Raw genomic sequence first — 54,988 nt, 5'->3', positions numbered from 1 at the left:
ATGGCCGGTCTGGGCGCAGGCGGCCTGGGCGTCGCCCTGATGTTGGAGAGGCGGCGCGCGGCTCGCTGATCGTCAGACGTGTGTCCACAACGCCGGGCGCGGCGGCGGCTCGCGCCAGACGTCCAGTGTCTTGCACCACAGGGCGATCAGACCACCCCGCCCCAGCAGCATCAGCTTGCCCGCCTTGTCGATCGAGGTCCGCCCATCCCAGGCGCTCACGCCGGCGCGCGACACATGGCGGCCGATCGAACGATAGACGCCGCGCGCCGTGGCGATGGCCCAGGCCGAGCGCGGGTTCAGATCGCGCAACCCCCACCGCGCCGAGGCGTAGAAGGGCTCGGCCGCCGCCACCAGACGCTGGGCCGTGCGCGCCACGGCGGCGCGGTGCTGGGGCTGATCGACCTGATCGCGCGGCACGCCCGCCTCATCCAGCCAGGCGCCGGGCAGATAGACGCGCCCGCCCTTCGCATCCTCGACCACGTCGCGAGCGATGTTCGTCAGCTGGAACGCCAACCCCAGGTCCTGAGCGCGTCGCAAGGTCGGCGCATCGTCCACCCCCATGATCCGCGCCATCATCACCCCGACGACGCCGGCGACGTGATAGGCATAGTCCAGCGTGTCCTCCAGCGTGTCGTAACGCCGGCCGACCACGTCCATCTCGAACCCCTGCAACAGGTCCATCGCCTCGTCAGCAGGAATGCCATGACGCATGGCCACGCGCTGGAAGGCGGTGAAGACCGGGTCCGTCTGCGGCTCTCCGGCCAGGGCGGCGGCGGTGCGCAGGCGCAGTTCGTCCAGCTTCTCGCCGGCCAGCACCGGATCGATGCCGACCGCACCGTGGCCCAGCACCTGGCCGTCGATCTCGTCGTCGCAGTGCCGGCACCAGGAATACAGCATCCAGGCGTCATCCCGGATCGCCGCCGGGAACAGGCGCGCGGCGGCGGCGAAGCTCTTGGACCCCTGCTCCATCGACTGGCGGCTGTGATCCAGGACGGCGTCGGTCATGCCGGCTGCCTCGCGTCCTCGATCATCAGAGCGGCGGTGGCCTTGGCCGATCCGACCACGCCTGGCACGCCCGCGCCGGGATGGGTGCCGGCGCCCACAAAATAAAGGTTCGGGATCTGGTCGTCGCGGTTATGCACCCGGAACCAGGCGCTCTGCGTCAGGATCGGCTCCAGCGAGAAGGCCGAACCCTGGTGCGCGTTCAGCTGATCGCGAAAATCGACCGGCGTGAAGATCCGGCAGGTATCCAGATCCGCCGTCAAACCGGGGATGTAGCGTTCTTCCAGATAGGCCAGGATCCGGTCGCGATAGCGTGGCCCCTCGACCTCCCAATCGATGTCCGCCGAGGCCAGGTGTGGCACGGGCGCAAGCACATAGAAGGCGTCGCAGCCTTCCGGCGCCAGTGACGGATCGGTCCGCGTCGGCGCATGCAGATACAGCGAGAAGTCGTCGGGCAGGTCCGGCCCCTTGAAGATTTCGGCGATCAGTTCGCGATACCGCGGCCCAAACAGCACCGTGTGGTGGCGCACCTCCGGGTGGACCCGCTTCAGACCGAAATAGATGACGAACAGCGACATGGAGTGACGCCGCGACGCCAGCTTGGCGCCCTCCTTCTGACCGCGCGGTTCCTGACCCAGCAGGCGCTGATAGGTGTGAACCACGTCGGCGTTGGAGGCGACCATGTCGAAGGCCAGCGTCTCGCCGTTCACCACCACGCCGGTCGCACGACCGTTCGCCATGGTGATGCGCTGAACGGGACTGTTCAGCCGGACTTCCCCGCCCAGATCCTTGAGCAGACGCACCATGGCCTGGATCAGGGCTCCGGTGCCGCCACGCGGGAACCACACGCCCCAGCGCCGCTCCAGCGCATGGATCAATGCATAGATCGACGAGGTGGCGAATGGATTGCCGCCGACCAGCAGGGAGTGGAAGCTGAACGCCTGACGCAGGTGCTCGTCCTGAATATAGCTGGCGACCTTGTCATAGACCGACCGCCAGGCCTGAAGCCGCATCAGCTCCGGCGCCGCCTTGACCATGCTGGCGAAGTCCAGGAACGGCACGGCCCCCAGCTTCAGATAGCCTTCCTTCAGCAGGTCCTGCGAATAGGCCAGGAACTTGCGATAACCGTCCTTGTCGGCCGGATTGCGCGCCACGATCTGGCGGTCCAGCTCATCCTGATCGTTGACGTAGTCGAAGACATCGCCGTCTTCCCAGCACAGCCGATAGAAGGGCGCGACCGGCAGCAATTCGACATAGTCCGACAGCTTGCGCCCGCTGGCCTCGAACAGTTCCTCCAGCGCCGACGGGTCGGTGATGACGGTGGGACCGGCGTCAAAGGTATAGCCCTTGTCCTTGAACACATAGGCCCGGCCGCCCTCCAGATCGCGGGCCTCGAACACCGTGGTCTGAATGCCCGTTGACTGCAGCCGTATGGCCAGCGACAAGCCCCCGAAGCCCGATCCGATTACTGCAGCCCGCATCACGCACGTCCTCTTTCGACCAGACAGGTCAGTGCGGCGCCGATCGGCACCGGGGGTTTTCCGCTCAGGATCCGCGCCTTGTCGGCGAGGGTGGATCCAGCGGCGTAGAAGCGTTCGACCAAAGGCTGGGGCAAACGATAGAACCGCTCCAGCACCTTGTATCGCTCATCGGGTCGCGCCGCACGGAATAGCATCCGGTTCAGCAACCGATAGAATCCTCGTCCGGCCCATACGTCATGCGCATGGCGGCGGATGTCTTCGGCGACCGTCGCCGGCTCGAAATCCCGCGCCAACCGGTCGGCCAGGCGCACGGCGTCCGGCAGGGAATAGCCGGTGGTCGGGTGAAACAGCCCCGCGCGCAGACCACTGAACGCCGTCGGCCCCATCCGCGACAAATGCGCGCCGATGTCCCCGTCGAGCGCCACGGGCAGGACGCCGTCCTCTTCGCGCAGCACCGTGTCGATCGTCCAGTCCTGCGCGTGGGCGTAATCCAGCACGCCCTGCCGGAACGCCGCGCGATCCAGCGCATCGCCGTCGGTGTAGCGCGTATCCTCGATCAGCAGCGTGCGATCATCGAACGGCAGGGTGTAGAGGAACCGGTAGCCCCCGGCCTGATCGACGCAGGCGTCCATGACGATGGGCGTGGTCAGACCGTGCGGCGCCGCCAGCCGCACCTCCAGCCCGACGAACTTCTGAAAACCCAGCGCCAGATCCGGCGTCGCGGTCGGCCCGCGCCCATCGATCACCGCCTTGGCGCTCAGACGCCGTCCATCAGCCAGCACCGCTTCGGTCGGCGACACCGAGGCGACCAGCGCGCCCAGCATGACCTTTCCGGGCAAGGCCGCCTCGACCACCGCCGCGAACCGTTCGGCCGTGACGCTGCAATAGGGGGTCGACAGTGCGCGTTCGAACTGGGGAAAACGGACGCTGTATCCCGGCCAACGATGCACCACCAAGGGCGCGATCCAGTCGCGCTGATCCTGCGTCAGGTCGCTGTCGAAGAAGGACCAAGTGTGGATCCCGCCCAGGGTGTGCGCCGCCTCGACGATTCGCACGTCCAGATCAGGACAGACGCGCGACAGCCGCAGCGCCAGCAGGCCATTGGCCAGGCCGCCGCCGACCAGCAAAAGGTCCGGCGCGGAAGTGTCAGAGGCGTCGACCTGCATTCCAGACAGGTGGCACGCGACGACGCATGCGGCAAGCGAACAGGATGCTTACCGGGCCGCGATGCGCTAAGTGTCGCGCCATGTCCGCCGTCACGCCAATGTCACGGGTCGTCCCGAAGCAGGCCCTGATCGGCCTGACGCTGGCTGGCCTGATCGCGGCGGCCTGGCTGAGTCTGCATATCTACGGCGTCTATTTTCATCGCTGGACGATCTGGAGCGTCCTGACCGTTCCGCTGATCGTCGCCGTCCAGACCTGGCTATCCGTCGGTCTGTTCATCGTCGCCCACGACGCCATGCACGGCTCGCTGGCCCCGGGACGCCCACGGCTGAACACGGCGATCGGCAGCCTGGCGCTAGCCCTCTACGCCGGTTTTCGGTTTGGGCCGTTGAAGACGGCGCACCACGCCCATCACTCGGCGCCCGGCACGGCGGACGATCCCGACTTTCACGCCGACGCCCCCCGCGCCTTCCTGCCCTGGTTCTACGGTTTTTTCCGCACCTATTTCGGCTGGCGCGAGTTGGCCGTCCTGACGGTGCTCGTGGCCGTCGCAGTCCTGATCCTCGGCGCCCGCATGCCCAATCTTCTGGTCTTCTGGGCCGCGCCCGCCCTGCTATCGGCGCTACAGCTTTTCACATTCGGGACCTGGCTGCCTCACAGGCATACCGACGACGCTTTCCCTGACCACCACAACGCCCGCACCAGCCCCTTCGGCCCGGTCCTGTCGTTGCTGACCTGCTTCCACTTCGGCCGCCACCACGAACACCACCTGACTCCCTGGAAGCCCTGGTGGCGCTTGTTCAGCTAGGCGTCCCCGGCGGTCGTTTTCATTGGCGACATAACGCACGAAGCCTCGGCCCCGCCGCGCCGTGGTGGCGGCTGATCAGCCAAAATTCGGAGAGGAATGGCGGAGACGGAGGGATTCGAACCCTCGGTACCCCTTACGGGGTACGACGATTTAGCAAACCGTTGCCTTCAGCCACTCGGCCACGTCTCCTGCGAGGGCGTCGATAGCGGAGGCTGATGCGTCGCGCAATCCGGTTCGAGAGAAAGCGTCCACGTTAACGCGACATAGAGGCCAAAGCGGCAGTATCGCGGCCATCATTCGCCCCCCGGATCGCTGCTGGATCGCCTGTTGCTCGACCGTCCCGCCAATCTCGCCGCCGATACGCCGCTGAAGAGCCGGCCGTCGCGCGGGCCGTTCCGGCCGGAGATCTGGCTGAATGCGCGCGAGCGATCGTCCGTGCGCCTGTCGGCGCACTATTTCCGACTGATCGACGTGTTGATGGTCTGCGGCATGGCGTTCAGCGCGGTTCTGGCGATCCAGCCGACGGGCTTGGCCTCCATCACGGTCGGCGACGCTGCGCCCGTTGTCGTCGGCGCCGTTTTGGTGCTCATGCTGATGCGCGCGCTTCAGCTTTACCGATTCGGGCGCGACACGCCTTGGCCTCTGCACCTGGCGGGCGTCGCAGGCGTGGGAGTCGTCTCGGCCAGCGTGGCGCTCGTGCTAGGTTGGCTGCTGGACCGGCCGGCGCTGGATGTCATTGCGCCCTGGGCGATGACGACGACGGCCGCCCTGATTTTTCTGCATGGCCTATGGCTGGTGGTCATCGCGCGGTGGCGGCGGCTGGGCGTGCTGTCGCCCAACATCGTCATCGTCGGCGCGACCCGAAACGCGCGACGTCTGATCGAACAGGCGCTTGAGCGGCGTGACATGAATGTGCTGGGCGTGTTCGACGACCGGCTGGCCCGATCGCCCGACAGCGTCGCCGGCGTGCCGGTGCTGGGGACCGCCAAGGCTCTGTTGACCCACCGGCTGACGCCCTATGTCGACCGGATCGTCCTGGCCATCGATCCCGAGGCGGGCCAGCGCGTGCGCGACCTGACGCAGACCTTGAACGCCCTGCCCAATCCGCTGACGGTCTTGGTCGATTCGGAGTTGGGCCGCGACGGGCTGCTGAACAGGCTGGCGAATGCGCCGCTCGCGCCTCTGGACGGTCCTGCCAACCCGGACCGCCGCGCCTTCAACAAGCGGATGCAGGACCTGGTGATTGGCGCCGCAGCCCTGGTCGTCGCTGCGCCCATCATGGCCCTGGTGGCTCTGGCCGTGCGGCTGGATAGTCCCGGCCCCGTCTTCTTCCGCCAGCGCCGTCATGGCTTCAATCACGAGACCATTGTCGTGTGGAAGTTCCGCTCCATGCGCCACGCCGCCGCCGATGCGACCGCAAGCCGCCAGGTCTGCGCCGACGACGACCGCGTGACCCGTGTCGGCCGCTTCATCCGCGCCACCAGCCTGGATGAACTGCCGCAGATCTTCAACGTCCTGTCCGGCGAGATGTCCCTGGTCGGCCCCCGCCCGCACGCCATCGGCATGAAGACCGGCGAGACCGAATCCGCTCTGCTGGTCGCCGAATACGCCCATCGCCACCGCATCAAGCCCGGCATGACCGGCTGGGCCGCCATCAAGGGCTCGCGCGGACCGGTGGACACCGAGGCCCAGGTGCGCGAGCGCGTCCAGCTGGACATCGAATATATCGAGCGCCAGTCCTTCTGGCTGGACCTGTGGGTCATCGCCGTCACCATTCCTGTTCTGCTGGGCGACCGGGCGGCCGTGCGTTGAGCGAGAAGCGCATGTTCTGGCGCGGCGTCTGGGGCTATCTGCCGGCCCAGATCGTCCAGGGGATAGTCGGGTTCCTGACGATCTTCGTCTTTACGCGCCTGCTCAGCGCCGATGACTTCGGCCATTACGCCCTGGCGTTTTCGGTCACGACCCTGGCCCACACCGTCACCTTCACCTGGCTGGAGGCGTCGATGGCGCGCTTCTGGGCGGCCGAGCGCACGCCCGAGGGAATGGCGACCCATTTCGCCAGTCTGTACCGCACGTCCTTCACCATCATCGCCGTGTTCACCCCGATCGCAGCCCTGATCGTGTGGCTGGCGCCGCTGACGCCCGCGTTCAAAATAGCCGTCGCCTTCGGCCTGGCCGGCGCGCCCGTGCGCAACCTCGCGAAGCTGGCGCAGGAGCGGTATCGGGCGGAGGGCGAGGTATCGAAATCCGCCGCCGTGGACATCGGCGTAGCCATCCTCGGCTTTCTGGTCGGCGCCGGGTTCGCCTTGGCCGGCGCCGGCGCGGCCTCACCCCTGCTGGGCCTGGCCATCGCCCCCCTGTTCGCCCTGCCCTTCATCCTGCCGGGCGAGTTGCGACAGGCGGGTGGCGGAACCGTGGATCGCACGCGGCTGAAGGCCTATGCCCTCTACGGCTATCCGATCGCGGCCTCGCTGACCTTGGCGCTGGTTCTGGCCTCGACGGATCGGTTCCTGCTGGCGGCCTTCATGGATGCGGCGGCGGTCGGCGCCTATCACGCCAGCTACAGCCTGGCGAACCGGACACTGGACGTCATCTTCATCTGGCTGGGTGCGGCCGGTGCGCCAGCCATGGTCATGGCGCTGGAGCGCGGTGGGCGTGAGGCGCTGCGTCAGACGGCCATCGAACAGGGTTCGACCCTGATCCTGATCGGCCTGCCCGCCGCCGTGGGCCTGTCGCTGGTCGCGCGACCGCTGGCGGAGTTGATGATCGGCCAGGATCTGCGCGCCGCCGCTGCGCTGGTGACGCCGTGGATTGCGGCCTCCTCCTTCCTGTCGGGCATGATCGCCTATTACTTCGGCTTCGGCTTCACCTTGGGCAAGAAGACCGGCCTGCTGCTGGTAACGATGACGATTCCGGCCCTTTGCAACGTCATGCTGAACCTGGTGCTGATCCCCCGCATGGGCGTGACCGGCGCGGCCGTTTCGACCGCCGCCAGCTTCGCCATCGGCCTTCTGTCCTGCATCCTGCTCAGCCGCCGCGCCATCGCCCTGCCGATGCCGTGGGAGGCGCTGATCCGTTGCGGGATCGCCTCCTCCGTCATGGCCGGGGTCGTCTGGTTCCTGCCGCCCCTCGGCGGTTTCGTGGAGCTGATGATGGACGCGAGCGTGGGCGGCCTCCTCTATGCCCTCGTCGCCCTGACGCTGAACGCCGCCGGGGTGCGTGACGTGCTCATGCGCCTGATCCGCGCGCGCCGGAGCGTGACGGCATGAGCGCCCATATTCACGACAACGCCGTCTGGTCTCCAGCGACGCCGACGATCTCGGTCCTGATCCCCTTCCTGCGCGGCGATCCGCAAGGCCTGTTGCGCCAACTGGACAGCGAGGCCCCTGCCCTGTCCGGCGCGGTCGAGTTGATCCTGCTGGACGACGGCACCGCCGACGCTGATCTGACGACCCGGCTTCAGGCCACCATCGACGCCCTGCGACTGCCCGCCCGCCTCATCACCCTGGTCGCCAACGAGGGTCGCGCCAGGGGCCGCAACCGCCTGACCACCGCCGCGCGCGGCAAGGCCTATCTGTTCCTCGACAGCGACATGCGGCCCGACACACCGATCTTTCTGCAAAGCTGGCTGCGACTGGTCAGCGACAGCGCGCCCGCCGTCGCTTTCGGCGGCTTCTCGCTGGATCAGGCGCCGACCGACGCGCGGTTCGCCGTCCACCGCGCCCTATCGGGCGCCTCCGAATGCCTGCCCGCATCGCAGCGCGCCCTGACGCCCGAGAAATACGTCTACACCTCCAATCTGCTGGTGCGCCGCGACGTGTTCGCCGCCGAATCCTTCGATCCCGGTTTCAGCGGCTGGGGCTGGGAGGACGTGGAGTGGGCCATGCGCGTCTCGCGCCGCTTTCCCGTCGTCCACATCGAAAACCCCGCCACCCATATGGGCCTGGACACGGTCGAGGATCTGGCGCGCAAGTTCGATCAGGGCGCCGGCAACTTCGCCCGCGTCGTCGCCCTGCACCCCGCCATCGTCCAGACCTATCCCAGCTACAAGGCCGCGCGCGCCCTGAAACGCCTGCCCGCCCTGCCCCTGGCGCGCCGCCTGATGAAACAGGCCGCCATGTCCACAGCCCTGCCGGTCAAGGCCCGCGCGTTCGCGCTCAGGCTCTACCGCGCCGCCGTCTATGCGGACGCCGTCTGACCATGCGCGACGTCGCTGTCATCATCCCGACCCTGCGCCGCGCCGACAGTCTGGAGCGGGCCTTGCGATCGCTCTTCATTCAGACCGGATCGCTGCACCGCGTCGTCGCCATCGTCGTAGCCGACAACGACCCGCAAGGCTCCGCCGCCCCCCTGATCGAACGGTTGCGCGCCGAAGCGCCCGTGCCCCTGACCTACGCCCACGCCCCTATCCCCGGCGTGGCGACGGCGCGCAACGTGGGCCTGGCCGCTACCGATTCGCCCCTGATCGCCTTTCTGGACGACGACGAAGCCGCCTCTCCCGGCTGGCTCGCCGCCTTGCTGAACGCCCAAGCCCAGACCGGCGCCGATGTCGTCTTCGGCCCCATTCGCGGGCGGGTGCCGGAAAACACCGGCTGGACGACCGCCTATCTGGAGCGCTTCTTTGGCCGCGACGGCCCGCGCGAAACCGGCCTGACCGACAACATCCACGGCTGCGGCAACAGTCTGATGGTGCGCGCGACCGCCCTGCCCGGCGAGGCCCCGTTCGATGTCGCCATGAACGAGACCGGCGGAGAGGACGATCGGCTGTTTACCGCCCTGGCCGCGCGCGGTGGTCGGTTCGGCTGGGCGGCCGACGCCTGGGTGGATGAGTTCGCCCCGCCTCATCGCGCCACGCTGACGTACGCCCTGACCCGCGCCTTCGCTTATGGGCAGAGCCCGACCCAGATGGCCGCCGACCGGCGCGACTGGCCCGACGTCGTCAAATGGATGGTGGTCGGACTGGCCCAGACCGGGATTTGGAGCGCCGCATCGCTTCTGGCCGCCCTCCTTCGCCGCCCGAACCGCGCCCACACCTACGACCGCTGCGCGCGTGGTCTCGGCAAGGTCTTCTGGACCAAAGCCTTCGAGCCGAAACTCTACGGCGCGGCGATACTGAAGCGCCCCACGGCCTGATCAGCGGAGCGGCATGTAGCGGCAGGTGAAGTCAGGACCGCCGCGCATCAGGCTAGGCTTGAGGTGGATGTAAAGACGCTCGGCGCCTGCAACGTCGTCCAGCGCGAATGCCTGTTCGGCCTCATACATCTCGTCGCGATGCGCGTCCGTCCAACCCTTGGCCCGTTTGATCGCCCGCGCCTTGGCGGCCGGCAGGCTGTCGGCGACGACGAAGACATTGCGGTGCTGCTCGGCGAACGCCACCCCATCGTAGCCGCCCAGATTGACGTAGTAGAGCCTTTCCTTGCCCTCATAAGGCGTCGGCGACAGGCTGATCTCATAGCCGTCCGCCTGCGAAATCTCCGACCAGCAATCGATGTGCAGCGTCCCTTTGCGACCCCACCACTGCGCGAGCAAGGCGTCTTTCGTCGCTTCGATCGTGGGGGCGACGAGGAAGCGCATATCGTGGACCTCGATATTCGCGCCGGGGTGTTCCCCGCCGATGTAGATCGCAAACAGCTTCATTCGTCCTCGCGTCAGGCCGCCGTGTCGGCGTGGTCGACCGCAGGCTTTGCGGTATTCAGGATCAACGCCAGTCGCCGACCGACGATCCCGCCCATTTCGTGCGAACTGGTGATCCCTTGCGCAAAGGGATGCCGCCCCATGATGAACGGCAGGCTGAGACAGAACAGCCGATCCGTCGGCAGGGGCGCATCGACCGGCCGGAACAGGTCATCGACAGCAATCCCCCGGACCACGTCGGGCGCATCGTTGGCGACCTGATCTCGAACGATCCCCTGCTCGAGAAGGGACAGGAAGGGAAATTGGATGCCGCTCAGGGCCGCCTGCCCTGTCGCCTCGATGAAGATCGGATAGTGGCGGGTCGTGTCGCCGATGGTCACGCGCGCGCCGCCTTCAGGACAGCGCGTATCCACCTCGTGATCGTCGCCCAAGGCTATGACGTCCAGCCGCCCGGCGGCGTGCAGCGCCAGCATCCGCTCGATCGATTCGTGCGGCACGCCGGCGTAGATATCGACGAAGATCGGCTTGAAGGCACGGCTGAACCGCTCGAACTCGGTGCTGTCCAGATGCGGCACAATGACGGCGACAATCTCGTGCATGCGCAGGATGCCGTCGCGCCAGGCCACCGTCACCTGTGCGGCATGGTTCGCCTGCGCCTCCTTCAGGTTCGCAGCGGCCCAGACGAACGGATCGACTGATGCGCGCCGAGCGAAATAGGCCTCGGCGAAGGTTTCCAGCGTCGCATCATGTAGTCCCGTCTCGGCGGCGTAGTCGGGATCCAGATGGATCAGCTCGGTTCGAAACAGGTCGAACACAGCGTCCAGCAGCCCGTCAGGGCCGCGCGCCACAGCCGCAGCGACAGCCTCGGGCGTGCAATAGGTCAGCGGCCCATGCGGCAGCGGAAAATAGAAGTCCGCCTCGGGCAGCAGCCCCTTTCGCGACATCATGCCGATGTGAAAATCTTCGGTATCCGGCGCTGGCTGATAGATCAGCCGATCGTCCCGCCGAACGAAGTCGCCGTGGGACGTGGCCAAGGCCACGGCCGCATCGATGGCCGTCAACGATGATCCCCGAACGCCGATGCGTGTCGCCGGAACATCCGCGAGGTCGGATGCAGGCCATGGGCTGAGGAAATATCCGGGCTGCGCGTCCGGCCGCGACGGCCACTGGTGACCCGTCGCCAGAACCACATGGTCGAACACAGCCTTGGCGACCTTTTGCGACGGCGGCGACGTAAAGGTTAGCTCGATCCCTTCCTTACGATTCGCCGCGTCGATGACCCGGCATCCCGTCCGCACATCGATGCGAATACCCTTGGCGCGGGCCTTCTGAACCAGCGTGGCGAACTGACTTTCGAAATATCGCCCTAAGGCCACCCGTGGAACGAAGGTGCGATCATCGAGCGACGCCCCATCCATGTCCAGCTCTGCCAGTTCGGCGGGCGTTCGTGACAACAGCCAGTCGGCCAGTGTCTCCTGCAACGGCGGTATCTCTATGCTGGCGATGTTCGACAGCATCGCCGGATCGTTCCAGTCGGGGCTATAGGGGCTGCCGCACCCGGCCGTCTCGCGCGCCTCAAACACTGTGACCCGCGCCGAAACGACGCTTTCGGCCAGCAGGGCATGAAGGGCGTAAAGCGTCGTCGGCCCCGCGCCGACGAATGCGACGGACTTTGTCATGGCCACATAATGCGCGACGCACGCAAAGGCGCCGCATCCGCGCTCGATTTCAACGCAACGGGCTCATTTTCTTGCTGAATGTGCGAAATCGGACGCCATAAATGTCCGCTTCAAAAGCGGCTTCAGCCCATCAGCCGCTGCAGGAACCCCGGCGCCTTGTAGGTCGAGCGGTTCATGACGACGCCCGCGATCTTGCCGCCGACGGCTTCGATCTCGTCGCGCAGGATGACCGGCGCGTGGGCGGCGGTGCTTTCGGCGGCGATCACCAGGACCGTCATGTCCACGAAGGGGGCCAGGATGATCGCCATGTCGTTGCGGTCGGCGGCGGGCGCGTCGATGACGATGGTGTCGGCGTGTGGCCGCAGCGCCTCCCAATATCGGGGCTCGCCGACGGCCTCGACCCGGTGGCCGGATCGCAGCGCCTCCATGTGGAAATGCGTGACCCACAGCCGGCCGCCCAGGCAAGACCGCGCCGTCAGCAAGCGCGAATCCGGCACCGGCTTGCCGTCGCGCCCGGTCACGCGCGGCGTCACGGCGTAAAAGCTTGAGCCGTCGGGCGAGCCCTGCGCCGCCTTGCCGACCTGGCCGAAACGATCCGGCTCGGCCGACACCGTCTCCAACTGCCCCTGCTGGGCCAGATCGCCGTCGATCAGCCAGACGGGCTTTCGCGCCCGCACCGCCGCCAATCGGGCGAACTCTCGCGCAACGGTCGAGACACCCTCGCCGGTCGCGGCGGAGGCGAACTGGATCACGCGCGCGCGGTGCGCCGGCGCCGGTCCCAGCGCCGCCCACAGGCCCGCCATTTCTGAAGTCAGATCGACCATCGAATCGCCAAGGCGCTCCCTAAGCCCTCAGCCTAGCACGAGTTTCGCTAGGCCGCCTTGGCCGGCGCGACGGCCAGGACGGGCATGTCCAGAGTGCGGCTGACGGAGGCCGGCGTCGTGAAGCCGCGCCGTGTGAACACGCGCAACAGGCCGACGCACAGGGCGGTGAAACCCGCGAAGAGGAAGACCGCCGCCAGCAGCGGGATCTTCAGGCTCTTGCCCGTCGCCGGCGGCTGGGCGCGTTCGATGACGGTGACATTGTCGGCGCCGGCGGCGACCAGGGCGTTGTCGGCGCGGCTCTGCGTCTCGCGCTGCTGGAACTCCCGGATGGAGGCGCTCAGCACTTCGCGATTGCCGGCCAGGGTCGTGTTCTCGGATTCCAGCGCCGTCAGCCGCGCCTGCCGCGAACGGATATCGGCCAGCTGACGATCCAGCACGGTCAGACGCGCCGCCAGCGAGTCGCGCTCGGCCCGAGTGTTGATTCGCGTGGTTTCCAGCTCGGTCCAGACGGGATTCGGCCCGGTGCGGACCTCCTTGGCCCCGACAGCCTTGCCGGTCGCGACATAGGCTTGCAGTTGATTGATCCGCGCCTCGATGTCCTTCACCGGCTGGGCGTCGGGCTGATAGCGCGACAACAGCTGCTCGCGCTCGGTGCGCAGTTGCAGCACCTGATCCTGAGCCGAGATGTTCAGATCCTGCTGCAGCGCCACTTCCGCCGGCGTCCCCGCCTGCTGCGCCACCAGGGTGTTCAGGCGCTGGGCGGTCTGGTTCAGCTGGCTCTGGGTCGACATCCGGTCGGTGAAGACCGTCTGATAGGTCGCCGCCAGCGTCGCCTTGGCCGCGGTGAAGTCGCCGATGTCATTGGAGGCCAGGAAGGCCTCATAAGCCCGATCCGCATTGCTGAGTTCATCCTCGAAGGCGATGCGCTGGCTGGCGATGGCCGGCGTCTTGTCCTGGAAGACTTCGCGGCGATAGATCAGATATTGCTCGATGATCGTGTTCAACACCCGCGCCGCCCGTTCGGGATCGTCGGCCTTGTAGGTCAGATGGATGACCGCGCTGCCCGGCGCCGTGGCGACGCCCAGGCCGCCGCCGACGGTCTTCAGCGCGGCGGACCGCGCGGCCTGTGGACTGCCCTTGGGCGGCTCGCCCAGGATGGCGGCGGGACCCAGCGCCTCGACCACCTTCTGACGCACCGCGCTGGAGCCCAGTATGGCGGCTTCGGAGTTGGCGACCTCGTCGCCCTGCGGCGCCTGGCCGCGCTCGGCCGTGCCGACGCGCGGCTGATACACGTATTCCTGCCCCACGCCCGCGAACACCGAGCCGGTGGCGGTGTAGCTCTTCTTCAGGGTCATGGCGGCGGCGAACCCCAGCCCCAGGATCACCACGAAGACGACGATCATCAGCAGCAGTTCGCGGAACAACAGGCCGATCACGTCCAGAACGCCGTAGCGCGGCCTTGTGGTGACGTGTGCGGTGGAGCGCATAGGACGGGCCGAATCCCTTGAAAGGCGTGTAGTCGTCACCCTTCGCCCACCGGCGTTAACCGATGATTACCCATAACCGGCGAGGTTGGCTGACATCCCTCGTCGAGGCCGACCGATTCCCATGCTGACCGATCGCCGCCTGTTTCTGCTGACCCTGGGTTCAGCCTCCATCGCCGCCTCGCTGGCGGCCTGCGGCGGCGCCGGCGGCGTTCCCGATCCTCGGCGCGCCGACCGGTCGCCCTACGACGAGCTCGCCGGCCTGCCCTTCGCCCCCTGGACGGACCAGGAGCCGGAATATCTGCTGTATCCCGGCGACGAGATTGAGGTGGCGACCCCGACGGCCTCGGAGCTGACGCGCACGCTCAAGGTCGGTCCTGATGGTCGCATCGCCCTGCCCCTGATCGGATCGGTCATGGCGGCGGATCGCACCCTGCCCCAGCTTCAGCAGGTCGTCTCTGCGGCCTATGCGACCCAGCTGGTGCGCCCTGTTGTCGAGGTCACCCTGCGCCAGGCCGGCCCGATCCGCGTCTGGGTCGATGGCGAGGTGCGCAACCCGGGCGTCTTCGAAATGATCGGCGATCTGGACGCCTATCAGGCGGTGATCCAGGCCGGTGGTTTCGCCCCGACGTCGCGTCAGGACAGCGTGGCCCTGATTCGTCGCGGCCCCGGCGGATCACGCATGATGCGGGTGGTGGACCTGCGTCCGCGTCGCGGCGAGGTCGTGCCGTTGCGGCGTGGCGACATCGTCTTCGTGCCGCGTTCGACGCTGGGCGAACTGGCGGCCTTCTTCACCCAGGTGCGCGCCGCCCTGCCTATCGGCTTCAGCTATTCGATCAACGGATCGAACGGCAACGGCTACGCGCAGTTCTGAACTGATCGCTTACGCGACCAGTTGAACCACGCCCCGGTCGATGTAGCGACGCGCGGCCTTCTGGGCCTCGGCGATCTCTTCGCGTTCCATCTCCAGGCTCATCTCGCGGCGATAGACGCGCGCCTCGATCGAACCCTTCATGGCCGCCAGGTTGAAGATCATGTGAGCCGACACCCGGTCCATCGGGCAACCGCCCGATCCGGCCGAATACATCATGCCCAGTTTGAATAGGTCGTCGCCGGACATGTCCGGGGTCGGCAGCGGCAGACCTTCATCGTTGGCCTGCAGGTCGTGCGCCATTTCTTGCGCGTTCATCACCGTATCTCCTGATCGGGCGCCATTCTGGGCCCGCCTCTGAGAAGCCATCAAATACCGGTGGTTTGAAGTTAAAGTTAACGGCGAAAGGCCTTTCACGGACTTTTCAGTAAAGCAGAAATGAATACTTCCGACGCGATTCAGATCTCGGAAATCTCTGATAAATCTCTCGTTCACGCCTCACCGGCGCGGCCCACGCGCGCGCTGCAAACCTGACGGGATCGTTCAGCGGGCATTCAGGCGCGAAATCCGACCTTGCTCATCATTAACGGGTCGGATCGGCACCTCCGTCGGCGGCCCAGAATGGAGCACGAAGATGAACCGCCTTACCAAGGCCGCCGTCGTCGCCCTCGCCCTGTCGACCACGGCCGTGCCGATGCTCGTCCAGGCCCAGGACCGCGACCGCCGCGAGTATCGTCAGGATCGTCGTGACGACCGCCGCGACTTCCGCCAGGAACGCCGGGAAGATCGCCGCGACTGGCGCGACGGTCGCTATGACAGCCGTCAGGATTATCGTCGTGATCGCCGCGATGACCGCCGCGACTACTGGGCGGAACGCCGGGACGATCGTCGCGATTGGCGCAACGACCGCTGGGACCGCAACAACAGCAACTGGTGGCGCGGCCGCTCGGAGTTCCGAGGCTATAACGGTCCGCGCGCAGGCTACTGGTACGCGCCCAGCTATGGCTACTATCGGGTCGAGCCGCGCTACAGCAACTATCGCTGGCGCACCGGCGGTTATCTGCCCTACCAATATCGCAACTACTATGTCCGCGACCCCTATGTTTACGGTCTTCGCGAAGCGCCGCGCGGTTATCGCTACGTCCACGCCGGCAACGACATCCTGTTGATCGCCGTGGCCAGCGGCCTGATCGCCAGCGTCCTGTCGAGCGTCTATTAAGCCCCGTCGAAGTCAGACGATCGAACCCCGCAGGTCTTGCCTGCGGGGTTTTGCTTTTTCGGACAGCCCCTTGATTGCGAACAGTGTTCAGCCTGGGTTCATCGCCACGGATCGATGATTGCCTCAAGCCGCCGGAGACCCGGCGTGCAGGAACCAAAAACCATGAAACGCCTCCTGATGGCTTTCACCGCCATCGCCGCCGTCGCCGGCCCGCTTGCAGTCCCGATGCAGGCCCTCGCCCAGGAGCAGGACCAAGCTCAGCAGGAACGGCCTCAGCGCGAAGGGCGCGCCCGCGGCATGAACCGGCCCGAGCGCCCGCAAATGGGTCGTGAAGACGGACCGCGCGAACCTCGCCCCGAACGTCCCAGCCGCCCCGCAAACGATACGCCTCGTCCCGAGCGCCCGTCGGGTGGCGAACGGCCCAATGCAGGCGGCCAACGTCCGGATCGTCCCGAGGGCGGCTGGAACCGACCCGATCGTCCGAATACCGGCGGCCAGCGTCCCGACCGGCCCGAAGGCGGATGGAACCGGCCCGATCGCCCCAACGCCGCCGGCCAGCGTCCCGACCGGCCCGAAGGCGGATGGAACCGGCCTGATCGCCCCAACACCGGCGGCCAACGTCCGAACCGCCCCGAAGGCGGATGGAACCGGCCTGATCGCCCCAACACCGGCGGACAACGTCCGGACCGACCCGAAGGCGGCTGGAACCGTCCTGATCGTCCGAACACCGGCGGCCAACGTCCAGACCGACCCGAAGGCGGCTGGAACCGACCCGATCGGCCCGACCGCCCAAATGCGGGCGGTCAACGCCCCGACCGTCCCGGAAACGGCTGGAACCGTCCCGACCGTCCGGGCTCGGGCTGGAACAACGGTCGTGACCGCGACCGTCAGCACCGCGAGTTCCGCCAGCGCTTCAACGGCGATCAATGGCGGCGCGACTTCTATCGCAGCCACCGCTCGGACTGGTGGCGCAATGATCGGCGCTTCAGGGCTTACAACGGCGTGCGCGCCGGCTTCTACTTCGCGCCGGGCTGGGGCTACTACAGCGTGCCGCGCTCCTACTGGGGCCGGTCGTGGTCGGTCGGCCAGTATCTGCCGGACGTCTTCTGGCGCTATCAACTGAACGACTGGCGCACCTACGGCCTAGGCTATCCGCCGGAGGGCACACGCTGGGTCTCGGTCGATAACACCCTGTATCTGATCGACGAATACGACGGCTACATCATCGACGTCATCCGCGACGCCTGGCGCTGGTAAGAACAAAGGCCCGGAGAGCAATCTCCGGGCCTTTATCGTGCAGTTTGTCGCTCAAGCAGCGAGCGACCGCGTCGCGAGCATTAGCGACAAGCCGGGGGTTTGGGAGCCGCAGCCCCCAAGCATCAGAGCCCCAGCTTGGCCTTCAGGATGTCGTTGACCGCCGCCGGATTGGCCTTGCCGCCCGTGGCCTTCATGACCTGACCTACGAACCAGCCGATGGCCTGGGGCTTTTCAGCCACGGCTGCCGTCTTGTCCGGGTTGGCGGCGATGATCTCGTCCACGGCCCTTTCGATGGCGCCGGTGTCCGTGACCTGTTTCAGGCCGTGCTTCTCGACCACCTCGGCCGGCGAGCCTTCGCCGTTCCAGACGTGATCGAAGACCTCCTTGGCGATCTTGGACGAGATGACGTTCGTCTCGATCAACTCCACCAGCTGCGCGACGTGCGCCGCCGGCAGCGGGTTCTGGCTGAAGTCCTTGCCCTCGGCGCCCAGGCGCGCCGAAACCTCGTTGGTGACCCAGTTCGACACCAGCTTGGCGTCGCGGCCCTTGGCGGCGGCTTCGAAATAGTCGGCCTTGGCCTGTTCCGAGATCAGCACGATGGCGTCGTATTGCGACAGGCCATAGTCGGCCATCAGACGCTTGCGCTTGTCGTCCGGCAGCTCGGGCAGTGACGCCTTGATCTCGGCGATCCAGGCCTCTTCCAGGTCCAGCGGCAGCAGGTCGGGATCCGGGAAGTAACGATAGTCCTGCGCCTCTTCCTTGGACCGCATCGAGCGCGTCTCGCCGGCTGTCGGGTCGTACAGGCGCGTCTCCTGGGTGATCGAACCGCCGTCCTCCAGAATTTCGATCTGGCGGCGCGCCTCATACTGGATCGCCTGAGAAATGAAGCGGAAGCTGTTGACGTTCTTGATCTCGCAGCGCGTCCCTAGATAGCTGAAGTCGCCCGTCTCTTTGAACTTGTCGTAGTTTCCGGCCCGGCAAACCGACACGTTCACATCGGCCCGCAGATTGCCCTTCTCCATGTCGCCGTCGCAGGTGCCCAGATAGATCAGGATGGTCCGGATCTTCTTCACATAGGCCACCGCCTCGTCCGGCGTGCGCAGGTCGGGACGCGAGACGATCTCCATCAGCGCCGTGCCGGCTCGGTTCAGGTCGACGTAGCTTTCGGTCGGCGACAGGTCGTGGATCAGCTTGCCCGCATCCTGCTCCAGGTGCAGCCGCTCGATGCCGACGTTGAAGAAGCTGCCGTCCTCGGCCTCCACCTCGACCACGCCTTCACCCACTATGGGGTAATAGAGCTGGCTGATCTGATAGCCGGTCGGCAGATCGGGATAGAAGTAGTTCTTGCGATCGAACTGGCTGCGGCGGTTGATCTGCGCGCGCAGGCCCAGGCCCGTCTTCACCGCCTGTTCGACGCAGTGTTTGTTCAGCGTCGGCAGCATCCCTGGAAAGCCCGCATCGACCAGCGACACCTGCTCGTTCGGCCCCGCGCCGAAGCCGACGGCGGCCCCGGAGAACAGCTTGGCCTTCGACGCCACCTGAGCGTGGATTTCCAGCCCCATGACGATTTCCCAATCGCCGGTGCGGCCTTTGATGGTCTTGGTATTGTCGCTCATGCTCACCACCACATGCCCGGCTTGGCCGTGAAGCCCGCCGCCCGTTCCAGCGCGGCGCCGACCTGGAAGACCGTCGCCTCGTCCAGCGCCTTGCCGATGACCTGCAGACCCAGCGGCAGGCCGCCGGCGTCCACGCCCGCCGGCACCGAAATGCCGGGCAGGCCGGCCAGATTGGTCGTCACCGTGAAGACGTCGTTCAGATACATGGTCAGCGGATCGATCTGCTTGTCGCCCAGCGCAAACGCAGCCGACGGCGTCGATGGCGTCAGGATGGCGTCCACCTGACCCCAGACATTGTCGAAGTCCTCGGCGATGCGGCGACGCACCTTCAGCGCCTTGACGTAGTAGGCGTCGTAGAAGCCGGCCGACAGCACATAGGCGCCGATGGTCAGGCGACGCTGGACCTCCTTGCCGAAGCCCTCAGCGCGCGAGGTCGCATACAAGTCGTCCAGCGACTTGAAATCCTCCGCCCGGTGCCCGAACCGCATCCCGTCATAACGGGCCAGGTTCGACGACGCCTCGGCCGGCGCCACGATATAGTAGGTCGGCAGGGCGTATTTGGTGTGCGGCAGGCTGATCTCGACGATCTCGCAGCCAGCGTCCTTCAGCCATGCCACGCCCTGATCCCACAGGGCCTGAATTTCGGCCGGCATTCCGTCCACGACATATTCGCGCGGCACGCCGATACGCAGCCCCTTGACCGACTTGCCGACCGACTGGGTCCAATCCGGCGTCGGAATGTCCAGGCTGGTCGAATCCTTGGCGTCGAACGAGCACATGGATTGCAGCAGCAGGGCCGCGTCCTCCACCGTCTTGGTGATCGGCCCGGCCTGGTCCAGCGACGAGGCGAAGGCCACCATGCCGAAGCGGCTGGCGCGGCCATAGGTGGGCTTGATCCCGACCGTGCCGGTGAAGGCGGCGGGCTGGCGGATCGAGCCGCCGGTGTCCGATGCGGTGGCGGCCAGGCACAGGTCCGCCGCGACGGCCGAGGCCGAACCGCCCGACGAACCGCCCGGCGTCAGCTCGGCATTCGCGCCGGTTGATTTCCACGGGTTCTTCACCGGACCAAAGGCCGAGGTCTCGTTGGACGAGCCCATGGCGAACTCGTCCATGTTCAGCTTGCCCAGCATCACCGCCCCGTCGCGCCACAAATTGGCGGTCACGGTCGATTCATACGGCGGTACGAACCCCCGCAGCATGTTGGAGCCGGCCGTCGTCTGCACGCCCTCGGTGCAGAACAGGTCCTTGATCCCCAGCGGCGCGCCTTCCAGCGCCCCGCCCTGGCCGGCGGCGATGCGGGCGTCGGACGCGCGCGCCATGTCCATGGCCTTGTCCGCCGTCACCGCGACATAGGCGTTCAGCGTCGGGTTCGCGGCCTCGATATTGGTCAGGAAGGCCTGGGTGATTTCGGCCGAGGTGAAGTCCTTGGCCTTCAGCCCGTCGACGGCGCCCTTCAGGGTCAGTTTGGTCAGATCGCTCATGACTATTCGACCACCTTGGGCACGACGAAGAAGCCGTCCGCCGACTTGGGCGCATTCGACAGGACCGCATCGACCTTGGCGCCGTCGGTGACGACGTCCTCGCGTAGGCGCAGCGGCTGGGCGACGTTCGAGGTCATCGGCTCCACGCCTTCGACATCCACCTGATCCAACTGCTCGATCCAGGCCAGGATGCCGTTCAGCTCCTGCGCCAGCGGCTCCAGCCGGTCCTCGGGGGTCTTGATGCGGGCGAGATGCGCAACCTTGCGCACCGTCGCAGCGTCGATGGCCATGCGGCCCTCCAACACACAAAATGAAAACGAAGCGGTCGGATTAGCCGCCCGCTTTGGGATTCACAAGGATCAGCCGCCCGTCGTCAGGCGTGATCTTACTCCGATGTGCTGACGGACACGGCATCCGGCGGCGTCTCGCCGCTTGGCGGGAAGTCGATCTGCACGGTGCGCTCCACCTTCAGGATATCGCCGTTCGGCCCCGCCGTATCCTGACGCACCGCCAGGACCACGCGCCCAGCCCTCGCCTCGACGACCTTCCATTCGGCGTAGTCGCCCAAAGGATAGGCGCGCCAGCCTTCGGCCGGGCCGCCGAACAGGGCGAAATAGGTCACCAGACCATTCACCGCCGGGTCGCCTCCCGACAGACTGAAGACCTTGGCGTTCTGGTCCGGCAGGGCCTGCAACTGCGACACGTCGGCCGCCGTGCCGATCTCTTCGCGAGTAGCTGCGGTGCGCCGTTCGGCAGGCCCGACCGGCTTGGTGGTCGGTGGCCGGGCCGCACGCGTGATCGCGCTCGGCGTCGGCGCGGCTGCCGCGGTCTGAGTATCCTGCGCGGTCGGGCTCTTCGCCGGCGCGTCGGACTGTCCGCACCCACTCAGCACAAGCCCAAAAGCCGTCATCGCCGCTGTCGCTATGCGCATGTCATCGTCCTTCGTGTCGATCGTCTTCACCATCGCCTTTGACTTCGGCCCGCGCCAGTCCTAACCGCAGGCCGTGCCCGTCCTCGACCTCCTCGACCTGCCCGCCGCCTGCCCGCCCGACACGCCGTGGATGGGGTTGGATCTGGGTGAGAAGACCATCGGCGTCGCCGTGTCGGATTCCACTCGCCTGATCGCCTCGCCGCTGGAGCTGGTCCGCAAGTCAAAGTTCACGCAGGAAGCCGAACACCTGTTCAAGCTGATGGCGCATCGCAAGGTTTCGGCCCTGGTCATCGGCCTGCCCGCTAACATGGACGGCACGGAAGGCCCGCGCGCCCAGTCGTGCCGCGCCTTCGCCCGCAACTTGGAGCGGCTGAGGCCCGTCAACATCGCCTTCTGGGACGAGCGGCTGTCCACCAGCGCCGTCGAGCGTTTCCTGATCGAGGATCTGGACCTGAACCGCAAACGCCGCGCCCAGGTCGTGGACCGCACCGCCGCCGCCTGGATCCTGCAAGGGGCGCTGGATCGGGTTCGGGACCAGGCGACCCGGGTTTGACGGCCCTGATCGCCGGCGTCCTGCCGGTCTTTCTGATGATCGCCCTGGGCTATGGCTTGCGAAAGTCCGGCTTCCTGCCCGACGAGGCGTGGCGGCCGATCGAGAAGCTGTCGATCAACATCTTCTACCCCAGCTTCTTGATCCCCGCGATCTGGCACGCCGACCTCGCCGGCGGCGGCGCGACCGTGGCGGGTGCTGCGGCGGTGGGCGCGACCTTGATCGTGGCGGCGGCGACCCTGGCGTCCAAGCCCCTGATTACCCTGGACGGCCCGGCTTACACCAGCGTCTTTCAGGGCGTGATACGTTGGAACAGCTTCGTCTTCGTGCCGGTGATCCAGTCGGTCTATGGTTCGGAAGGCACGGCGCTGGCCGCGGTCGCCATCGCCTTCATCATTCCCGTCACCAACATCGCCTGCGTCGCCGTGCTGGCGAAATGGGGTTCGCTGCGGCGCGAGCCGTCGGTCGTCGGCCTGATCAAGTCGATGCTGGCCAATCCGATCCTGCTGGCCTGCCTAATCGGCCTGGCGCTTAACCTGTTGCGCGTGCCGCTGATCCCTGGCCTGTCGGATGCGATGGACCTGCTGGGCGCCGCCGCCCTGCCCTTGGGCCTGATCGTCGCCGGGGCGGGTCTGTCCTTCGCCGAGGTCAAACGACGCCGCACCACCATCGCCGCCGTCAGCCTGGTCAAGCTAGGGGTCATGCCGCCGCTGATGTGGTTCATCGCCTGGATGTTGGGCGGCGACAGCCTGGCGCAGGGCATCGCCCTGATCTGCGGCGCCGCGCCCGGCTCGGCCGCCTCCTACATCTTGGCGCGTCAGATGGGCGGCGACGCGCCGCTGATTGCTGGCGTCATCGCCCTGACCACGGTGGGCAGCGCCGTGGTCATTCCCATCCTGCTGGCCCTGTTCCACTTCACCTGACTGGCGTTCAGGGCGAGTCACGCCTATAGCCGCGTCTCGATGACCCAGCCCGCTCAAGTCACCGATCAGACCATCCGCGACCGGCTGGTTCCGTTCCCCAAACCGCACTTCCTGGCCGCATCGGACCTCGATCCGTATGTGACGCCGCAGTTGCTGGACCTCGGCGACGCCTTCGTCGATTTCAATCGCCAGTCGTCCAAGGCGCTGGACCTGCTGCACGGCCGCACGGTCGTGAACCTGTTCTTCGAGAACTCGACCCGCACCTCATCCTCTTTCGCGATCGCCGCCAAGCGGTTGGGCGCGGACGTCGTCACCATGCCGGTCGCCTCCTCCTCGGTGAAGAAGGGCGAAACCCTGATCGACACGGCGGTCACCCTGAACGCCATGAAGCCCGACATCCTGGTCATCCGTCATTCGGCCTCGGGCGCGGCCGAACTGCTGAGCCAGAAGGTCGGCTGCGCCGTCGTCAACGCCGGTGACGGCCGCCACGAACACCCCACCCAGGCTCTGCTGGATCTGCTGTCCATGCGCCGCGCCTTCGGCGATGTGACCAGCCTGACCGTCGCCATCTGCGGCGACATCACTCACAGCCGCGTGGCCCGCTCCAACGTCGCCCTGCTTCAGATGATGGGCGCGCGGGTGCGCCTGATCGGCCCGCCGACCCTGGTGCCCGGCGACGCCGACCGCTGGGGCTGTGAGGTCTTCCATGACATGCGCGAGGGTCTGAAGGGCTGCGACGTAGTCATGATGCTGCGGCTTCAGCTGGAGCGGATGGCCGGCGCCTTGGTCCCCTCGACCCGCGAATATTTCCGCTTCTGGGGCCTGGATCGCGAGAAGCTGGCCTGGGCCAACCCCGGCGCCCGGGTCATGCACCCCGGGCCCATGAACCGCGGCGTCGAGATCGATTCCGACGTGGCCGACAACCTGGACGTCTCGCTGATCCAGGATCAGGTCGAGATGGGCGTCGCCGCCCGCATGGCCGTGTTGGCGTCCCTCTCCGTCCGTTGGGGAGACGCCCGATGACCACTGTCGCCATCATCAACGCCCGTCTGCTGGACCCCGCGTCCGACTACGACGGCCCAGGCGGCCTGCTGATCCAGGACGGTCGCATCAGCCGCGTGATCCACGGCCCGACGCCGGACCTGGCGGCGGATCAGATCATCGACGCCGACGGCCTGTGCCTCGCGCCCGGCCTGATCGACATTCGTGTCAAGACCGGCGAACCCGGCGCCGAGCCCAAGGAGACGCTTAAGTCCGCCAGCCTGGCCGCCGCCGCCGGGGGCGTGACGACCATCGTGGTCCAGCCCGACACCGATCCCGCCGTCGACGACCCGGCGATGATCGACTTCATCCAGCGGCGCGGCGCGGCCCTGAACCTCGTCAACGTCCGCGCCGCCGGCGCCGCGACCAAGGCTCTGGACGGCCAGCGCATGGCCGAGATCGGCCTGATGGACGAGGCGGGCGCCCTGTATTTCACCGACGGCGACAAGGTCATCGTCAACAGCCGCACCCTGCAACGGGTGATGAGCTACGCCGCAGCCTTCAACGCCCTGATCGCCTGCCGCCCGGCCGACCCCTGGCTGACCGAAGGCGCGGTCGCTGCCTCCGGCGAACTGGCCACGCGCCTCGGTCTGTCCGGCAGCCCTGCCATGGCCGAGCGGATCGGGCTGGAGCGCGACCTGGCCCTGGTCGAACAGACCGGCGCGCGGTTCCTGGTGGATCAGATTTCGACCGAGGGCGCGCTGGACACCCTGGCCCGCGCCCGCGCCAAGGGGCTGGAGGTCGCCGTCAGCGTCTCGATCAATCACCTTTGCTTCAACGAGGTGGACATCGGCGATTACCGCACCTTCTACCGGCTGGATCCACCCCTGCGCTCCGAGGCTGATCGCCAAGCCCTGATCGAAGCCGTGCGCGAAGGCCTGATCGACGTCATCACCTCCGCCCACGCCCCGGCCCCTGCCGAGGACAAGCGCCGTCCCTTCGCCGAGGCCGCGCCGGGCGCGATCGGCTTGGAGACTTTGCTGCCCGCCGCCCTGACCCTGCATCACGAAGACGGTCTGGACCTGCTCGACGTGCTGCGTCCCCTGACCCAGGGGCCCGCCGCCCTGCTCGGCCTCGACGCGGGCGTCCTGGCCGAGGGCGCCCCTGCCGACGTCATCCTGTTTGACGCCGGCGCGCCGGTCATCATCGACGCCGACGCCCTTCACTCCAAATCCAAGAACTCCCCGTTCGACGGCCGCCGACTTCAGGGCAAGCTGATCGGAACTTGGGTGGGCGGTGGCAAGGTCTTCTAAGGCTCAGATCAGCGCGGTCGCGCGCACGTCGCGGCCTTGGCCACCTCGGCGTCCAGCACCGACTTGACGGTCAGCGGCGTGTCGGTGGCGATCACGGTGACGCCCTGGCGCACCAGATCGCGGTATTCCGAAACGTCCCCGTCGGCGGCGTAGCGGTCGTCGCGGCGCACGCCCTCGGCGCCCAGGGTGCCGAACTGAACCTCGACGCCGGCCTCGCGCAGGGCGCGCCACAGCGCCGGACGCTCCTCGCGCGTGCCGGTCCAGGCCAGGATCTGCGCCGGGTCAAGCCCACTCAGATCCTCCACACCGCTTAGCCCGGCTGAGATCATCATCTCCGGCGCCATGGCCGCCACCGCCCGCGCATCGGCGTCATTATAGGTGATCAGGATCACCCGGTTTCCGGCCCGCGACTGGCGGACCTGATCGATCACCGCTCGCGCCAGATCGACCGTGGTCTCGCCGTCCGCGGGTTTCAGGTCGATGCTGGCGATGGCCCCCACGCGTCCGGCGGCGTCGAGCGCCTCGCCCAGCGTCGGCGGCGCGGCGCGCGTCAGGGCACCGTCCGACGCCTTTAGCCGCGCCTGTTTCACCTGGGCCAGCGTCAGGTCCGCGACCCGCCCGCGCCCCGTGGTCGTCCGGTCCATGGTGTCGTCGTGCATCAGAACCAATTGCCGGTCCTTGGTCAGGACAGCGTCCAGTTCCAGGATCGCATTGGGGATCGCTCGGCCTGTCGCCTCGATGGCGGCGATGGAATTCTCGGGTTGGTCCAGCGCCGAAACCGCCCGGTGCGCCGAGATCGCCACGCCGCCGTCCCGCACGCAGTCGAAATAAGCCGCCAAGGCCGGACCCGATGACGGCGCAGACGCCATCGGCGGCGCACCCACGCAACCTGTCGTCGAAAGCAGCAGCAGGGTCGCGGCGGCGGCGGAAATACGGGTCATGGATCGGCTCCGGAAAGACGCGCGGACCAAACGCTGCGCCGATCATCGGGTCAAGAGGTCGGATCGCCCTTGCTCCCGACCGCCCCGCGACGCATTTTGCCGCAACGACACGCGGGGAGCGAATCAACGTGCAGGATCTAGTGGCCCCGGCTCTCGGGACCTTGGCGCTGGTGGCGCTGGGCGGCTATCTGCTCGGCTCGATTCCCTTCGGCGTGGTGATCACACGTGCAGCCGGCGCCGGCGATGTGCGCAACATCGGCTCGGGCAATATCGGCGCGACCAATGTCCTTCGCACCGGCCGCAAGGATCTGGCCCTGGCCACCCTGCTGCTGGACGCGGGCAAGGGTGCGGTCGCCCTGCTGATCGCCCGTCATCTGTTCGGCAGCGAACTGGCCGGCGCCATCGCCGGCGGCGCGGCCTTCCTGGGACACCTGTTTCCCATCTGGCTGGGCTTCAAGGGCGGCAAGGGCGTCGCCACCTTCTACGGCCTGCTGCTGGCCGCCGCCTGGCCGCTGGGCCTGATGGCGGGGGCGGTCTGGCTGCTCTGCGCCTTCCTGTTCCGCTATTCGTCGCTGGCGGCGCTCATTTCATCGGCGACCGCGCCGCTGCTGGCGTTTCTGCCGCTCGCCGTCGTCGGCCTGCCGGTCAGCCTGCCCATCCTCGCCCTGACCGTGTTCGCCGCCGTTCTGATCTGGGTTCGACATCACCAGAACATCGCCCGGCTGCTGAAGGGCGCGGAACCGCGCATCGGGGCAAGGAAGGCGTGAGCCTGGACCCGGCGGAACGCTTCGCCCGGCTGCGGCTCGCCCGCACCGACCGAATCGGCCCCGTCGCCTTCAGCCAACTGATCGGCCGCTACGGCTCGGCCCTCAATGCGCTGGACGCCCTTCCCGATCTGGTGCGCAAATCCGGCTCCGCCTCTGTTCCGCCGCCCATCGAGACGGTCGAACGCGAGATCGCCGCCGGTGACGCCATCGGCGCCCGCCTGCTGGTGCTGGGCGATTCCGACTATCCCGAAATGCTGGCGGCGCTCGATCCGCCGCCGCCGATTTTGTGGACGCGCGGTCGCGTCGATCTGCTGAACCAGCCCTCGGTCGCCATCGTCGGCGCCCGCATCGCCTCGGCGGGCGGTCAGCGGATCGCACGCGGTCTGGCGCAGCAACTCGGTCAGGCTGGTCATGTCGTCGTCTCAGGCATGGCGCGCGGCATCGACGCCGCCGCTCACGAAGGCGCCTTGGCGACCGGGACTGTCGCGGTCCTGGGCGGCGGGGTGAACGACATCTATCCGTCCGAACACGCCGACCTCTACGCTCGCCTGATCGAACAAGGCTGCGTCGTCTCCGAAAGTCAGGTCGGCGACCGTGCCCAAGCGCGCGACTTCCCGCGCCGCAACCGCATCATCTCCGGCCTGTCACGCGGGGTGGTGGTTGTTGAAGCCGAGGTCCGGTCCGGTTCCCTGATCACCGCCCGTCTCGCCGCCGAACAGGGCCGCGATGTCTTCGCCGTGCCCGGATCGCCTCTGGATCCCCGCGCGCGCGGTCCGAACGAACTGCTGCGCCAGGGCGCCATCCTGTGCGAGGGGATCGAGGACATCGACCGCGCCTTCAACACCCTGCGCACCCTGCGCGAGCCACCCGCCGATCCGATGCGATTCGACGGCGACATCGACGACGCCTTCCTCGACCGCGTCGCCGCCCTGCTGTCGCCGACACCCACCCCGCGAGACGAGATCGCCCGCGCCCTAAACGCTCCGGTGTCCCAGGTCGCCGCCGCCCTGCTGGAGCTCAGCCTGACCGGCCGCGCCGACCTGCTGCCCGGCGGCCTAGCTTCGCTCTAGGCCTGCGGATGACCCGCAACGCCCGCAGCCTGTTCCAGCAAGCCAGCCAGCCGCACGTCGCCCTCGTCCCGCGCCAGCCGCGCCATTTCCAGCGCCATGGCGCCGATATATTCCCGCGTCGGAAAGGCCGCCGCTTCGATATGCGCCTGGCGGTCCGTTTCGAAGGCCGATTGAGGTTGCGCCGTCGCCATGATCGTCTCCGTTGTCAGGGCCACAATCTAACCGGGCCGTATTAAAACGCAACTACTCTAGGGTGTAAGACGACAGGTGCGATTGACTCACGGCTCCGCTCCAACCACGTTCGCGCCCCTTCCCGAGACCGGACCATTATGAACCTCGTCATCGTCGAGAGCCCCGCAAAGGCCAAGACCATCAATAAGTATCTGGGCTCGGACTATGAGGTCCTGGCCTCGTACGGCCACGTCCGTGATCTGCCGTCCAAGGATGGCTCGGTCCTGCCTGACGACGACTTCTCCATGCATTGGGAGGCCGACGCCAAGGGCGCCAAACGCCTGTCCGAAATCGCCGAGGCCGCCAAGCGCGCCGACCGCGTCATCCTGGCGACCGACCCCGACCGCGAGGGGGAAGCCATCAGCTGGCACGTGCTTGAAGTGCTGAACAAGAAAAAGGCGCTGAAGGACACCCACGTCGAACGCGTCACCTTCAACGCCATCACCAAGTCCGCCGTGCTCGAGGCCATGGCCAATCCGCGCCAGATCGACATGGAGCTGGTCGAGGCCTATCTGGCTCGCCGCGCGCTGGACTACCTCGTCGGTTTCACCCTCTCGCCGGTCCTGTGGCGCAAGCTGCCCGGCGCGCGCTCGGCCGGACGCGTCCAATCCGTGGCGCTGCGCATCGTCGTCGATCGCGAGATGGAGATCGAGAAGTTCAAGGCTCAGGAATACTGGTCCATCGAGGCCGACCTGAACGCCGACAGCCCGCCCTTCACCGCCCGCCTGGTCAAGCACGCCGGCAAGCGCATCAAGCGTCTGGACATCAACGACGAGGCCACGGCTTCCGCCGCCCGCGCGGCCATCGCCGCCGGCGACTTCACCATCAACGCGGTTGAGAAGAAGCCCGTCCGCCGCAATCCGGCCCCGCCCTTCACCACCTCGACCCTGCAGCAGGAGGCGGCGCGCAAGCTCGGCTTCTCGGCCCAGCGCACCATGCAGGCGGCGCAGAAACTGTATGAGGGCGTCGACGAGACCGGCGGCCTGATCACCTATATGCGGACCGACGGCGTCCAGACCACGCCCGAGGGCATCGCCCAGGCGCGCGAGGTCATCAGCCAGGCGTTCGGCCCGGCCTTCGTCCCGCAAGAACCGCGCTATTACAAGACCAAGGCCAAGAATGCTCAGGAAGCGCACGAAGCGATCCGGCCGACCAACATCGCTCGCCATCCCGACAGCCTGCGCCTCGAATCCGATCTTCAGCGCCTGTATGAACTGATCTGGAAGCGGATGGTCGCCTCGCAGATGGAGGCGGCCCGGATGGACCGCACCACCGTCGACATCGAGACTGCCGACGGCCAGACCGGTCTGCGCGCCACCGGCCAGGTCGTCACCTTCGACGGCTTCCTCGCCGTCTATGAGGAAGGCCGCGACGAAAAGCAGAAGGGCGCCGAAGACGACGAGAGCGACGACACCAGCCGCCTGCCCGCCCTGAAGGAAGGCGCCAAGGCCAAGGTCGACGCCATCCGCACCGATCAGCATTTCACCGAACCGCCCCCGCGCTATTCGGAAGCCACCCTGGTCAAGAAGCTGGAAGAGCTGGGCATCGGCCGCCCCTCGACCTACGCCTCGACCCTGTCGACCCTGCGCGACCGCGAATACGTCCGCGTCGACAAGAACCGCTTCTATCCCGAGGACAAGGGACGGCTGGTCACGGCCTTCCTGGAGCAGTTCTTCAGAAAGTGGGTCGAATACGACTTCACCGCCGCGCTGGAGACCCAGCTCGACGAGGTCTCGGCCGGTCAGCTGGACTGGAAGGTGCTGCTGCGCAACTTCTGGCAGGACTTCCACGCCGCGACGCAAGCCGCCGGCGAACTGCGCACCACCGCCATTCTGGACGCCCTGAACGAAAGCCTGGGCGCCCACATCTTCCCGGACAAGGGCGACGGGACCGACCCGCGCGAGTGCCCCCTGTGCCGCCAGGGCCAGCTCAGCCTGAAGACCAGCCGCTTCGGCGCCTTCATCGGCTGCGATCGCTATCCCGAGTGCAAATACACCCGGCCCGTCGCCAGCCCGTCGGCTGAGGACGGCTCGGCCGAGAGCGGCGACCGCGAACTGGGCGTCGATCCGGAGACGGGCCAGCCGGTCCAGCTGAAGATCGGCCGTTTCGGCCCCTACGTCGAGATCACGCCGCCCGAGGGCGACAAGCCCAAACGCTCGTCCCTGCCCAAGGGCTGGTCGCCGGCCTCCCTGACGCTGGACCAGGCCCTGCGCCTGCTGGCCCTGCCGCGCGAGGTCGGGGTCCACCCCGAGGACGGCAAGATGATCACGGCGGGCCTGGGTCGTTATGGCCCGTTCGTCCTGCACGCCGGGACCTACGCCAATGTCTCGGACATCGACGAGGTGTTCGAGGTCGGTCTGAACCGCGCCGTGGCCCTGCTGGCCGAGAAGCGCGCCGGTCGTCCCGGTCGCGGCGCGGCGACAGCCCCGCTCAAGGATCTGGGCGCGCACCCGGAAACGGGCGAGCCGATCCACGTCATGGCCGGTCGCTTCGGCCCCTACGTCAAGTCCGGCAAGATCAACGCCACCCTGCCGAAGGGCACGGCGCCCGAAGACCTGACCCTGGAAGACGCGCTGCCTCTTCTGGCCGCCAAGGCCGGCGCCGCGCCCAAGAAGAAAGCGCCCGCCAAGAAGGCCGCCGCCCCGAAAAAGCCCGCCGCCAAGAAACCGGCCGCCAAGAAGGCTCCGGCGAAGAAGGCCGCCAAGTCCAAGACCGAAGACTGACGCTCAACGTCTCCTCCCCGCGGCGTAGGGAGGAGACGAAGCCTCATGGCGCGAATCCCCCCCGCGCCCTATCTTCGCCTGCTCATGCCCATCCGCCGCCTTTCCCCCGAAACCGTCAACCGCATCGCCGCCGGCGAGGTGGTCGAGCGGCCGGCCAGCGCCATCAAGGAACTGGTGGAGAACGCCTTGGACGCCGGCGGTCGCAACATCGAGATCCAGGCCGACGGCGGCGGCCTGTCGCGCATCCTGATCGCCGACGACGGCAAGGGCATTCCGCGCGAGGAACTGCCGCTGGCCATCGAACGCCACGCCACGTCAAAGCTTGAGCCGGACGACGCCGGCGACGTGGACCTGCTGCGCATCCACACCCTGGGCTTCCGGGGCGAGGCCCTGCCCTCCATCGGCTCGGTCGCCCGCCTGTCGATCACCACCCGCTCGCGTGACGAAACCGACGCCTGGGCCATCACGGTCGAGGGCGGCGAGACCCGTCCCCTGGCCCCCGCCCCCTTCCCCGGCCCGCACGGCGCGCGGGTCGAGGTGCGCGACCTCTTCTACGCCACCCCCGCCCGGCTCAAGTTCATGAAGTCCGAGCGATCCGAGGCCATGGCCATCTCGGAGGAGATCAAGCGCCAGGCCATGGCGCACGAGGCCGTCGCCTTCACCCTGTCGCTGGACGGCAAGGTCACCCTGCGCCTGCCCGCCGAACATCCGGGCGACGAAGGCCGTCTGAAGCGGCTGTCCGCCCTGCTGGGTCGCGACTTCGAGGCCAACGCCCTGCTGATCGATCAGGAGCGCGACGGCGTGCGCCTGTCGGGCTATGCCGGCCTGCCGACCTATTCGCGCGGCAATGCGGCGCATCAGTATCTGTTCGTCAACGGCCGCCCGGTGAAGGACCGGCTGCTGCAAGGCGCCCTGCGCGGCGCCTACGCCGATTTCCTGGCGCGCGATCGGCATCCGGCCGCTGTCCTCTTCCTCGACATCGATCCGCTCTATGTCGACGTCAACGTCCACCCGGCCAAGGCCGAGGTCCGGTTCCGCGATCCGGCCCTGGTGCGCGGCCTGATCGTCGGCGCCCTGCGCCACGCGCTCCACGCCGCCGGCCACCGCGCCAGCACAACCGTCGCCGCCGACGCCCTGTCCAGTTTTCAGGCGGGTTTCCAGCCCCACACCGGCGTCGCATCCGGCCCCGCCTACAGCCCCGGCTCACCGTCGGCGCAAGGCTTCAGCGGCTGGACCGGCTGGTCCCAGCCCGCCGCCGCGGCCCAGATCCTGCCCGGCCTCAACGAACGCAGCGCCCGCGTCGAACCGTCGTGGGACGGCCCGTCATGGCCCCAACAGCCGACCGCGAGCGATCCGTCCGCTCAAGACTCACGACTCACTCTTCACCCCGCCCCCCCCGATCCCCTCGACTACCCCCTGGGCGCCGCGCGCGGTCAGCTCCACGCCAACTATATCGTCGCCCAGACCCGAGATGGTTTGGTCATCGTCGATCAGCACGCGGCGCACGAGCGGCTGGTCTATGAGCGGATGAAGGCCCAGATGGCCGAGGGGGCCGTGACCCGCCAGGCCCTGCTGACGCCCGAGGTGGTCGATCTGGACCCCGCCGAGGCCGAACGCGTCGCCGGGCGGGCCGAGGAACTGGCCGAGATGGGCCTGATCGTCGAGGCCTTCGGCGCCGGCGCCGTCCTGGTGCGCGAGACCCCGGCCATGCTGGGCGATACGGATGTTCAGGGCCTGATCCGCGACATCGCCGACGATCTGTCCGAACACGGCCAGGCCCTGTCGCTCAAGGAACGCCTCGCCGCCATCTGCGGCACCATGGCCTGCCACGGCAGCGTCCGCTCAGGCCGCGTCCTCTCGGCCCCCGAGATGAACGCCCTGCTGCGCCAGATGGAAGCCACCCCCCACTCCGGCCAATGCAACCACGGCCGCCCGACCTATGTGGAGCTGAAGCTGCACGATCTGGAGAAGCTGTTCGGGAGACGGTGAGGCGAAAAAGGAAGTACTGACGCCATAAACCGCCGCTGTGGTTAGTCGTTTAAGTAGTCACACATGCTAGCTTTTCGACGCTGAAACGGGAGGTTCTCTGTAATCCCTGGCTCTAATATGGGCCGGGGTTTTCGTTTGATCCGGCCAAGCTTATCATCGCGGGATGACGATCAAATCGAAGACCCCTCGTTACGATGGCCAGTGGCTAGGTCGCCTCACGACTGACGACGGTGAAGCGTGGCTCGCCATCGAGTTAGAACATAAGGTCGGTGATAATCGTCTTTCTGGGTTGGCCTATTTTTACCCAGATTCAGACGAAATCGCTTCAGGAGCCGTCGCTATTTCGATGGACGCGGGAGCAACCCACTTCGAAATGGTGCAGATACCCGTTTCAGGCGTCGATCCGAACACCGGCTTCCTATTCCCACCGAAGGACGTCGAGAAATACTTCCCGAATTCCTACATCGCAGAGTTCGCAGACCTAGCGTTTGATCTCCATCCTGATGGGACAGCGACTATTACCCTAAGGACGGAACATCTGTTCGGTCAGGCGACACTGGTGAATGGCGACGCCAGCCCGAAATCGAAGCTCAAGGCGCGGCGGATCAGTTGGAAAAACTTCCGTGCTAAGATGTTTGAGGACAGTCGAGTTTCATCTACCGGGGTCAGTCTAGGCCCGACAAACTACGGACGACATTTCACCGGACGAACCGCAAGACGCTTCTAGCTTATAGGGAATTGGCGATCAGTGAGGTCCACAATTTTCTGAGCGGACAACACAATCTGTCGTTCGATCTGAAGGACCCGGATGATGTCGGTGCCTTCTATAGCCTGCTCCAACACCACGGTTATCCGACGCCGCTATTGGACTGGACAGAATCGCCGTTCGTGGCTGCCTACTTCGCGTTCGCCTCAATCCCACGCCACGAAACGAAAGGGTGTGTCCGCATTTTCGCCTTCGACCTTCAGTGGATGCTCGACGAAAAGCAGCGGTTCACCATAGCATTCGCGAAACCACATTTCTCGATCATGAAGCCCCGCAACACGGGCAACCCGAGGGCTGTCCCTCAACAGGCTTTGGCGGCTCTAACGAACGTCGATGACATAGAGGCATTCTTCGAAACCATTCACGTCACGCGCGGTAAGACCTACCTCCACGCCTTCGACATTCCGGTGACCGACCGGAAGGAGGCAATGGACGATCTGATGATCATGGGCATTCAGGCAGGTGCGATGATGCCGGGTCTTGACGGCTCTTGTCGGGTGCTGCGCTACAAACATTTCGGAGACTGATCGGCGGGTTAAATATCAGACGACGATCAGGGTTCATCAGCCAAGTCGAAGGCGAGGCACAGCCAGCAATGCGCACGCCACCAGCTTATTTAGCCTTTCCCCACTGACCTGACCCTCTAAAATCCCTCTAGGATAGCTATCCGGGTGTCACCTTGATGGGTAGTTCAACTGCGTGGAGATGACCGGCAGTACGACATGATATCCCGCAACGTACCACTTCGCGAAGCTTCCCCCGCATGCCCTCCATCCTCTTCGTCTGCCTCGGCAACATCTGTCGCTCCCCGCTCGCCGAGGCCGCCCTGCGCGCCGAGGCGGAGCGGCTGCACCTCGACCTGATCGTTGATTCCGCTGGGACCGGGGACTGGCATGCGGGCGAGGCGCCGGACCCACGGGCGCAGGCGACGGCGCGGCGGCATGGGGTCGAGATTTCGGGGTTGAAGGCGCGGCAGGTGACGCAGGCGGACTTTCGCCGCTTCACCCATGTCATCGCCCTGGACCATGAGAACCTGAAAAACCTGCGCCGCCTGCGGCCCGACGATGCGACCGCCGAGCTCAGCCTGCTGCTCGACCACGTCCCCGGCCGCGAGGGTCAGGCCGTCGCCGATCCCTATTTCGGCGACGACGCCGGCTTCGAGATCACCTGGGCCGAGGTGACGGCGGCCGCGCGCGGCCTGGTCGCCAAACTGTAACCCTCCCCTCTCCCGTTGGGAGACGGGCAGCGTCGCCTCACTCTGCTGTCGGCGAAACCTTCAGGAACAGCACCCTGGCTGCGCCATAGTCGCGCGCGTCCAGCCGTTGATAGCCAGGGGTGTCGATCTCCGGCTCGTCCGACCCGCGCTCGAACACCACCAGGGCGCCGGGCTTGAGCCAGCTTCCCTCGATCAGCCGCGCCAGCGTCTGCTCCCCCAGCCCCTTGCCATAGGGCGGGTCCAGAAACGCCAGGTCGAACGCCTCGGCGATCGGGCCGGGCCTGGCGCCCAGGTCCGTCGCGCTCCTGCGATGCACCCGCGTGCGTCCCATCAGCCCATAGGCGTCGGCGTTCTCGCGGATCGCGCCGCGCGCCCCGTCGTCCGTCTCGACGAACAGGCAGAAGCCCGCCCCCCGGCTGACCGCCTCGAACCCCAGGGCGCCCGAACCGGCGTACAGGTCGATGACCCGCAGGCCCTGCAGGCTCTCGCCCCAGGCGGCGTGTTCCAGCACGTTGAACACGGCCTGGCGCGCACGGTCCGAGGTCGGGCGCGTGCCCTGCCCCTCCGGCGCGACGATGGCCCGGCCCTTCAGGCTTCCGGCGACGATCCGCATCAGGCGGCTCCGCCAAAGCGGCGTCCGACCCACACCCGGCCGGCGATGAGCAGGCCCAGCGCCAGCGCCGTCACGGCCGCCAGCAGCCCCACGCCCCGCGCCATCAGGAAGAAACTCAGCGCGCAGGCCAGTCCCGGCATCAGGGCATGGGTCACGACCACCGTGGCGCGCACCGCCCAATGCGGCCGCGGCAGGATCGCATCGGTCACAAAGGCGGCCCAGCCATAGGCGCCGGCGTGCATCACCCCGACCAGGGCCACCAGGCTCAGATAGATCCACGCCCCCTCGCCGTTGCGCGGCTGTTCGTAGAGCAGGGTCGTGGCGAACGGCATCAGCACCACCCCGGCCAGCGCCAGCATGTTGAAGATCATGACCCCGTTGCTGAAGCCGATCATGCGGGCGAACACTCGCCGATGCGTGTTCCAGAAGACGCCGATGATGGCGAAGCTCAGCGCAAAGGCGGTGAACATCGGCCACCGCTCGGCCCACAGGCTGGCCCACTGTCCGTTCCAGCCTTCGGGCACATGCAGTTCGATCGCCAGCAGGGTGATGGCGATGGCGAACACCCCGTCCGAGAACAGCAGCAGCCGTTCCAGGCTGTGATCGCCCTTCGCCGGGCTCAGGTCCGCTGTCGTCGTCGTCATCGCCATTCCCCCTGTCGCACCCTGGTAGTCAGTCCTGCTGCGGCGCGAACTGCGCCCATAGCTCATCCGTCGTCAGGCGCGGCCGTTCGCCCGCCAGCGCATAGGTCGCCGGCTTGCTCTCGATGCAGAACTCGTCTTCCAGGGCGAAGACCGACGGATCATCGAACGCCTGGGCCGAGACCATGGTGATCGCTCCATCGTTCGAGCGCCAGAACAGGCCGGTCCCGCAGGCGGGGCAGAACTGCCGCGTCGCCCATTCGGACGACACATAGGTCGCCACCTCGCCCGTGACCGCGACGCTGTCGCCGCAGTCCACGCTGAACAGGATGCCGCCGGACTGCCGCCGACAGGTCGGGCAATGGCAGGCGTGCATCCCGCCGTTCGGTGTCGCGGTGAAGGTGACGGCGCCGCACAGGCACCGCCCGGTCGAAATCGTCATCGCTCAGTCCCCGGCGGCGATCCTCAGCGGGGCGTGCGCGGTTTGCCGCCTGGCCCGCGTCCGCTCGTTCCAGACGGACCGGCCGGCTTGCCGCCGCCGCCCGTGCGAGGCTTGAGGTCGCGGCCGCCGCTCGGCTTTCCGCCAGGACCGCCTACGCGAGGGCCGGAACCCGTGCGTCCCGTCGGCTTGGCGCCGGGCTTGCCGCGCCGATCGTCGATGAACTGGTCGTCGCGCGGCTTGAAGGCGCGCTTGGGCCGATCTCCATCCTCACGCGCCGGGCGGTCGCCGGCGGGCGCGGTGCGCTCACGCGGCTTGAAGGTCTTGGAATGCTCGAACTTGGGCGCAGCCTTGGCCCAGCCTTCCTTCTTGGGCGGACGCTCGCGGCGCTCGACCGCATCCGCCTGAGCCGTTTCGGCGGCGCGGACGCGGCTAGGCTTGCGCGACGGGTCCGACATGGCCGAACCCGACCGGCCCTTGACGATGGGCGTCGAGACCCGACGGCCGGGAATGGGCGCGGGCGTCTCGACCGTGTTGCCGGTCGGCAGGTTCTCGGGCCGGATGTATTCGGCCAGCAGCTCGCGGATCACGCGCGGCCCGACCTCTTCCACCGACCCGACCGGCAGGACGTCCAGGCGGAACGGGCCGTAAGCCAGGCGGATCAGCCGGTTGACGGTCAGGCCGACGGACTCCAGCACCTTTCGAACTTCGCGGTTCTTGCCCTCGGTGATCGATACCGAGATCCACAGGTTCGCCGGCGCCTTGCTGTCTTCGGACTTGGACTCCTTGGCCTTGTCCAGCTTGGCCTCGATGGGACCGTAGGAGACGCCGTCCACGACCACGCCGTCCTTCAGCGCGTCCAACTGCTCCTGGGTGATCTTGCCCCGCGCCCGCGCCCGGTACTGACGCACCAGAGAGGTCGAAGGCAGCTCCAGCGCCCGGCTCAGCTCGCCGTCGTTGGTCAGCAACAGCAGGCCTTCGGTCGCCAGATCGAGCCGTCCGACCGAAATCACGCGCGGCAGACCGGCCGGCAGGGCGTCGAACACCGTCGGGCGACCCGTCGGATCGCTGTGGCTGGTCAACAGACCCGCCGGCTTGTGATAGCGCCAGACGCGCGTCGCCTGCGTCGAGCCGATGGGCTTGCCGTCCACCGTGATCACGTCGTCGCGCGTCACCAGCGTCGCGGGCGTATCCAGGATGCGCCCGTTGACCGCCACCTTGCCCAGGCCGATCAGCCGCTCTACCTCGCGGCGCGAGGCGATGCCGGCGCGGGCCATGGTCTTGGCGATTCGCTCGGCACGCAGAGGCGTGTCCGTCGTCTTGGACTTGCCGTCCTTGCCGCCCCCATCGCTGCGCGACTTGTCGGTGCGGGGCCGGTCGCTGCGGGGCTTGTCGCTGCGGGGGCGGTCGGCCTTGTCGCCGAACCGCTTGGCGCCGTCTTCGCGAGGGCCGCGCGGCTTGTCGCCGAATGATCTCGTCCCGTCGCCGCTCTTGCGGGGACCGGAGGATTTAAAGGGCCGGGGCGACCGTTCGTCTTGACGGGCGCGGGGCTTCTTGTCGTTGTCGTCTGTATGGCGGACCATGATGAGCGGTTCATGCGCATGGCGCTGGACCAAGCGCAAGCGGCGGCGGACGCAGGAGAGGTGCCCGTGGGCGCAATTCTTGTCGATCCTGCCTCAGGTGAGGTAATTTCGACCGGCGCCAATGGTCCAATTGCGGCTTGCGACCCCACCGCCCATGCCGAGATCGTCGCCATGCGGCGCGCGGCGACGGCGCTGGACAACTATCGCCTGACCGGCCTGACCCTCTATGTGACGCTGGAGCCCTGCGCCATGTGCGCCGGGGCCATCAGCCACGCCCGCATCAGCCGCGTGGTCTGGGCCGCCGACGATCCCAAGGGCGGCGCCGTCATCCACGGCCCCCGTCTGTTCGAACAGCCGACCTGCCACTGGCGTCCCAGCACGGACTCAGGCCTTCTGGCGGGCGAGGCGTCGTCGCTGCTCAAATCCTTCTTCCGTCAAAGACGGGGAACGGCGACAGGCGGCGCACGTTAGAACGCCGCGAAAAGCTGCGCCGTTGGGCGGGGCCGTGGAGGGAAAAGACCTTGTTCAAGCCGGATCTGCCGCAGTCGATCGTCTTGAGCGGCTTGGCCGCCCTGGCCCTCCTCACCGCCTGCGGCGCCGATCCCGACAAGGCTCCGCGCACCGGCGACGAGGTCAAGGAACGCGCCATCCAGGCCCAGACCGCCCGCCAGCGCACCGGCGCTGAAATCCAGGACCGCACCCTGAACCGCGTCGTCCACACCGTCTATCTGTGCGACAACGGCGAGCGCCTGTCGGTCGATTTCGACAACCCGCGCCAGATGGCCACCATCCGCAATTCGTCCGGCGAGGCCATCGACCTGTATCAAGAACGCGCCGCCGACGGCATCTGGTATCGCGCCTCCAACGTCGAACTGCGCGGCAAGGGCGTCCTCGCCACCTGGTCCGTCGAAGGCCGCCAGCCGACGGAATGCCGAGCGGTCGACTAAACGAACGCCGCCAGTCGCTGGTCCAGTCTCTCGCGCACCTCAGGCCAGTCGTCGTCGATGACGGCGAACATGGCGGTGTCGCGCGCCCGGCCGGTCCAGGTGATCTTGTGCTTGCGCAGGACGCCCTCGGCCTTGGCGCCCAGCTTCAGGATGGCGGCCTGGCTCTGGGCGTTGACGGCGTCGGTGATGATCTCGACCCGCACCGCGCCCGCGTCGAAGGCATGCCCTAGCAACAGCCGCTTGCAAGCCGGGTTGATCGCCCCGCCCCGCGCCTCCGGCTGATAGAAGGTCGAGCCGATCTCGCAGCGGCGATAGGCGGGGTTGATCTCATACAGGCTCGTCGTCCCGACCACCGCCCCGTCCGAGCGCCGCCGCACCGCATAGGCGATCCGGGTCTGCGCCTGCATCGCCGACAGCGCGGCATTCCACCAGGCCTCGAAATGATCGCCATAGGCTGGCGCGACCATGATGCCCCAGGCCTCAGGATCGCAATCCAGCGCGGCCTTGACCTCGGCTTTCAATCCTTCCTCGAACGGCTCGAGCCTCACGAAGCGATCCTCCAGAGGGACCGGGGCGATCCGCATCACGCGGTCGCGCCTTCCTCGATCAGGAAGCCCCGCACCTTGGCCGCATCCACGCCCTTGGCGACGAAGGCCTGGCCGATGCCGCGCGCCAGGATCAGGGTCAGCGCCCCGCCCTCGGCCTTTTTGTCGCCCGCCATCAAGGCCAGCAGACGGTCGGCCGCGAACGATCCCGCCTGATCCAGCCGCGTCGGCAGCCCAGCCGCCGCGACCACCGTCTCGACCCGCGCCACGTCGTCCGAAGAGCACAAGCCCTCACGCGCCGAATAGCGGAAGGCCATGCAGCAGCCCAAGGCTACCGCCTCGCCGTGCGCCAGCGCCCCTTCGTCGAAGCCGACCTCGGTCTCGATCGCATGGCCGAAGGTGTGGCCCAGGTTCAGCAAGGCGCGTCGCCCCGCCTCCTTCTCGTCCTCGCCGACCACCACGCTCTTGATCTCGACCGAGCGGATCACCGCCCGTTCCAGCGCCGCCGCATCGCCTTTGGCGCCCGCAGCCCCCTCGCCTGCCAGCCAGTCGAAGAAGGCCGCGTCGCAGATCAGCCCGTGCTTCAGCACCTCGGCCCAGCCGGACCTCACCTGGCGTTCCGGCAGCGTGGCCAGCACGTCGATATCCGCCAGCACCAAACGCGGCTGATGGAAGGCGCCGACCAGATTCTTGCCGCGCGGGGTGTCGATGGCTGTCTTGCCGCCGACAGACGAGTCGACCTGGGCCAACAGGGTGGTGGGGATCTGCACGAAGTCGATGCCGCGCATGAACAGGGCTGCCGCCAGCCCGGCCAGATCGCCGACGACCCCGCCGCCCAAAGCAATCACCACATCCTGGCGGTCCAGCCCGATCTCCAGCAGCCGATCCAGGACGCGCTCCAGCTCGGCGAAGGACTTGGAGCCCTCGCCTGCCGGCACGGCCACGATCTCGCTGGTCACGCCCGCCGCCGTCAGCGACGCGGTCAGGGCCTGGGCGTGGATGCCCGCAACCGTCTCGTCGGTGACGATGACCGTCCGCCCCGTGGCCAGCGGTGCGATGTGTGCGCCGACCTGCGCCAGCAGCCCGCGCCCCACCACCACGTCATAGGCGGCAAAGGCCCCGCCGCTGACCGGAATGATCGTCATTGCGGGGTCTCCGTGCGTCGTCTCTGGCGCCAGTGTCGGCGCAGGTCCTTGTGAATGGCGTCCACCGCCTGGCCGTGCGAGCCCTGCCCGACGTCCACGGTCACATCGGCCTCGCCGTAAATGGGATAGCGGGCTTCGGCCAGGCCGGTCAGCACCTCCAGCGGATCCTTGCCGCGCAACAGGGGCCGCGTGTCGCGCCGCGCCACCCGTTCCGCGATGACCGCCAGATCGGCCCTCAGCCAAACCGTGTCGGCCTTGGCCTTCAGCAGCGCCCGCGTCTCCGGGTTCATCATCGCCCCGCCGCCGGTCGCTAGCACGATGGGCGGCCCTTCCAGCAGGCGGCGGATCACCCGCGCCTCGCCCGCGCGGAACTCGGCCTCGCCTAGCGCGGCGAAGATTTCCGACACCGTCATCCCGGCCGCCGCCTCGATCTCTACATCCCCGTCCGCAAACGGCAGTCGCAGCCGATTGGCCAGCCGACGACCGACCGACGATTTGCCCACCCCCATCAGGCCGACCAGGGCTATGGTGCGGGTCGGACCCGGATTCGCGCGCCGCCTCATCCGGCGGCTCCGGCGGAACGGTCGGTCGAGAGGAAGGCGAAGGCGGCGGCGCGGGCAGGCATGATCCAGAAAACCTCTACACCAAGCCTGACCTTGCGCCAGTCGTTCAGGCTGCGGATCGCTGCATGACGCCCCAGATCGAGGCCTTTCTGGAGATGATGGCGGTCGAACGCGACGCTTCGCCCCATACGCTGTCCGCCTATGGCCGCGATCTGGCGGACGCGGAGATGGCGTTGTCGGACGCCGGCGGGTTGATGAACGCCGACGCCGAAGCGGTCGAGGCCTGGTTCGCGGACCTGTCGCGACGCGGCCTGTCGGCCGCCACCGCCGCCCGTCGCCGCTCGTCCGCCCGTCAGTTCTATCGCTTCGCCCTGGCCGAGGGATGGCGCACCGACGACCCCTCGCGCCGCCTCGACGCGCCCAAACAGGGCCGGTCCCTGCCCAAGGTGTTGAGCCGCGCCGAGATCGACGCCCTGCTGGCCGCCTCGGCCGCACGCGACGCGGCGGCGGGCCTGCGCCTGGTCGCCCTGGTCGAGATGGCCTACGCTTCCGGCCTGCGGGTATCCGAACTGCTGGGGCTCAAAGTCGAGGCCGTTCGGCGCGACCCCGCCTATCTGATCGTGCGCGGCAAGGGCGGCAAGGAACGGCTCGCCCCCCTCAACTCCGCCGCCCGCGAAGCGATCAAGGCCTGGCTGGTCGTCCGCGACGCGAAGCTCAAGGGCAAAGATGGGCGAAAACCTGAGGCGCCCGAAAGTCCCTGGCTGTTCCCCTCCTCCGGCCCCACCGGCCACCTGACCCCACGCCGTTTCGCCCAACTGCTGGACGAGGCCGCGATCACGGCCGGCATCGACCCGGCCCGCGTCAGCCCCCACGTCCTGCGCCACGCCTTCGCCACCCACCTGCTTGAAGGCGGCGCGGACTTGCGCGTCGTCCAGACCCTGCTGGGCCATGTCGATATCGCCACGACCCAGATCTACACCCACGTCGCCACCGACCGCCTGGCCCAGGTCGTCCAACAAAACCACCCCTTGGCGCGCGACGACTGAACCCCCGCTTGCCCGGCGGCGTTGACCTCTCTAGGTTCGCGCGCCTTCCCCAAGGGCGCTTTCGCCCGTTTGCAGTTCCCGGACGCCTTGATGGCCACGCACTATCTAGACTTCGAAAAGCCGATCGCCGATCTGGAAGCCAAGATCGAGGAGCTTTCGCTGCTGGCCGACACCTCGGGCGACATCGACCATGAGATCGAGGGTCTGCGCAAAAAGGCCGACCAGCTGCGCAAGAAGACCTACGCCGGCCTCGACCCCTGGATGAAGACCCAGGTCGCGCGCCATCCGCAGCGGCCGCACTTCATCGATTATGTCCAGAGCCTGTTCACCGACTGGAACGAGCTGCACGGCGACCGTCAGTTCGGCGACGACCAGGCCATTCTGGGCGGCCTGGCCCGGTTCCGCGGTCGTCCGGTCGTCATCATGGGCCACGAAAAGGGTCACGACACCGCGACCCGGATCACCCACAACTTCGGCATGGCCCGGCCCGAGGGCTATCGCAAGGCGGTGCGCCTGATGGACATGGCCGAGCAGTTCGGCCTGCCGGTCCTCAGCTTCATCGACACCGCCGGGGCCTATCCGGGCCTGGGCGCCGAGGAGCGCGGCCAGGCCGAGGCCATCGCCCGTTCGACCGAGCGCTGCCTGACCTTGGGCGTGCCCTCCATCGCCACCATCACGGGCGAAGGCGGCTCGGGCGGCGCCATCGCCATCGCCGCGGCCAGCCGCGTGCTGATGCTGGAACACTCGATCTATTCGGTCATCTCGCCCGAGGGCGCCGCCGGCATCCTGTGGCGCGACGGCGCGCGAGCCAAGGACGCGGCCATGGCGATGAAGATCACCGGCCCGGACCTGATGCAGTTAAAGATCGTGGACCGCCTGATCGATGAGCCTGTCGGCGGCGCCCATACCGATCGCGACACGGCCATGGCCAATGTCGGCGACGTGCTGGCCGAAGAGCTGAAGGGCTTCGACGGCCTGACGCCGCAGCAGATCAAGAAGCGTCGCGCGGATCGCTTCTACGCTATCGGCGCCCTCTGACGCCCGGTCGCTCTGGCGACCAGCGTTAACGCAGCATCCACCCTCGTCTGCCAAGCTCGGCGCTTCGTTCAGGGGCATCGAGGTTTGCGACCGGCCATGGGTTCAGCGGCGCGACAGACTGGGGCCTTTGCGCCATGAGCGGTGGCGAGTCCCTGCGTGAAAGCGCCGTCTTCAACCTGGCCGGGGCGATCACGATGATCGTCGACGATTCGCCGTTCTCGCTGACCCTGACGTCCAACGCCCTGACCGGTTTCGGCATCCGCCCGACCTATGCGTGCGGCACGGGCATGGAAGCCAAGAAGCTGCTGACCGACAAGCCTGTCGATCTGCTGGTCGTCGATACCGACATGCCCGACATCGACGGCTTCGAACTGGTGCGTTGGCTGCGCCGCTCCGGCCCCAATCCCAACGCCTTCACCCCCGTCATCATGACCGCCAGCCACATTCGTCGCGGGCGCGTCGCCGAGGCGCGGGACTGCGGCGCCAACTTCGTCGTCACCAAGCCCTTCAGCCCGGCGCTTCTGCTGGAGCGCATCCTGTGGGTGGCGCGCGACAGCCGGCCCTTCCTGGAGGTCGGCGACTATCTGGGCCCGGATCGCCGGTTCCGACACACCGGCTATGAAGGCGTGGAACGCCGCGCCGACATGATTCGCAAGGCGAAGGGGATGGAGAGTCTGGCCCTATGACCGTCATCACCCACACTCAGCGCAAGTCTCGCCTGGCAGAGATGCTGGATCGCCCCGGCGGTGTCAGCGTCGGGGTCGCCCTGGCCCAGGCCCGCGCCAATCTGGACGGACTTCAGGATCAGGCCCGCGCCATCATCGGCGACAATATCGCGGCCCTGCTGGCCAAGCCCGATCCGAACCTGATCGAGCCCATGCGGCTGGATCTGGCCTATTCCGCCTCAAGCCAGATCATCGATGCGGCCAGCCCGTTCGAGATGGACGACCTGTGCACGGCGGCCAAGGGCCTATGCGACCTGCTGGACGCCGCGCCGCGTCAGGGCGGTTTCGACTGGCGCATCGCCACGGTCCATGCCCAGGCGATGAAGCTGTTGCTGGCGCTGCCGCCGCAAGAGCAGGCCGCGCGGACCGCCATCCTGACGAACCTGCATGAGGTTCTGAGAAAGAAGCTGCCGACCGCCGATCAGTCGGCCATCTGAGGCGTCTTGCCGCCGCGCGTCTGTTTGCGCCACAGCGCCGCATACTCCCCGCCCTGTCGGGCTACCAGTTCGTGGTGACCGCCGCGTTCGACGACCCGCCCGGCCTTCAGCACCAGAATCTGGTCCGCATCCGCCACGGTCGACAGCCGGTGTGCGACCACCAGGGTCGTGCGGCCGTTCCTGGCCTTGCGCAGCGTCTTCTGGATCGCGGCTTCGGTGCGGCTGTCCAGGGCGCTGGTCGCCTCGTCCAGGATCAGGATGCACGGATCGGCCAGCAGGGCTCGGGCGATGCCCACCCGCTGACGTTCGCCGCCCGACAGCTTCAGTCCCCGTTCGCCGACCTTGGTCTGCATCCCGTCCGGCAAGCCGCGAATGAAGTCGGCCAGTTCCGCCGCCTCCGAGGCCGCCCACACCTGCGCCTCATCCGCCTCGGGCCGGGCGAAGGCGATGTTGGCGGCCAGGGTGTCGTTGAACAGCGCCACATCCTGAGGCACCAGCGCCACCGCCGATCGCAGCGAGGCCTGGGTCACTTCGCGCGCATCATGGCCGTCGATCAGCACGCGCCCTTCCTGCGGATCGAGCAGACGCAGCGCCAGTTTGACGATGGTGGACTTGCCCGCGCCCGATGGGCCGACCAGCGCCGTCGTGGTGCCCGGCGCGGCATAGAAGCTGACGTCCTCCAGCCCATTGGCCCGCGCGTCGTGGCGGAAGCCGACGGCCTCGAACGCTACCGACGCCCCGCGCGCATCGACCGGCCGCGGCAGGGTGACGGCGTTCGGCGCATCGGCGACCTGCGGCGTCTGTCGCGTCACCTTCAGCATCTCCTCCATGTCGATGAAGGACTGACGGATTTCCCGATAGGCGAAGCCCAGGATGTTGAGCGGCGCATATAGCGAGATCATGATCAGCACCGCCGCCGTCACATCGCCCGGCCCCATCCGACCGGCCGCCGCCTCGAATCCGGCCATCACCGCCATGACGCCCAGGCCCAGGTTCATTACCAGGGCCTGCATCCCGTTCAACATGTTCAGCGAACTGTTGGCCTTCAGCGACGCCTCGGCATAGTCGCCCAACGCGCGGTCATAAGTCTGAGCCGCGCGCGTCTCGGCGCCGAACGACTTGACCGTCTCATAGTTCAGCAGGGCGTCGACCGAGACGCCAGCGGCCTCGGAATCGGCCGCATTCATGATCCGGCGATGCTCCAACCGCCAGTTGGACATGGCGAAGGTGGCGGCGGTGTAGATGACGACCACGACCACCGCGACGGCGGCGAAGCGCCAGTCGTATTTGGCGCCCAGCACCCCGGCCGCCAGCACCAGCTCCACCCCCGTCGGAACCAAGTTGAAGGCCAGGATGCGCAGCAGGAAATCGACCGCGCGCGATCCCCGGTCCATCGTCCGCGACAGGGCGCCTGAGCGCTTGGTCTGGTGAAAATCCAGCGACAGGCTCAGCGCATGGGCGAAGGCCTCGGCCGCCGTCGCGCGCTGGGCGGCGGCACGCACCGGCGCGAACACCACGTCGGAGATCAGGGGCGAGGCCGCCGACAGGAACCGAACAAGCGTCCAGCCGATGGCGAAGGCCGCAAAGCCCAGGCCGACGGCGGTCGCGGCACCCTGCCCCGCCGCCAGACGGTTGACCGCCGCACCCAGCACCAGCGGCGCCATGACGCCCAGCCCCTTGCCCGCCAGCGTCAGCAGGATGGCCGAGATCAGCCGCAGTTTCAGGTGCGGTGCGCCTGAACGGGCGACCAGCCGCGCAAGGTCCGCCAACGCCGTCAGCGTCGGGGGTCCGTCCGTCTTGTCCTGTGTGCTCCCTGCCTGCTGCGCCTTGACCATCGGGTCACGCCTGCCGCCGGAGCGTTCGCCTCGCATCGCCATGATGCGCATATGGAAACCCATTGCGACCGGGGAAAGGCCACGCTGGCGCGCGAACGGGGATTAGTCGCTCAGCCCAGACCGGCGACCGCCTCGATCAACTCGTCCACGGCCGCTTCCTGCGTCGCCCATGAACAGACGAAGCGCACCGAACCGTCATCGAAGGCGTAGCAGGCCCAGCCCATTTCATTCAGGCGGGCATGCGCCTCTGGCGGCATCCGCACGAAGACGGCGTTCGCCTCCACCGGATGGGCCAGGACGAAGGGCGACCGCCCCGCGATGCCCGCCGCCAGTCGCTGCGCCATCAGATTGGCATGGGCGCCGCCCGATTCCCAATCGCCGCTTTCCAGCAACCCCAGCATCGGGCCCGACAACAGACGCGTCTTGGATGACGTCTGGCCCGCTTGTTTCAGCCGATTGTCCAATCGCCGCGCCAGGCTCTTGTCGAACAGCACGATCGCCTCGGCGCAGTTGGCGCCCGCCTTGGCTCCACCGAACACCAGCACGTCCACGCCCAGGCGCGGAATGTCTTTCAGGTCGAAACCGGCGGCGACCGCATTGGTCAGGCGCGCTCCGTCCATGTGAACGCCGTAGCCCAGCGCCTTGGCCGGTTCGATCAGGTGGCGCAGTTCTTCCTCGGTGTAGACCGAGCCATATTCCGTGGCCTGTGTCAGCGACAGGGCGGCGGGCGGCTGACGATGCCCGACTTCGGGTTCGCCCAACTGCGCCTGCAAGGCCAATGGATCGATCTTGCCCGAGAACCCCGGCAAACCGATCAGGCCGACGCCGTGACCGAAGAAACCGGGCGCGCCGGTCTCATCGGTGCAGATGTGCGCCGCATGATGAGCCAGCACCGCTTCATAGGGTTGGGCCAGCATCGACAGGGCGATGGCGTTGGCCGCCGTACCGCTGAACACGAACCGCACCTCGGCGTCGGCATCCAGACGCTGGCGAATCTGGTCGGCGGCGCGGGCGGTGACCTCGTCTGCGCCATAGGCGCGGGCGAATCCCTTGTTGGCGCGCACCAGGCCTTCAATGGCGCTCAGCGCCATGCCGGCGGTGTTGTCGGAGCCGAAATCGTAACGCATCAACGGTTCGTCGCCTTCAGATCGGCCGTATCGTCATCGACCGTGCGGACGCGCACGACCGGGACCACATCCTCATCGCCATAGGGCACGGCGACCTGATGCGGGAACGGAATCTCGATCCCGGCGGCGTCCAACGCCTCCTTGCCGCCCTGCATCAGATCGGCCTGGGTCTGCCACCAGTCGCCGACCTTGACCCAGGCGTGCAGCGTCACCTGCACCGAGCTGTCCAGCAAGCCCGTCACGCCGGTCCAGGGATGGGGATCGTGCAGCACCTTGTCGTGTGCGGCGGCCATATCCGCCAGGACGCAGCGCGCCTGGTTCAGATCGTCGCGATAGCCGACCGTGAAGTTGATCTCGATCCGGCGGGTCTGCTGGCCGGTCAGATTGGTCAGCGGGTCGCTCAGGACCTTGGAGTTCGGAATGACGATCTTGTGGTTGTTGGCGTTGGACAGTTGGGTCGTGAACAGGTCCAGTCGCTGCACCGTGCCGCTCATCCCGCCGACATCGACGACGTCGCCGACCCGGTAGGGCCGCAGCACCAGCAGCATGATCCCCGACGCCACGTTCGACAACGTGCCCTGCAACGCCAGACCTACCGCCAAGGACGCCGCGCCCAGCACGGCGATGATCGAGGTCGTCTGAACACCCAGGCGCTGGAGCACGGCGATCATGCCGATGATGAAGACCACCACCCGCACGACCTGGACCGCGAAGCTCAGGACCGTCGGATCGTGGCGGAATCCCTTGACCCTCGATAGCGTATTGCGCGCCCCGCGCGCCGCCCATTTCGCCGCAAAGACGGTGAGGACGAAGATCAGGATGGCGATTGTCAGGTTGATCGCGAAATCACCTGCCATGTCGGTCAGCTTGGCGATCACGGCGGCATCGATCGAAACGGCCTTGCGGCCCGCGGCCACCGCGTCGGCGACTTCGTTGGAAATAGGCAGAGACATGAGGTCGGGTCTAACGCCTGGCGCGACGATTGGAACCCCCGAAAGCCCGATTTCAGGCCTTTGCGATCCGCCCGCCGCCGCTTTCGATAGCGTCCAGCAGGTCCATCACGTCGTCGATGGTGTTGGCCTCTCGCGCCGGCTTGTCCCAGCGAATGCGGCTGACGCGCGGGAAGCGCATGGCCACACCGGACTTGTGCCGGGTCGAGCGATTCAGTCCTTCGAAGGCGATCTCCAGCACCAGGCCGAAGTCCCGCTCGGCTCGCACAGACCGCACCGGCCCGAACCGGTCGATGGTGTGATCGCGCACGAACTTGTCGAGCTGTTTCAACTCCTCGTCGGTGAAGCCGAAATAGGCCTTGCCCACCGGCGTCAGCGCCCCCTCCGGCGTCCAGACGCCGAAGGTGTAGTCGGAATAAAAGCTCGAGCGTTTGCCGTGCCCGCGCTGAGCGTACATCAGAACGGCGTCAACGACGTGCGGGTCGCGCTTCCATTTGAACCACGGTCCCTTGGGTCGCCCCGCCAGATAGGGGCTGTCCCAGCGTTTCAGCATCAGCCCCTCGGCCGCCGCCCCAACCGGCGGATCGGCTCGCAACCGCGCCAACTGATCCCAATCGGCATAATCGACCACCGGCGACAGGTGCAGTCGTTCGCCGGTATGACCATTGACCAGGGCCTCTAAGCGCGACCGACGCTCGCGCAGCGGCAGGCTGCGCAGATCCTCGCCGTCCTGGGCCAACAGGTCATAAGCGACCACCGCCGCCGGAAAGGCCTGCATCGCCTTGGCGTCCACCGACTTGCGATTAAGCCGCTGCTGAAGGTCCCCGAACGGCGCGACCGCCCCGTCGCGCCAGACGATCAGCTCGCCATCGATCGCGCCCTGAAACGCCAGGGCCTCCATCACATCGGGGAAAGCGGCCGAAATCTCGTCGCCGGTGCGGGAATAGAGCTTGCGGACCTCGCCCTCCAGCACCGCCTGAACCCGTATGCCGTCCCACTTCCATTCGGCCGCATAGTCGGCCGGCGACAGTTTGGGCAGGTCGACCGCTTCATCGATGGCGACGGCCAGCATAACGGGCCGGAACCGGCCGGGCGCATCCGGGCTGGGCCGCTCCGCCCTGCCCTCCAGCCAGGCGAACAGGTCGGCGTAGGGCGGCTCCACCGCGTGCCAGACCTCCTCGATGGCCGAGGCGTCCAACGCCTCCAGCGTCATCTGCGCCTCGTCACCCTCCGGCGAAGGCGGCGCCATCACCGCGTCCGGGCGCATCATGGCCGCCGCCGTCTTGGCCAGCCGCGCCGACAGCCCCACGCGCAAGGCCCCGGTCATCAGCTTCAGCAGCGCCCAGCGCCCTTTCGGCTCCAGCGCATCGAGCCAGCCTTCCAGAAGACCGCGCACCTCCGTCCGCGTCGCGGTCCTTAGCGCCTCGACGACCTCGGCCAATTCGGGCTCGCGGTTTGGCCGATGGTCCGGGGTCACGGGCCAGATCAGGGCCACCGTCTCCGCCAGATCCCCCACATAGTCGTAGGACCAGCCGAACAGCACGCTGTCGACCCGCCCCTCGACCGCCTTTCGGATCATGGCCGGCTTGGCCGCGTCGAACGTCAGGTCGCCGGTCAGGGCCGCCAGCGCCCATCCCCGATCCGGATCGGGCGTCGCTCTCAGATAGTCGCGCACCAGCACCAGCTTCGCATTGCGCGAAGCCGTCAGGGACAGGCGGTCCAGTAGCTCGGCGAAGGCGCGCATCGTCATCCATCTTGGGCGCCGGAAGCGTCGCCGTCCTCTTCAGAACGAAAAACGCCCCGGAGGTTTCCCTCCGGGGCGCATCTCAAATCCTCAGCAGATCAGTTGAACAATCCGGCGATCACGGCGGTGATCAGGCCGCCGGCGACGGCGGCGAGCACCACGTCATTACCGCTGCGGACGTATTGATAGCCACGGGGCGGGGCACGCAGGCCATAGCGGTTGTAGTCATTCACCACATAGGCGTTCGTCCGGTAGTAGGACGGCATCCGCTGGCCATAGCTCCAGGTCCGAACCGCATAGCCGCGCGGCGGGACATAGCGCGGGGCGTTGTAACGACGTTCCGCACGCTGCCAGCGCTCATAGGCGCGTTGTTGCTGGCGATAGTCGCGACGATCCTCACGCAGTTCGCGGCGGTAGTCGCGGCGATCCTGGCGATAGTCCCGACGATCGTAGTGGTCAGCACCCGGACCGTGACGTGCAGCGGGACCATGCGGACCGTGGGGCGGCATGGGTTGGGCCGACGCTGCGCCAGCAGCGCCCAGCGCGCCGGCGGCCATGACCGAAGCGATTGCGGTGGTCAGGATCTTTTTCATGATCGTGTCTCCATCTGCGCCGAAGAACGTCGGCTTGGATGCAGTTATGGAGCACGGCGACTGAGGCGCACCTGAACCGGCGTCATCGGCCCAGGTTCATGTCGGGAACACAGGATCGCCGCAATCAGGCGGCGACCGAGGTCTCTGACGACGGCAGAGCCATCTGCGCGACCGCGTCGCGACCGCCGCCGACGCGCCCCATCAGGGCGGCCAGGGCGCCGAAATCGATCGGTTTGTTCAGATAGGCGTCGGCGCCCGCCTCAAGACCGGCTTCGTGATCCTCATGACGCGCCGAGGCCGACAGGACCACGATCGGAGTGCCAGCGTTCTGGCCGCCTTCGCGGATCATGCGTGTCGCGGTCAGTCCGTCCATCACCGGCATGTTCACATCCATGATGATCAGGTCGAACGGCTGGTCCTTGGCGATATCGACCGCGACCTGACCATTTTCGGCCGTCGAAGTGACGTGGCTGGCCGAGCTCATCCAGGCCTCCAGGATCATGCGGTTCACAGGGTGATCCTCGACCACCAGGACGCGCAGCGATTCGCCGCCTTCGATCTCGGCATGAACCTCGGCAGCCGCGACGGGCTTGGCCCATTCCACGACCTCGGCCTCGATTTCCAGGGTGAAGCACGAGCCCTCGGCGAGCTTGGACGTCACGGTGATGTCGCCGCCCATGATGTTGGCCATGCGCCGTGCGATAGTCAGGCCCAGACCCGTGCCGCCAAAGCGGCGCGTGGACGAGGTGTCGACCTGGGTGAAGGGCATGAACAACCGCTCCAGATCGGCCGCCGCAATTCCTGCGCCGCTGTCCTGGACGACAAACTCGAACCGCACGCGCTGATCCGACACGCGGTGTCCGCGCACGAGATAGTGGATCTCCCCGGCCTCGGTGAACTTGACCGCATTAGACAGCAGGTTCTGCACCACCTGGCAGACGCGTAGCGGATCGCCGCGCACCACTGTCGGGATCTCGCCCTCCACGGTCGTGACGAACGTCAGGCCCTTGGCTTCGGCCTGCGCTTCAAAGGGTCCAGTGATGCGCTTGTTCAAACCGTCGATGACGATATCGACGACCTCGAAATTCATCTTGCCAGCCTCGATCTTGGTCATGTCGAGGATGTCGTTCAGCAGCGACAACAGATTGTCGCCGGAGTTGCGAATGATCGACAGATATTCGCGCTGCGTCGTCTCCAATCGCGTCGCGCTGAGCAGTTGGGCCGCGCCCAGCACGCCGTTCATCGGGGTGCGCAGCTCGTGCGAGATCACGCCCAGGAAGTTCGACTTGGCGTCATTGGCGGCATTGGCCTTGTCGCGGGCCGCTTCCAGTTCCTCGATCAGATGCGCTTGGTGCGACTGGAAGGCCCGGATGCGGTCTTCGCGCAGCAAGGTCATGGTCACCAGCACAAACAGACCCGCCGCCGTAAACGGCAGGACCGCCAGCATCGACCAGAAGGCGTTGGTGCCCCAAAGGCTGAACAGAATGATCGTCGCCGCCGCACCATAGGGCGAAGAGATGATCAGGGCCTGACGCGGCGAACTGCGAAGCTGAGCGAAGACCAGCACATAGCCGGAAATCAGCAGGGCAAGGGCCAGGGGGCGTCCGAACTCGGTGGGCGAGAACCAGGCCATCAGAGGCGCAATGGCCCAGGCGCCGGTCGTCACCGTGGCCACGATCGGGAAGATCACGCCCCAGTTGGTGCCGACGCGATGGCTCAGACGATGCTCGACCAGTCCCCGCAGCGACCCAGCCGCCAGAGTGCCGCCGAACCAAAGGAGCGCCGGCCACAGGCCCACCGTGCCCAGCAGGCCCACGGCCCAGGACGTGATGATCATGTAGCGAAGATACTGGGTCTGCAGAATGGCCGTCAGGGCCTGGGCTGCGTCGCCGGCGCGTTGATCGCCTTCGAGCGCCCTCGCGACGCCATCGGATTCCACCATAAGCCCAGATCCCCACGTTCTGTTTGGTCGAATGACGCTAAAACGAAGGTTCTAAGACGATGTGAACGCAGTTCTCTCGCTCAACTCGCCTCCTCCGGGGTCAGCGCCTTGATCGAAAGAGCGTGGACCGGTCCGGCCATCTCGTCCTTCAGCAGGGCGTTGACCGCGCGCTGTCGCGCCAGCCGCGACTGCCCCTGGAAAGCGGCGGACACGATCACCAGATTGAAATGGCTTTCGCCGCCAGGCTTGGCGTCCATTCCGCCTTCATGATGATGTCCGGCGTGGCGCCAGCTGTCGTCTTCGACCTCCAGACGCAATGGCGACAGCCCTGCCGTCAGTTTTGCACGAATAATCGTCGCCACCGGGCCCTCAGACATGATCGATTCCTTGATGCTGTCCCAATCGGGCTTACACTTCGGCTGATGTCCGCCTCCTTTCAATACAAGCCGCGCTTCACCGACATTCGGGTGAAGCCGCCCAAGCCCGAGGAAGAGGCGGCGAAGGCCGACGTCCTTCACCTGAAGCCGGGCGAAAAGCCATGCCAGTGGCCCGACTGTCGCCGGGCCGCCGCCGCCAAGGCGCCCAAGTCGCGCGAGCGGCTGAACGACTTCTACGAATTCTGCCAGCCGCACGCCGGCGAATACAACAAGGGCTGGAACTTCTACGCCGGCATGAGCGAAGGCCAGATCCGCGCCGCCCAGGAAAACGAGGCCATGACCGGCGGGCGCCCGACCTGGGAGATTCAGGCCGGCAAGTTCACGCGCGAGGCGGCCGCCTTCGCCGCCAAGATGGGCACCTCGAACACCACCGGCGCCGGCTCATGGCGCGACAGCTTCGGCCTTTTCGGTCGCAAGGGCGATCAGGCGCCGCAGTCCGCGACCGAGGACCGCCGCATCGGCAAGCTGGAACGCGCCGCCTTGGCCGACCTCGATCTGGACCCGGGCGCCGACAAGGCGAAGATCAAGGCTCAGTATCACGAGCTGCTGAAGCGATTTCACCCTGACACCAACAGCGGCGACCGCAGCGCCGAGGCAAAGCTGCAACGCGTGATCAAGGCCTGGAAGACGCTGAGAAAGGCCGGTCTGGCCTGACGGCCTAGTCGGCGTAGATCATCTTGCGTGTCATGCCGCCGTCCACGGTCAGCACCTGGCCCGTCACGAAACTCGCTTCGGCGAGATAGAGCACAGCACCGGCGATATCCTCGGCGCGGCCGACGCGGCCGACCGGGTGCTGTTCGTGATCGACAGAACGCAGATCCTCGCCATCCGAAATCCAGCCGGGCGCAATGGCATTCACGCGGATTCGAGGGCCTTCGCTAATCGCCAGGGCGTGCGTCAGGGCGAACAGCGCACCCTTGGACGCTGCATAGGCCTCGGTGTGCGGCTCGGACATGAATGCGCGCGTCGAGATCATGTTCACGATGGCGCCGCCCTCGTTCAGCATCGGAATGGCGGCGCGGCTCATCAGGAAGGCGCCAGTCAGATGGCTGTCGATGATGTTGCGCCAGTCCGCCAGCGACAGCTTAGCCAGGGGGCCGTTCACCGGATCGGCGATGCCCCCGTTGTTGACCAGCAGGTCCAGCGACGACCAGCTCAGCGTCTCGAACGCCTGTTTGACTGAATCCTCATCACCCAGATTGCAGTCGATGTGACGGGCGTCCCCCTCGCTCGGTTTCAGGTCGAAGGAGGCGACCTCCCATCCGTTGGCCAGCAGGGCGTTACAGACGCCCGTTCCGATAAGGCCTGATCCGCCCGTGACAATCGCTTTTTTCATGGTGCCGAAACCGGCGACGGCCGGCTTGGTTGCGCCGGATCAGGGCTGACCGGCGGCCTGGCTGGTTGCGGCGGCCATCATCGGGCTCGACGGCTCGCGGAAATAGCGATCGATCCCGTCCGCCACCGACTTCATCAGGCGACGGCGCGCGCGCTCGTCAGTCAGAAGCCGCTCGTCCTCGGGGTTCGTGATGAAGCCCATTTCCAGCAGCACGGCCGGCACGTCGGGCGCCAGGAGGACAGCCAGGCCCGCATCGCGATGGCTGCGGCGAAGCAGAGGATGGTCCGATCCCTCTAGGTGGGTCAGCAAGACCCGCGCGAACTGGGCCGAGCGGTTCTGGGTCGCGCGCTGAGTCATGTCGAGCAGGATGCGATCAACCGA

The 54,988-nt window shown here is 67.2% G+C and carries 57 protein-coding genes and 1 tRNA gene (2 of these 58 only partly in view); 27 read left to right on the top strand and 31 right to left on the bottom strand.

Going from position 1 to position 54,988, the window contains the following annotated elements; translation table 11 throughout:
* On the top strand, positions 1-69 hold the 3' end of the coding sequence (locus tag ASF81_RS03590) for an ABC transporter permease (protein ID WP_055804812.1). The gene continues 999 nt to the left of window position 1, outside the view; 69 of the gene's 1,068 nt are visible here — the last part of the coding sequence; the start codon falls outside the window, past its left edge; the stop codon is at positions 67-69.
* Between the two features lie 3 nt (positions 70-72).
* On the opposite strand, the gene ASF81_RS03585 is transcribed toward ASF81_RS03590, so the two are convergent.
* The 3 genes from ASF81_RS03585 to crtY are packed head-to-tail and all read right to left on the bottom strand — an operon-like array spanning position 73 to position 3,649.
* Positions 73-1,005 carry a phytoene/squalene synthase family protein gene (locus ASF81_RS03585; protein ID WP_055804808.1) on the bottom strand — a complete coding sequence of 311 codons (933 nt, stop codon included), beginning with the start codon at positions 1,003-1,005 and terminating at the stop codon, positions 73-75.
* The gene (locus ASF81_RS03580; RefSeq protein WP_055804805.1) at positions 1,002-2,483 is read right to left on the bottom strand and encodes a phytoene desaturase; all 1,482 of its coding nucleotides are present in this window, start codon (positions 2,481-2,483) and stop codon (positions 1,002-1,004) included. The genes ASF81_RS03585 and ASF81_RS03580 overlap by 4 nt, the downstream gene beginning before the upstream one ends.
* Entirely contained in the window at positions 2,483-3,649 is a 1,167-nt protein-coding gene (gene crtY, locus ASF81_RS03575; protein WP_055804802.1) for a lycopene beta-cyclase CrtY, read from the bottom strand. Before crtY ends, ASF81_RS03580 begins: the two co-directional genes overlap by 1 nt.
* 80 nt (positions 3,650-3,729) lie before the next feature.
* Here crtY and ASF81_RS03570 point away from each other — a divergent pair, with 80 nt between their 5' ends.
* Positions 3,730-4,455, top strand: coding sequence for a fatty acid desaturase (locus tag ASF81_RS03570; RefSeq protein ID WP_235559203.1), 726 nt, complete (start codon positions 3,730-3,732; stop codon positions 4,453-4,455).
* Positions 4,456-4,552: 97 nt separating this feature from the next.
* Here the strand turns inward: ASF81_RS03570 and ASF81_RS03565 are convergent.
* Positions 4,553-4,644: transfer RNA gene (locus ASF81_RS03565), tRNA-Ser, on the bottom strand.
* A gap of 138 nt (positions 4,645-4,782) precedes the next feature.
* On the opposite strand from ASF81_RS03565, the gene ASF81_RS03560 reads away from it, so the two are divergent.
* Genes ASF81_RS03560 through ASF81_RS03545 form a run of 4 tightly spaced genes read left to right on the top strand, consistent with a single transcriptional unit; the run spans position 4,783 to position 9,588 of the window.
* Positions 4,783-6,267, top strand: coding sequence for an exopolysaccharide biosynthesis polyprenyl glycosylphosphotransferase (locus ASF81_RS03560; RefSeq protein ID WP_055804796.1), 1,485 nt, complete (start codon positions 4,783-4,785; stop codon positions 6,265-6,267).
* Positions 6,264-7,724, top strand: a complete 1,461-nt coding sequence (locus ASF81_RS03555; RefSeq protein ID WP_369814891.1) for an oligosaccharide flippase family protein — start codon at positions 6,264-6,266, stop codon at positions 7,722-7,724. Before ASF81_RS03560 ends, ASF81_RS03555 begins: the two co-directional genes overlap by 4 nt.
* Positions 7,721-8,653: a glycosyltransferase family A protein gene (locus ASF81_RS03550; protein WP_055804793.1), complete on the top strand. Its 933-nt coding sequence runs from the start codon at positions 7,721-7,723 to the stop codon at positions 8,651-8,653. Before ASF81_RS03555 ends, ASF81_RS03550 begins: the two co-directional genes overlap by 4 nt.
* A gap of 2 nt (positions 8,654-8,655) precedes the next feature.
* Entirely contained in the window at positions 8,656-9,588 is a 933-nt protein-coding gene (locus ASF81_RS03545; protein ID WP_055804790.1) for a glycosyltransferase family 2 protein, read from the top strand.
* On the opposite strand, the gene ASF81_RS03540 is transcribed toward ASF81_RS03545, so the two are convergent.
* The 4 genes from ASF81_RS03540 to ASF81_RS03525 form a co-directional block, all read right to left on the bottom strand.
* Complete coding sequence (locus ASF81_RS03540) at positions 9,589-10,092, bottom strand: DUF1543 domain-containing protein (protein WP_055804786.1); 504 nt, start codon at positions 10,090-10,092, stop codon at positions 9,589-9,591.
* Between the two features lie 11 nt (positions 10,093-10,103).
* Entirely contained in the window at positions 10,104-11,768 is a 1,665-nt protein-coding gene (locus tag ASF81_RS03535) for an FAD/NAD(P)-binding protein (RefSeq protein ID WP_055804782.1), read from the bottom strand.
* Positions 11,769-11,890: 122 nt separating this feature from the next.
* A complete protein-coding gene (locus tag ASF81_RS03530; protein WP_055804778.1) occupies positions 11,891-12,592 on the bottom strand; it encodes a hypothetical protein in 702 nt (233 codons plus the stop codon).
* Between the two features lie 47 nt (positions 12,593-12,639).
* A complete protein-coding gene (locus ASF81_RS03525) occupies positions 12,640-14,079 on the bottom strand; it encodes a chain-length determining protein (RefSeq protein WP_055804775.1) in 1,440 nt (479 codons plus the stop codon).
* Between the two features lie 121 nt (positions 14,080-14,200).
* On the opposite strand from ASF81_RS03525, the gene ASF81_RS03520 reads away from it, so the two are divergent.
* Positions 14,201-14,950, top strand: coding sequence for a polysaccharide biosynthesis/export family protein (locus ASF81_RS03520; protein WP_055804772.1), 750 nt, complete (start codon positions 14,201-14,203; stop codon positions 14,948-14,950).
* 9 nt (positions 14,951-14,959) lie between these two features.
* On the opposite strand, the gene ASF81_RS03515 is transcribed toward ASF81_RS03520, so the two are convergent.
* On the bottom strand, positions 14,960-15,265 hold the full coding sequence (locus tag ASF81_RS03515; RefSeq protein WP_055804768.1) for a hypothetical protein: 306 nt from the start codon (positions 15,263-15,265) through the stop codon (positions 14,960-14,962).
* Between the two features lie 316 nt (positions 15,266-15,581).
* Between ASF81_RS03515 and ASF81_RS03510 the strand changes: the two genes are divergently transcribed.
* Both ASF81_RS03510 and ASF81_RS15355 read left to right on the top strand, forming a co-directional pair.
* Positions 15,582-16,166 (top strand): RcnB family protein, encoded by a 585-nt coding sequence (locus ASF81_RS03510; protein ID WP_055804765.1) that lies wholly within the window; start codon positions 15,582-15,584, stop codon positions 16,164-16,166.
* A 162-nt stretch (positions 16,167-16,328) separates the two neighbouring features.
* Complete coding sequence (locus ASF81_RS15355) at positions 16,329-17,423, top strand: RcnB family protein (protein WP_235559200.1); 1,095 nt, start codon at positions 16,329-16,331, stop codon at positions 17,421-17,423.
* 122 nt (positions 17,424-17,545) lie between these two features.
* On the opposite strand, the gene gatB is transcribed toward ASF81_RS15355, so the two are convergent.
* From gatB to ASF81_RS03485, 4 genes are all read right to left on the bottom strand, one after another.
* On the bottom strand, positions 17,546-19,039 hold the full coding sequence (gatB, locus tag ASF81_RS03500; RefSeq protein WP_055804762.1) for an Asp-tRNA(Asn)/Glu-tRNA(Gln) amidotransferase subunit GatB: 1,494 nt from the start codon (positions 19,037-19,039) through the stop codon (positions 17,546-17,548).
* A gap of 2 nt (positions 19,040-19,041) precedes the next feature.
* A complete protein-coding gene (gene gatA / locus ASF81_RS03495) occupies positions 19,042-20,520 on the bottom strand; it encodes an Asp-tRNA(Asn)/Glu-tRNA(Gln) amidotransferase subunit GatA (protein WP_055804759.1) in 1,479 nt (492 codons plus the stop codon).
* 2 nt (positions 20,521-20,522) lie between these two features.
* Positions 20,523-20,810, bottom strand: coding sequence for an Asp-tRNA(Asn)/Glu-tRNA(Gln) amidotransferase subunit GatC (gene gatC, locus ASF81_RS03490; RefSeq protein WP_017506483.1), 288 nt, complete (start codon positions 20,808-20,810; stop codon positions 20,523-20,525).
* 95 nt (positions 20,811-20,905) lie between these two features.
* Complete coding sequence (locus tag ASF81_RS03485; protein ID WP_156363122.1) at positions 20,906-21,451, bottom strand: hypothetical protein; 546 nt, start codon at positions 21,449-21,451, stop codon at positions 20,906-20,908.
* A 73-nt stretch (positions 21,452-21,524) separates the two neighbouring features.
* On the opposite strand from ASF81_RS03485, the gene ruvX reads away from it, so the two are divergent.
* The 4 genes from ruvX to pyrC are packed head-to-tail and all read left to right on the top strand — an operon-like array spanning position 21,525 to position 25,218.
* Positions 21,525-22,004, top strand: coding sequence for a Holliday junction resolvase RuvX (gene ruvX / locus ASF81_RS03480; protein WP_055804753.1), 480 nt, complete (start codon positions 21,525-21,527; stop codon positions 22,002-22,004).
* A complete protein-coding gene (locus ASF81_RS03475) occupies positions 22,001-22,924 on the top strand; it encodes an AEC family transporter (RefSeq protein ID WP_055804750.1) in 924 nt (307 codons plus the stop codon). Before ruvX ends, ASF81_RS03475 begins: the two co-directional genes overlap by 4 nt.
* A gap of 39 nt (positions 22,925-22,963) precedes the next feature.
* Positions 22,964-23,947 (top strand): aspartate carbamoyltransferase catalytic subunit, encoded by a 984-nt coding sequence (locus tag ASF81_RS03470; protein ID WP_055804746.1) that lies wholly within the window; start codon positions 22,964-22,966, stop codon positions 23,945-23,947.
* Positions 23,944-25,218, top strand: a complete 1,275-nt coding sequence (gene pyrC / locus ASF81_RS03465) for a dihydroorotase (RefSeq protein WP_055804743.1) — start codon at positions 23,944-23,946, stop codon at positions 25,216-25,218. The genes ASF81_RS03470 and pyrC overlap by 4 nt, the downstream gene beginning before the upstream one ends.
* 8 nt (positions 25,219-25,226) lie before the next feature.
* On the opposite strand, the gene ASF81_RS03460 is transcribed toward pyrC, so the two are convergent.
* Positions 25,227-26,159, bottom strand: coding sequence for a glycerophosphodiester phosphodiesterase family protein (locus ASF81_RS03460; RefSeq protein ID WP_055804740.1), 933 nt, complete (start codon positions 26,157-26,159; stop codon positions 25,227-25,229).
* Positions 26,160-26,287: 128 nt separating this feature from the next.
* Between ASF81_RS03460 and plsY the strand changes: the two genes are divergently transcribed.
* Positions 26,288-26,926 (top strand): glycerol-3-phosphate 1-O-acyltransferase PlsY, encoded by a 639-nt coding sequence (gene plsY / locus ASF81_RS03455; protein WP_055804737.1) that lies wholly within the window; start codon positions 26,288-26,290, stop codon positions 26,924-26,926.
* Positions 26,923-27,996 carry a DNA-processing protein DprA gene (gene dprA / locus ASF81_RS03450; RefSeq protein ID WP_055804733.1) on the top strand — a complete coding sequence of 358 codons (1,074 nt, stop codon included), beginning with the start codon at positions 26,923-26,925 and terminating at the stop codon, positions 27,994-27,996. The genes plsY and dprA overlap by 4 nt, the downstream gene beginning before the upstream one ends.
* On the opposite strand, the gene ASF81_RS03445 is transcribed toward dprA, so the two are convergent.
* Positions 27,993-28,187 carry a hypothetical protein gene (locus ASF81_RS03445; protein WP_156363121.1) on the bottom strand — a complete coding sequence of 65 codons (195 nt, stop codon included), beginning with the start codon at positions 28,185-28,187 and terminating at the stop codon, positions 27,993-27,995. The two genes, dprA and ASF81_RS03445, sit on opposite strands and share 4 nt — an antisense overlap.
* A gap of 138 nt (positions 28,188-28,325) precedes the next feature.
* Between ASF81_RS03445 and topA the strand changes: the two genes are divergently transcribed.
* From topA to ASF81_RS03420, 5 genes are all read left to right on the top strand, one after another.
* Positions 28,326-30,950 (top strand): type I DNA topoisomerase, encoded by a 2,625-nt coding sequence (topA, locus tag ASF81_RS03440; protein WP_055804726.1) that lies wholly within the window; start codon positions 28,326-28,328, stop codon positions 30,948-30,950.
* Between the two features lie 84 nt (positions 30,951-31,034).
* The gene (gene mutL, locus ASF81_RS03435; protein ID WP_055804721.1) at positions 31,035-32,939 is read left to right on the top strand and encodes a DNA mismatch repair endonuclease MutL; all 1,905 of its coding nucleotides are present in this window, start codon (positions 31,035-31,037) and stop codon (positions 32,937-32,939) included.
* A 163-nt stretch (positions 32,940-33,102) separates the two neighbouring features.
* A complete protein-coding gene (locus ASF81_RS03430) occupies positions 33,103-33,666 on the top strand; it encodes a hypothetical protein (protein WP_055804718.1) in 564 nt (187 codons plus the stop codon).
* Entirely contained in the window at positions 33,594-34,232 is a 639-nt protein-coding gene (locus tag ASF81_RS03425) for an FRG domain-containing protein (protein ID WP_082503408.1), read from the top strand. Before ASF81_RS03430 ends, ASF81_RS03425 begins: the two co-directional genes overlap by 73 nt.
* A gap of 236 nt (positions 34,233-34,468) precedes the next feature.
* The gene (locus ASF81_RS03420) at positions 34,469-34,921 is read left to right on the top strand and encodes a low molecular weight protein-tyrosine-phosphatase (RefSeq protein WP_055804710.1); all 453 of its coding nucleotides are present in this window, start codon (positions 34,469-34,471) and stop codon (positions 34,919-34,921) included.
* Between the two features lie 37 nt (positions 34,922-34,958).
* Here the strand turns inward: ASF81_RS03420 and rsmD are convergent, their stop codons facing one another.
* From rsmD to ASF81_RS03400, 4 genes are read right to left on the bottom strand one after another with little or no spacing between them, the layout of a single operon-like run.
* The gene (rsmD, locus tag ASF81_RS03415; RefSeq protein ID WP_055804707.1) at positions 34,959-35,534 is read right to left on the bottom strand and encodes a 16S rRNA (guanine(966)-N(2))-methyltransferase RsmD; all 576 of its coding nucleotides are present in this window, start codon (positions 35,532-35,534) and stop codon (positions 34,959-34,961) included.
* Positions 35,534-36,178 (bottom strand): TMEM175 family protein, encoded by a 645-nt coding sequence (locus ASF81_RS03410; protein ID WP_162237569.1) that lies wholly within the window; start codon positions 36,176-36,178, stop codon positions 35,534-35,536. Before ASF81_RS03410 ends, rsmD begins: the two co-directional genes overlap by 1 nt.
* A gap of 28 nt (positions 36,179-36,206) precedes the next feature.
* The gene (locus ASF81_RS03405) at positions 36,207-36,617 is read right to left on the bottom strand and encodes a GFA family protein (RefSeq protein WP_235559198.1); all 411 of its coding nucleotides are present in this window, start codon (positions 36,615-36,617) and stop codon (positions 36,207-36,209) included.
* Between the two features lie 23 nt (positions 36,618-36,640).
* Complete coding sequence (locus ASF81_RS03400; RefSeq protein WP_055804700.1) at positions 36,641-38,197, bottom strand: pseudouridine synthase; 1,557 nt, start codon at positions 38,195-38,197, stop codon at positions 36,641-36,643.
* Positions 38,198-38,209: 12 nt separating this feature from the next.
* Here ASF81_RS03400 and tadA point away from each other — a divergent pair, with 12 nt between their 5' ends.
* Both tadA and ASF81_RS03390 read left to right on the top strand, forming a co-directional pair.
* Positions 38,210-38,668, top strand: coding sequence for a tRNA adenosine(34) deaminase TadA (gene tadA / locus ASF81_RS03395; protein WP_055805398.1), 459 nt, complete (start codon positions 38,210-38,212; stop codon positions 38,666-38,668).
* 50 nt (positions 38,669-38,718) lie between these two features.
* Positions 38,719-39,144: an MliC family protein gene (locus tag ASF81_RS03390; RefSeq protein WP_055804697.1), complete on the top strand. Its 426-nt coding sequence runs from the start codon at positions 38,719-38,721 to the stop codon at positions 39,142-39,144.
* Here ASF81_RS03390 and ASF81_RS03385 read toward each other — a convergent pair.
* The 3 genes from ASF81_RS03385 to ASF81_RS03375 are packed head-to-tail and all read right to left on the bottom strand — an operon-like array spanning position 39,141 to position 41,397.
* Positions 39,141-39,728 (bottom strand): GNAT family N-acetyltransferase, encoded by a 588-nt coding sequence (locus ASF81_RS03385; RefSeq protein ID WP_055804693.1) that lies wholly within the window; start codon positions 39,726-39,728, stop codon positions 39,141-39,143. The two genes, ASF81_RS03390 and ASF81_RS03385, sit on opposite strands and share 4 nt — an antisense overlap.
* Complete coding sequence (gene aroB, locus ASF81_RS03380) at positions 39,728-40,834, bottom strand: 3-dehydroquinate synthase (RefSeq protein ID WP_055804691.1); 1,107 nt, start codon at positions 40,832-40,834, stop codon at positions 39,728-39,730. Before aroB ends, ASF81_RS03385 begins: the two co-directional genes overlap by 1 nt.
* The gene (locus ASF81_RS03375) at positions 40,831-41,397 is read right to left on the bottom strand and encodes a shikimate kinase (RefSeq protein ID WP_055804686.1); all 567 of its coding nucleotides are present in this window, start codon (positions 41,395-41,397) and stop codon (positions 40,831-40,833) included. The genes aroB and ASF81_RS03375 overlap by 4 nt, the downstream gene beginning before the upstream one ends.
* Positions 41,398-41,522: 125 nt before the next feature.
* Here ASF81_RS03375 and ASF81_RS03370 point away from each other — a divergent pair, with 125 nt between their 5' ends.
* The 4 genes from ASF81_RS03370 (at position 41,523) to ASF81_RS03355 (ending at position 44,643) form a co-directional block, all read left to right on the top strand.
* Positions 41,523-42,443 (top strand): site-specific tyrosine recombinase XerD, encoded by a 921-nt coding sequence (locus ASF81_RS03370; protein ID WP_055804684.1) that lies wholly within the window; start codon positions 41,523-41,525, stop codon positions 42,441-42,443.
* 90 nt (positions 42,444-42,533) lie between these two features.
* On the top strand, positions 42,534-43,481 hold the full coding sequence (locus tag ASF81_RS03365; RefSeq protein WP_039247728.1) for an acetyl-CoA carboxylase carboxyltransferase subunit alpha: 948 nt from the start codon (positions 42,534-42,536) through the stop codon (positions 43,479-43,481).
* A gap of 134 nt (positions 43,482-43,615) precedes the next feature.
* The gene (locus tag ASF81_RS03360) at positions 43,616-44,167 is read left to right on the top strand and encodes a PleD family two-component system response regulator (RefSeq protein WP_039247653.1); all 552 of its coding nucleotides are present in this window, start codon (positions 43,616-43,618) and stop codon (positions 44,165-44,167) included.
* Positions 44,164-44,643, top strand: a complete 480-nt coding sequence (locus ASF81_RS03355) for a hypothetical protein (protein ID WP_045811695.1) — start codon at positions 44,164-44,166, stop codon at positions 44,641-44,643. The genes ASF81_RS03360 and ASF81_RS03355 overlap by 4 nt, the downstream gene beginning before the upstream one ends.
* Here ASF81_RS03355 and ASF81_RS03350 read toward each other — a convergent pair.
* From ASF81_RS03350 to ASF81_RS03320, 7 genes are all read right to left on the bottom strand, one after another.
* Complete coding sequence (locus ASF81_RS03350; protein WP_369814890.1) at positions 44,628-46,529, bottom strand: ABC transporter ATP-binding protein/permease; 1,902 nt, start codon at positions 46,527-46,529, stop codon at positions 44,628-44,630. The two genes, ASF81_RS03355 and ASF81_RS03350, sit on opposite strands and share 16 nt — an antisense overlap.
* Before the next feature lie 59 nt (positions 46,530-46,588).
* A complete protein-coding gene (locus ASF81_RS03345; RefSeq protein ID WP_055753413.1) occupies positions 46,589-47,605 on the bottom strand; it encodes a low specificity L-threonine aldolase in 1,017 nt (338 codons plus the stop codon).
* The gene (locus tag ASF81_RS03340) at positions 47,605-48,558 is read right to left on the bottom strand and encodes a mechanosensitive ion channel family protein (protein ID WP_055804680.1); all 954 of its coding nucleotides are present in this window, start codon (positions 48,556-48,558) and stop codon (positions 47,605-47,607) included. Before ASF81_RS03340 ends, ASF81_RS03345 begins: the two co-directional genes overlap by 1 nt.
* Positions 48,559-48,610: 52 nt before the next feature.
* Complete coding sequence (locus ASF81_RS03335; protein ID WP_055805394.1) at positions 48,611-50,299, bottom strand: cisplatin damage response ATP-dependent DNA ligase; 1,689 nt, start codon at positions 50,297-50,299, stop codon at positions 48,611-48,613.
* Positions 50,300-50,397: 98 nt separating this feature from the next.
* The gene (locus ASF81_RS03330; RefSeq protein WP_055804675.1) at positions 50,398-50,892 is read right to left on the bottom strand and encodes an RcnB family protein; all 495 of its coding nucleotides are present in this window, start codon (positions 50,890-50,892) and stop codon (positions 50,398-50,400) included.
* A 124-nt stretch (positions 50,893-51,016) separates the two neighbouring features.
* Positions 51,017-52,834, bottom strand: coding sequence for a response regulator (locus ASF81_RS03325; RefSeq protein WP_055804672.1), 1,818 nt, complete (start codon positions 52,832-52,834; stop codon positions 51,017-51,019).
* Between the two features lie 80 nt (positions 52,835-52,914).
* A complete protein-coding gene (locus ASF81_RS03320) occupies positions 52,915-53,211 on the bottom strand; it encodes a BolA family transcriptional regulator (RefSeq protein ID WP_055804669.1) in 297 nt (98 codons plus the stop codon).
* A gap of 45 nt (positions 53,212-53,256) precedes the next feature.
* Here ASF81_RS03320 and ASF81_RS03315 point away from each other — a divergent pair, with 45 nt between their 5' ends.
* A complete protein-coding gene (locus ASF81_RS03315) occupies positions 53,257-53,925 on the top strand; it encodes a J domain-containing protein (RefSeq protein WP_055804666.1) in 669 nt (222 codons plus the stop codon).
* A 4-nt stretch (positions 53,926-53,929) separates the two neighbouring features.
* Here ASF81_RS03315 and ASF81_RS03310 read toward each other — a convergent pair whose 3' ends face one another.
* A complete protein-coding gene (locus tag ASF81_RS03310; protein ID WP_055804664.1) occupies positions 53,930-54,607 on the bottom strand; it encodes an SDR family oxidoreductase in 678 nt (225 codons plus the stop codon).
* 39 nt (positions 54,608-54,646) lie between these two features.
* Positions 54,647-54,988: the final stretch of an N-acetylmuramoyl-L-alanine amidase gene (locus tag ASF81_RS03305; protein ID WP_200932852.1), read on the bottom strand. 834 nt of this gene lie beyond the right edge of the window; only the last 342 of its 1,176 coding nucleotides appear in the window; its start codon lies off the right edge, out of view — the gene reads right to left on this strand; it ends in the stop codon at positions 54,647-54,649.

The organism is Brevundimonas sp. Leaf168, assembly GCF_001423685.1.
Taxonomy (GTDB): domain Bacteria; phylum Pseudomonadota; class Alphaproteobacteria; order Caulobacterales; family Caulobacteraceae; genus Brevundimonas; species Brevundimonas vesicularis_C.
The sequence above is the reverse complement of the archived record's forward strand: the minus strand, read 5'-3'. Positions and strand labels throughout refer to the sequence as shown.

Coding starts and splice junctions, on each gene's coding strand:
- ASF81_RS03420 (WP_055804710.1), top strand. CDS start 34,469: ATGCCCTCCATCCTCTTCGTCTGCCTCGGCAACATCTGTCGCTCCCCG.
- ASF81_RS03320 (WP_055804669.1), bottom strand. CDS start 53,211: ATGTCTGAGGGCCCGGTGGCGACGATTATTCGTGCAAAACTGACGGCA.
- pyrC (WP_055804743.1), top strand. CDS start 23,944: ATGACCACTGTCGCCATCATCAACGCCCGTCTGCTGGACCCCGCGTCC.
- ASF81_RS15355 (WP_235559200.1), top strand. CDS start 16,329: ATGAAACGCCTCCTGATGGCTTTCACCGCCATCGCCGCCGTCGCCGGC.
- ASF81_RS03365 (WP_039247728.1), top strand. CDS start 42,534: ATGGCCACGCACTATCTAGACTTCGAAAAGCCGATCGCCGATCTGGAA.
- ASF81_RS03430 (WP_055804718.1), top strand. CDS start 33,103: ATGACGATCAAATCGAAGACCCCTCGTTACGATGGCCAGTGGCTAGGT.
- ASF81_RS03525 (WP_055804775.1), bottom strand. CDS start 14,079: ATGCGCTCCACCGCACACGTCACCACAAGGCCGCGCTACGGCGTTCTG.
- tadA (WP_055805398.1), top strand. CDS start 38,210: ATGCGCATGGCGCTGGACCAAGCGCAAGCGGCGGCGGACGCAGGAGAG.
- ASF81_RS03460 (WP_055804740.1), bottom strand. CDS start 26,159: ATGACCCGTATTTCCGCCGCCGCCGCGACCCTGCTGCTGCTTTCGACG.
- rsmD (WP_055804707.1), bottom strand. CDS start 35,534: ATGCGGATCGTCGCCGGAAGCCTGAAGGGCCGGGCCATCGTCGCGCCG.
- topA (WP_055804726.1), top strand. CDS start 28,326: ATGAACCTCGTCATCGTCGAGAGCCCCGCAAAGGCCAAGACCATCAAT.
- ASF81_RS03515 (WP_055804768.1), bottom strand. CDS start 15,265: ATGAACGCGCAAGAAATGGCGCACGACCTGCAGGCCAACGATGAAGGT.
- ASF81_RS03350 (WP_369814890.1), bottom strand. CDS start 46,529: ATGCGCATCATGGCGATGCGAGGCGAACGCTCCGGCGGCAGGCGTGAC.
- ASF81_RS03410 (WP_162237569.1), bottom strand. CDS start 36,178: ATGACGACGACGACAGCGGACCTGAGCCCGGCGAAGGGCGATCACAGC.
- ASF81_RS03530 (WP_055804778.1), bottom strand. CDS start 12,592: ATGGTCGATCTGACTTCAGAAATGGCGGGCCTGTGGGCGGCGCTGGGA.
- ASF81_RS03315 (WP_055804666.1), top strand. CDS start 53,257: ATGTCCGCCTCCTTTCAATACAAGCCGCGCTTCACCGACATTCGGGTG.
- gatC (WP_017506483.1), bottom strand. CDS start 20,810: ATGGCCATCGACGCTGCGACGGTGCGCAAGGTTGCGCATCTCGCCCGC.
- ASF81_RS03375 (WP_055804686.1), bottom strand. CDS start 41,397: ATGAGGCGGCGCGCGAATCCGGGTCCGACCCGCACCATAGCCCTGGTC.
- aroB (WP_055804691.1), bottom strand. CDS start 40,834: ATGACGATCATTCCGGTCAGCGGCGGGGCCTTTGCCGCCTATGACGTG.
- ASF81_RS03585 (WP_055804808.1), bottom strand. CDS start 1,005: ATGACCGACGCCGTCCTGGATCACAGCCGCCAGTCGATGGAGCAGGGG.
- ASF81_RS03400 (WP_055804700.1), bottom strand. CDS start 38,197: ATGGTCCGCCATACAGACGACAACGACAAGAAGCCCCGCGCCCGTCAA.
- ASF81_RS03570 (WP_235559203.1), top strand. CDS start 3,730: ATGTCCGCCGTCACGCCAATGTCACGGGTCGTCCCGAAGCAGGCCCTG.
- ASF81_RS03370 (WP_055804684.1), top strand. CDS start 41,523: ATGACGCCCCAGATCGAGGCCTTTCTGGAGATGATGGCGGTCGAACGC.
- ASF81_RS03580 (WP_055804805.1), bottom strand. CDS start 2,483: ATGCGGGCTGCAGTAATCGGATCGGGCTTCGGGGGCTTGTCGCTGGCC.
- crtY (WP_055804802.1), bottom strand. CDS start 3,649: ATGCAGGTCGACGCCTCTGACACTTCCGCGCCGGACCTTTTGCTGGTC.
- ASF81_RS03535 (WP_055804782.1), bottom strand. CDS start 11,768: ATGACAAAGTCCGTCGCATTCGTCGGCGCGGGGCCGACGACGCTTTAC.
- ASF81_RS03510 (WP_055804765.1), top strand. CDS start 15,582: ATGAACCGCCTTACCAAGGCCGCCGTCGTCGCCCTCGCCCTGTCGACC.
- ASF81_RS03540 (WP_055804786.1), bottom strand. CDS start 10,092: ATGAAGCTGTTTGCGATCTACATCGGCGGGGAACACCCCGGCGCGAAT.
- ASF81_RS03360 (WP_039247653.1), top strand. CDS start 43,616: ATGAGCGGTGGCGAGTCCCTGCGTGAAAGCGCCGTCTTCAACCTGGCC.
- ASF81_RS03345 (WP_055753413.1), bottom strand. CDS start 47,605: ATGCGTTACGATTTCGGCTCCGACAACACCGCCGGCATGGCGCTGAGC.
- ASF81_RS03520 (WP_055804772.1), top strand. CDS start 14,201: ATGCTGACCGATCGCCGCCTGTTTCTGCTGACCCTGGGTTCAGCCTCC.
- ASF81_RS03445 (WP_156363121.1), bottom strand. CDS start 28,187: ATGGCGACGGCGCAACCTCAATCGGCCTTCGAAACGGACCGCCAGGCG.
- ASF81_RS03550 (WP_055804793.1), top strand. CDS start 7,721: ATGAGCGCCCATATTCACGACAACGCCGTCTGGTCTCCAGCGACGCCG.
- ASF81_RS03310 (WP_055804664.1), bottom strand. CDS start 54,607: ATGAAAAAAGCGATTGTCACGGGCGGATCAGGCCTTATCGGAACGGGC.
- ASF81_RS03545 (WP_055804790.1), top strand. CDS start 8,656: ATGCGCGACGTCGCTGTCATCATCCCGACCCTGCGCCGCGCCGACAGT.
- ASF81_RS03325 (WP_055804672.1), bottom strand. CDS start 52,834: ATGGTGGAATCCGATGGCGTCGCGAGGGCGCTCGAAGGCGATCAACGC.
- ASF81_RS03355 (WP_045811695.1), top strand. CDS start 44,164: ATGACCGTCATCACCCACACTCAGCGCAAGTCTCGCCTGGCAGAGATG.
- ASF81_RS03470 (WP_055804746.1), top strand. CDS start 22,964: ATGACCCAGCCCGCTCAAGTCACCGATCAGACCATCCGCGACCGGCTG.
- gatA (WP_055804759.1), bottom strand. CDS start 20,520: ATGAGCGATCTGACCAAACTGACCCTGAAGGGCGCCGTCGACGGGCTG.
- ASF81_RS03485 (WP_156363122.1), bottom strand. CDS start 21,451: ATGCGCATAGCGACAGCGGCGATGACGGCTTTTGGGCTTGTGCTGAGT.
- ASF81_RS03405 (WP_235559198.1), bottom strand. CDS start 36,617: ATGACGATTTCGACCGGGCGGTGCCTGTGCGGCGCCGTCACCTTCACC.
- gatB (WP_055804762.1), bottom strand. CDS start 19,039: ATGAGCGACAATACCAAGACCATCAAAGGCCGCACCGGCGATTGGGAA.
- mutL (WP_055804721.1), top strand. CDS start 31,035: ATGCCCATCCGCCGCCTTTCCCCCGAAACCGTCAACCGCATCGCCGCC.
- ASF81_RS03340 (WP_055804680.1), bottom strand. CDS start 48,558: ATGTCTCTGCCTATTTCCAACGAAGTCGCCGACGCGGTGGCCGCGGGC.
- ASF81_RS03335 (WP_055805394.1), bottom strand. CDS start 50,299: ATGCGCGCCTTCGCCGAGCTACTGGACCGCCTGTCCCTGACGGCTTCG.
- ASF81_RS03330 (WP_055804675.1), bottom strand. CDS start 50,892: ATGAAAAAGATCCTGACCACCGCAATCGCTTCGGTCATGGCCGCCGGC.
- ASF81_RS03385 (WP_055804693.1), bottom strand. CDS start 39,728: ATGCGGATCGCCCCGGTCCCTCTGGAGGATCGCTTCGTGAGGCTCGAG.